The following is a 56,655-nucleotide window of genomic DNA, read 5'->3' as shown; positions in this document are numbered from 1 at the left end:
CCTGCGCGATGCCGGCGGGAGTGCCGAAGGCGTCGATGGTGAACAGGAGGCGGTGGACGTCGCCGGAGTAGTCGCGGTAGGCCAGGATCTTGTCGATCACTTCCTGGGGGCTGCCGACGGCCAGCGGTGTCTGGGCGCTGTACTCCTCGACCGAGAGGCCGCCGAGGCGCGGCGTTCCGGCGAAGTAGGCACCGTATTCGGCCCGGGCGTCCTGGGAGCGCGGACGGATGAACGCTTGCGCGCCGAGTCCGACGATGGCGTGTGCCGCGGGGCCGTGGCCGTGGTGCTCGAAGCGTTCCCGGTACAGCTGCACCATCCGCTGGGTGTGTGCCGGCGGAGCGAAGATGTGGTTGGAGAAGTAGCCGTCCCCGTAGAACGCGGCCTGTTCGGCGACCTCGGGTGTCCTGACGGAGCCGTGCCATACGAAGGGTGGCGTGCCGCCCAGGGGACGCGGCACTGACGTAAACGATGTCAGCGGGGAGCGGTGTTTGCCGGTCCAGTCGACATTCTCCTCGGTCCACAGCCGGCGCAGCAGCGCGTAGTTCTCGGTGGACAGTGCGAGAGCGTCGCGGACGTCTTTGCCGAACCACGGATAGACGGGGCCGGTGTTGCCGCGGCCGAGCATGATGTCCGTACGCCCCTTGGAGAGGTGCTGGAGCACGGCGAAGTCCTCGGCGATCTTCACCGGGTCGTTCGTCGTGATCAGTGTCGTGGCGGTCGAGAGCAGCAGCCGGCTGGTCCGTGCGGCGATGAACGCGAGGAGGGTGCTCTGGGCGGAGGTCACGAACGGCGGGTTGTGGTGCTCTCCCACCGCGAAGACATCGAGCCCGAGCTCTTCGGACGTGACGGCGAGGTCGACCATCTGGTCCAGGCGCTCTGTGTCTCCGGGGATGCGTCCCGTGACGGCGTCCGGGGTGCGGTCGCCGATGCTGAAGATTCCGATCTGCATGATGATTCCCCTCTACTCTGTGATCCGGGGTGCCCGCAACGCGGCGGCGGGCGCGGCGGCGGTCGGTGCGGGAAAAGCCCCGGCGGTGCTCATGCGTCTTCCTTCGCACCGGTGAGGACCGCGAGATCCTCGAGGCTCGGGTAGTCGAGGTAGCCGGTGGCGTCGCCGCCGTAAAAGCTTGAGCGGTCGGGGGTGTTGAAGGGGCCGCCGGCGGCGAGCCGTGCGGGCAGGTCGGGGTTGGCCAGGAACAGGGCGCCGAAGGACACGAGGTCGGTGGTGCCGTCCTCGACGAGGGCCAGCGCATCGGGCCCGGTGGGGTCGGGAGCGGTGTTCGGGTTCAGGACGAGGGTGCCGGGCCAGGCGGCGCGGAGGGTATTGGTGAGTTCACGGTCGGCGGATTCCATGATGTGCAGGTACGCCAGGCCCAGGGGTGCGAGCTTTCCGACGAGGGCCGTGTAGGTCGCCGCTAGGTCGGCGTCGTCCTGGATGTCGTTGAAAGTGGCGCCGGGTGAGATCCGGAATCCGACCCTTTCCGCGCCGATCGCTGCGGCGACGGCGGACGCGACCTCGACGCCAAAGCGGATACGTCCTTCCACGCTGCCGCCCCAGTCGTCGGTACGGATGTTGGAGTTCGGGGCCAGGAACTGGTGGATGAGGTAGCCGTTTGCGCCGTGGATCTCGACGCCGTCGAAGCCGGCGTCGATCGCGTTGCGCGCAGCGTCGGCGAAGTCCGAGATCGTCTGGGCGATCCCGGTGTCGGGGAGCTCGCGCGGTTCGACGAATGCCTGCATCCCCTCGTACGTGTAGACCTGTCCGGCGGCCGTGACGGGCGACGGGCCCACGGGATGCATCCCCTCCGGGAGCAGGCTCGGGTGGCCGACCCGGCCGGTGTGCATGAGCTGGGCGTAGATCACGCCGCCGTTCTCGTGGACTGCCGTCGTCACCGGCTTCCAGGATTCAACCTGCTCAGCCGAGTGCAGGCCGGGGGTGTTGGTGTAGCCCTGGCCGACGGCCGAGGGCTGGATCCCCTCGCTGATGATGAGTCCGGCGCCGGCGCGTTGCGCGTAGTACTCCGCCATCATCGCGGTGGCGGTTCCATCGGGGGCGGTCGCGCGGCTGCGCGTCATGGGCGCCATCACGAGGCGGTTTTTCAGGGCCATGCTGCCCAGTTCGTAGATCTCAAAGGCGGTCGTCATGGTTGTGCTGTCCTCACTGTTGGGGTGCGGCCACCGGTGGCGGTGACCCTGTTGGGCGTTCAAATACGGTTCGAACGTTTCCGGCTAGGAGGTGCTCTCGCTCCGCCGGGAGGCGTGACCTGAACGGCGTGCGGCCCGGCGCAGCCTTCGGTTGCGTGCCGCATTGCTCAGCCGGCTGTGCGCGAGCAGCAGCCGCGGCACGACCTGGTAGACCGATAGGGGAACGACCACGAGGGTAAGCACGAACGTCCGCAGGACGGGGTGCCAGTCCTGGGTGAACGGGGCCATGGCGGCCATTCCTAGTGCGACCAGGGGAAAGATTGCGCACCACGTGATGAAGGCGCGAACGTGCACTGAGGCGATGCCGGCGGTGCGGTGGTGGTGTGAGTCGGTTTCGTCAGCGGCGAGTGCCTTGCCTTCGTGTTCCATCTGTCTCCATAAAGTTGGTGGGCGCCGCAGTATGTGCGGCGTGAAGCACGGTGCGGGGCCGCACGCGTGGCGGGGCCGCACGCGTGGCGGGCCCGCACCGGTCAACGGGTTGCGGTTTTGGGCTTGGTCTACGCCTGCTGGGCCGCGCGGCGTACGACGGCTGAGTTCCCGGCGGCCGTCTTCCTTGCCGTCGCGCGCACGGAGGCGATGGTTGATTCGACGGCCTTGAGGTAGTCGGACTTCATGCCGTCCGCGTAGGCCTGTTCCTCGGAGGATCCGGGTTCGACGCCGGAGACCACGAGGGCGAAGCTGAAGCGGAGCCTGAGGTCCTCGTCGGTGCCCTCGATCTCGTTGGCGATCGTGCCGAGCACGGCGCCCGCGGTCCGGGTAAAGACCACACGCCTGGGCTCCTGAAGGGTGATCCTTTCGGTGTGCGGCTCCCCACGGACCACGATGTCGCGGTCGAACACCGTGTCGCTGATGCGGTTCGTAACCGTGCAGTCACTCATCGCCCCCACGAAGGGCAGGGCATTGTTGGCCTTCAGCACCAGCCCGTCCCAGAGCTGGGCCCGGGTGAGCGGAAATTCGTCGTTGTTGTTCACTGGCAGGACATTCGAAACGTAGATCATGGCACCACCGTAGACACCCAAAAGCCTATTGGACCAATCGGTCCCGATAGTGATACGGTTTGATACAGGACCGATCGGTCCGTAATTTCAACTACCAAAGGATCGCCATCATGGGCTACGAACGACTTACCGCCGACAACGCCGCCATTCTCTTCATCGACCACCAGACCGGACTCTCCAACGGCGTCCAGGACCAGTCCTACCCGGAGTACCTGACCGCCGTCACCGCCCTGGCGGAACTGGCCAAGGCCTACGAACTTCCCGCAGTGATCACCACCTCCGCCGAGGACGGCCCCAACGGTCCGGTTCTGCCCGTGGTCGCCCAGAACCTTCCCGACGCCCCGGTCATCAGGCGCCCGGGCGAAATCAACGCCTGGGACAACGCCGAGTTCGTCGCCGCCGTCAAGGCCACCGGCCGCAAGAAGCTCATCATCGCCGGCGTCTCCACCGACGTGTGCGTCGCCCTGGCCGCCCTGGCCGCACGGGCCGCCGGCTACGAGGTCTACGCCGTCATCGACGCCTCCGGCACTTGGAACAAACTCGTCCAGGAAATCGCCGTCGCGCGGATGGTCAAGGCCGGGGTCGAGCCAATGACCTGGGTCGCAGTGGCCGCCGAGCTGCAGGGCGATTGGCGCGCCGACAAGGGCCAGGAGCTGGGCCGGATCATGGGCACCCACCTGCACTTCTACGGCAACCTCACTGCCAGCTTCGCCGCGGCGGCCCGCGCCACCGCGAACGCCTGAGCCACGTCACCGACCAGCCCGAACAGGATGCCCGCTGACCCGGCCGCCCGCACCGGCCGGCCGGGTCAGCGGGCAGGTGTTCCGCAGGCCCCTGTTGGTACGGTGGGATACACAGGGACCGGTTGGTCCACAACAAAAAGGAGCAGTCCACATGGCACGCAAACCGGAGTTCGACAGGGACGCGGTCCTAGAGAACGCGATGGGCGCGTTCTGGGAGCACGGCTACGAGGCGACCTCCATGGCGGATCTCCTGAAGGTCACCGGGTTGAGCAAGAGCAGCCTTTACGCCGGGTTCGGCGACAAGCACGCCCTGTTCCTGGCCACCTACGACCTCTACCGCTCCAGCCGGGCCGAAAACATGACGCGGGTGCTCGCCGCCCACCCGGCCCCGCACGGGATCCGGGCATTTTTCGAAGAGGTCGTCGGCACCGGGACCGAGGACTGGCAGCGTTTCGGCTGTATGACCACCAACCAGGCCGCCGAACTGGCCCAATCCGACGCCGCCGTGTGCACCCGGGTGGCCGAGGACCACCAACTGCTCGAGGACGCCTTCACCGACCACCTCCGCGCCGGCCAGGACGCCGGATCCGTACCGGCATCCGTCGACGCCAGGGCCGCGGCCAGCGCGCTGGTCACCGCGTTCTCCGGTTTCCAGCTCACCGTGCGGGCCGGGATGGACCGTGCCAGGCTGGAACGGTCCCTGGCCTACCTCCTGGCCCCGCTGGAGATCACCGCTACTGAGTAACGAAAGGTCCCGTCGATGGATGATGCACCAGAGGACATCGCCACCGGTTTCGCCGCTGCCTGGAACGCCGCCGACGCCGGACTCCTGGCGGAGTTCTTCACCGAAGACGCCGACTTCGTCAACGTGGTCGGGCTCTGGTGGAGAACCCGCGCCCAGATCCGGGACAACCACGCCTATGGCTTCCGACACATGTTCCCCCACACCGTCATGACCCTCGATGAGGTTGTCGCCCGGGAACTCGGACCCGACGTCGCCGTCGTCCACGCCGCCTGGACCCTCACCGGACAGATCACCCCCACCGGCGAACCGGCCGGTGACCGCTCCGGGGTGCTCAGCTTCACCCTCGCCCGGCAAAGCGACGGCCGCTGGCTCGCCGTCAGCGCCCAAAACACCGACCGGGTCCCCGGCGCCCAAACCCACCTCGCCACCGACGGCAGCCTCGCCCCGGAAAACTATGCGCGCCGTCGATAACAGCTCAGCTCCGGAATTGGACCCAAGAGGAGAACTTCCACAGTGACTGCTCAAACCCAGGATCAAGAAGCATCCAAGACAGTGCTGCTGATCGGCGCCACCGGACATCTTGGAGGCATGATCGCGCGGGAGCTCCTGAAGCAGGGTGCTGGACTCCGGCTACTCGTCCGTCCCAAGAGCCGTTCCAAGCTCGACGCCGAAATCGCTGCAAAATCTGAAATTTTCGAGGACGAAGAAGGCGCATTCGACAATGTGCACACTGTGGTCTCCGCCGTCCAGGGAGGGCCCGCCACGATCGTGGAGGCGCAGCTGACATGGTTGCGGGCAGCGCGGGACGCCGGCGTGCAACGGTTCATCGCCTCGGACTACAGCATGAACCTTTTCGGACTCAATGACGGTGAGAACATCCATTCGGACTTCCGCCGCGCATTCGCCAGTCGGGCCGAATCCGAACGCGGCGACGTGGGCGTCGTCCACCTGCTCAACGGCGCTTTCCTCGACCGGGGCGTCCTCTTCGGTTTCCTCGGAGCATTCGATCTCGACAAGGGAGAGGCCTATCTCTGGGGTGACGGCGACGCGAAAATGGAGTTCACGACCTTTGCGGACACCGCCGCCTACGCGGCCGCCGTGGCCATGGACGATCGTCCGGTACCGGACGAAATCTACGTCGCAGGCGATGTGCTCACCTTTGACGAGCTGGTCTCAGAGGCCGAAGCAGGACTTGGTCGCAGCCTCACCGTCAAGAAACTCGGCACACTTGCCGACATGGATGCCGAAATTGACCGGCGCCAAGCCGACGGTCACGGCGGATTTTCCGCCATACCGCTGATGTACTGGCGTGCCATGCTCAGCGGCAAGGGAAGACTCGGGCCACTCATGAACGACCGCTACCCCTGGATCCAGCCGACCAGCGTGCGCCACTACGTGGCAACAATGGCGGCCGGCACCGCCTGACGGGCGGCGCGTCTTCCAGCAGGGCCATTCAGACGACATCCGCATCTCCGACGTGTCAAACCCTTCCGGAGGCTGGAAGCTAAGCCTTCGTGACCTGGCAGTGTTCGTCGCGGCACAGCTCGACACCAAGGAATGGTCACGACGGCTGCCGACCCTGGCCCAGCGACAAGCACCCGTATCGGCTTGCGTGATGGATGCGGATCACCGAGCCGACCCACATCACAAACCCAACGGTGTTGCTCGCGAAGGTTCTCGCCCCACAAGCGAGTGATGCCGATAAGACGTTGATTCGAGATAACCAGGCCGGGATGGTTTTTGGCTCGCTATTCACTCATGCCCAGGGCGCGCGTCGGCCGCGGGAAGGGCGAGCAGAGCCAGAGCCGCATCCCGAGGTTTATGCAGGTCCAGCCCGGTGTATTTTTCGAAGGCGGCAAGCCTGTTGACGACAGTGTTCCGGTGGCAGCGGAGAATGGCGGCCGACTCCACGAGGCTTCCGCAGTCCAGGAACGTAGCCACCGCTTCTAGGATCCTGTTCCGTTCCTCTCCCCCGCAGCCGCGGAGCCCGGCATTAACGAGCCGCGCCGGGTCGCAGCCCACTTGCGACAACCGGTGTGAGGTGATGGAGAGCCAGCGGTCCCGAAGCGTGAAGATACCCTTACTGCCCATAGGCAGGTCCTTCATGATCTCGCGGGCCGCGCTGACAGCGGTGCGCACGCCGCCAATCCCGTCGGGGTGTGGGGCCACCGCCGCGGCCATGCCGTCGAACAAGGCAGCCTCCTGAAAACTCAGCCGCTCCTCGGCGGAGGCGTTCCGCGGCCGGATGATGAGGGTGTGGTGCCCTTGATCGTAGGTGAAGACAGCGGTGTCCCTTGGAGGCCGGGCCCGAACCCGCCGTTTGACTGTCAGGCTGTCGTTCCGGTCGATCGCCGCCACGAGAAACGCCGAGCGGGCGTCAACACGCAGAGCTCCCGCAATACGTGACAGGTCCGTGGCCGACGGCTCCGATGGAGCCAGAAGCTGCGTCAGGTACTGCTGCTGCAGATCGGCGTCGGCGCCTTCAATCTCCTCCAGCTCCGTTAAATATTTCTCGTGAACGGAGGCAGCGAACCGGTCCACGGTAGACCAGACAACTTCGGCTTTCTTGACCAGCAGCGCCGGATCGGCGCCCAGCGCCGGAGCGGACAAGGCATCCCACAGCACCGAGAAGTCCAGGCGTATCGCGCGGACGAGGCTGTCCAGGGGCACACCTTGACGTGCCCGGCGGGCGCCAAGCTCGGCAGCCATGAGCCCCAGTGCATCAGTGTCCGGGGCCGTTTCGCGCAGCGCCACGAGCATGGCAGAGAAGGAACTAAGGCTGCTGCGCCGCAGCTCCTCCAAGGTCAGGCCGGACTCCGCGTAGGCGGGATCGGGAAGGATCCGGGTCAGAAACTTCTCTACTAGGTCCGGGAGCTGCCCGCCAACAGCGTCTACCAGGCCCTGCCACCGCTCAATTTCGCCCACGTGAGCCTTTCGTCCTGAATCTCACTCCATCATCGCCGAATCCGGCGGCAGAGGGGATGTACTTTCGTACATTTATTGGTCCCCGTTCCGGTCTTTCCCGTCATGGGCAACGGCCGTGGTCCTTGGGACGATCGAAGTCAGCCGCAGCGTGGCGGCTCTCACACTTTCACCGGCCAGGAGATTCCATGACCACCATTGACCCAGTCGAAGAGCGGACCGCAGCCGTCCGCCCCGACGAGCAGTCCGGATACAAAAAGGGCCTGTCCAACCGCCAGGTCCAGATGATCGGCATCGGCGGGGCCATCGGCACGGGACTGTTTCTCGGCGCGGGCGGCCGGTTGGCCACCGCGGGGCCGGTGCTGCCTGTCATCTATGCCGTGTGCGGGCTCTTCGCGTTCTTCATCCTTCGTGCACTCGGCGAACTGGTCCTACACAGGCCTTCGTCCGGCTCGTTTGTCTCATATGCCCGCGAGTTCTACGGGGAAAAGGCAGCTTACATTTCGGGCTGGGTGTATTCGCTGTCCTGGGCGCTCACCGCCATAGTCGACATCACCGCCGTCGCCGTCTACTTGAACTATTGGACCGCTTTCAGCAGCGTGCCGCAGTGGATTCTCGCCCTCGCCGCGCTGGTCGTGGTCACCGGTGTGAACCTCATTTCGGTGAAGCTGTTTGGCGAGCTCGAGTTCTGGTTCGCCATCATCAAGGTGGGCGCCCTCGTGGCATTCCTGCTGGTGGGCGGCATCTTCCTGGCCGGCAACTTCCCCGTGGCCGGCCACCAGCCCGGCTTCTCCCTGATCGCCGAGCACGGCGGCGTGCTGCCCAACGGCCTCCTGCCCGCCGTCGTGATTGTCCAGGGCATCGTGTTCGCCTACGCCGGCATCGACATGATCGGCGTCGCCGCCGGCGAAACCAAGGAGCCCCGGAAAATCATGCCCAAGGCGGTCAATGCCGTCATCGTCCGGATCGCCGTGTTCTATGTCGGATCCACCGCCCTGCTGACGGTCCTGCTCCCGTACACCGCATACAAGGCCGGCGAGTCCCCCTTCGTGACCTTTTTCGCCAGCATCGGCGTCCCCGGAGCCGGGGACGTCATGAACTTCGTGGTACTGACCGCCGCGCTGTCCAGCCTCAACGCCGGGCTCTACTCCACCGGGCGGATCTACCGCTCCATGGCCCAGACCGGCGCGGCGCCGCGGTTCATGGAACGGATGAGCCGCGGCGGGGTGCCCTACGGCGGCATCCTGTTCACCGCCGCATTCACCTTGCTGGGTGTGGCCCTGAACGCCGTCGTTCCCAAGATGGCGTTCGAAATCACCATCAACGCCACCGCCCTGGCCATCCTCTGCACCTGGGCGACCATCATCCTGTGCCAGCTGAAACTCTACAAATGGTCCAAGGCCGGCCTGATGGCGCGCCCCACCTTCCGGCTCTTCGGGGCACCCTGGACCTCCTACCTGACCTTGGGGTTCCTGGCCGCCGTCCTGGTGCTGATGCTCTTCGACTTCCCGGTCGGCACCTACACCGTCGGTTCCCTCGTCATCATCATCCCGGCCTTGATCGCCGGCTGGTACGCCGTCCGAGGCCGCGTCAACGAGCTCGCCCGGACCCACCCCCTCACCGGTGCCTTCGCAGTCCTGGAAGCACCATCAACACCCGCATCATCCACCCCTCACCAGAACCAGGAGCCCACGCCATGACCACGGCAGCCACCCGCCCCGCCCACACCGACGCCGTCGCCACCCCCGACCCAGCCACCGCCGCTGGTGCGTTCCTCCGAGACTTCCGCAGCCTCTCGGCAATCGGCGAAACGGCCGGGAACGGCGTGGACCGCCAGGCCGCCACCACTGCTGACGCCCAGGCGCGGACCTGGTTCACCTCCCTCGCGGCCCAGTACGGCTTCCGCACGGAAACCGACCGGATCGGCAACCTCTTTGCCCTGATCGAGTGGACCCCCGGAGCGCCTTACGTCGTGGTGGGCTCCCATCTGGACAGCCAGCCCACAGCCGGGAAGTACGACGGCGCGTACGGCGTCGCCGCCGCACTGCACGCCGGGCGCCGGCTCGCCGAGCAAGCCGCCGCCGCTTCCGTCGCTTCCGTCGCTTCCCGCAGCACCGTGACGCCGAAGTACAACCTCGCCGTCGTCGACTGGTTCAACGAGGAAGGCTGCCGGTTCGCCCCCTCCATGATGGGCAGCTCCGTCTACACCGGAAAGCTGCCCGCCGACGCCGCACTGGCCGTGACCGACGTCGAGGGCACCAGCGTGCGCGACGCCCTGGCCGGGATCGGGCACCTGGGCAGCGGCAACGGTCCCGAGGCCGCCGCCTACGCCGAGATCCACATCGAACAGGGACGCTCCCTGGAGGCCGAGGATGCCACGATCGGCCTGGTCCACTCCTGCTGGGCCGCCGTGAAATACTCCGCCACGGTCCACGGCGAACAGGCCCACACCGGCTCCACCATCATCGCCGACCGCAAGGACGCCCTGCTCGGCGCCTCCCGGCTGGTGGTCCTGCTGCGGGAAATCGCCGACCACTTCCCCGGCGCCGTCCTACACACCTCCGTGGGCCAGCTGACCGTCTACCCGAATTCCCCGGTCGTCGTCCCGTCCCAGGTGGACCTCGTGATGGACATGCGCACCGCGGACGAGGACGTCCTGGCATCAGCCCAGGCACTGCTTCGCGCCGGCATCGCCAGGATCGAAGCGGAAACCAACGTCAGCATCGACGTCGAAGAATCGCACGCCTGGGGCATCAATCCCTACCAGCCTGCCGGGGTGGAGCTGGCCGAGGAATGCGCCGAGGAACTGGGCCTGAGCCACCGCCGGGTCTTCACCCTCGCCGGGCACGACTCCATCAACATGAAGGACATCGTGCCGACCGTCATGCTCTTTGTCCCCAGCGTGGACGGCATTTCCCACAACGAACGTGAATTCACCAACGACGACGACGCCTGCGCCGGCGTGGACATGCTCACCCGCGTCGTGGAACGGCTCTGCAATGGCGACCTGGACGGGGCAGCATGACCGGCCCCCTCCGGGTGGCGGTCCTCCAGTCCACCGGGCTGGTCAATGCCCCCCAACAGAACCTGCGCCACGTCGCCGCCCGCGCCCAAGAAGCCCGCAGGCTCGGCGCCGACATCCTGGTGACCTCGGAGCTGTTCATATCCGGCTACGCGCCAAGCCTCGTCCACGGCCAGGACGGCGCGGCCCAGCGGGTACGACTGGCGGACATCGCGGCCTCCACCGGCCTTGCCCTGGTGGCGTCCACGGTGGAGCACGATGGCGGCAACCACTACATATCCGCCTCCTTCTTCGGCCCGGACGGCACCGAACTCACCCGCTACCGCAAGCAGCACCTCTTCGGACCGGCCGAACGGCAGGCCTTCGAGGCCGGGCAGGCACCGCCCGCCGTCGTCCCCTTTGGCGGCGTCAATGTGGCGCTGGGGATCTGTTTCGACATCGAATTCCCTGAATTCGCACGGGCGGCCGCCGTCGCCGGGGCGGAACTGCTGTGCATCCCCACGGCCGTCCCGCTCCGCTCCGGAGACCCGGGCGACGGCGGAGAGGACCACCCGTTCGACACCCGGCTGATCCCGTCCATGGTGGTGCCCACCCGGGCACTGGAAAACCAGATGTTCGTTGCGTACGCGAACCATTCGGGACCGCATTTCGCCGGACTGAGCACGATCGCGGACCCCTACGGCCGCCGCCTGGCAGCAGCCGCCGACGAGGACCAGCTCATCCTGGCCGACGTCGATCCCTCCGTTCTTCGCCGCGCCCGGCGCGACACCGACTACCTCTCCCACCTCACGATCCGGACGCCGGCAACTGCCAGCGCCCGCACCGCACGCCTCCCGAGTAAAGGACCCCAGTGACCACCGCAGCCAGCAGTACCTCGACTGCCGCTCCCCTGAGCATGCTCATCCCCGATTTTCCCTTCCCGTACGACGAGTACCTCGGCCACGCCGCCGGGCTCGGCTCGGTGCCCGAGGACATGTACGGCACCGAAGTGGCCGTCGTGGGGGCAGGACTTTCCGGCCTCGTGGCCGCGTACGAGCTGATGAAGATGGGCCTCAAGCCCGTGGTGTACGAATCAGCGCGCATCGGCGGCCGGCTCCGCGCCGGCACCCAGCCCGGTTCTGCCGGGCCTGTGGCCGATCTCGGTGGGATGCGGTTCCCCCGGTCCGGGACCTCCTTTTTCCATTACGCAGACCTCACGGGCATCGAAACCCAGCCGTTCCCCAACCCGCTGACCCCTGCCGCCGGGAGCACCGTGATCGAGCTCGGCGGCCAAGCCCACTACGCGGAAACCCCCGCCGACCTCCCCGAGTTCTTCGGTGAGGTCTCCCGCGCTTGGGACGACTGCCTCGAGGAGCGCGCCCACTTCAGCGCCATGCAGGAGGCCATCCGCACCCGGGATCTTCCCGCCATCAAGGCGCTGTGGAATGAACTGGTCCCCCGCTTCGACGACACCTCCTTCTCCGGCTACCTCGCCACGTCCAGAGCCTTCTCTGCCCTGCCGTTCGAATACCGCGAAGCGTTCGGTCAGGTGGGCTTCGGAACCGGCGGCTGGGACACCAACTTCCCGGACTCGATTCTGGAAATCCTTCGCGTGGTCTACGTGGACGCCGACGCCGACCAGCACCGCATCGTCGGCGGGGCCCAACTGCTCCCCGAACGGCTCTGGAACCACGCACCGGACGCTCTGACACACTGGCCCGCAGGTACCAGCCTCGCCTCGCTCCACGGCGGGCACCACCGCCCCGGTGTGGCCGCCATCCGCCGGATCCCGGCGGCCGACGGCTCGCCCGGCACCATTGAAGTCACCGACAAATGGGGCAAGAGTTCCGCATTCCCGGCAGTCATCGCAACCTGCCAGAGCTGGCTCCTCTCGGCCAGAATCGACGTCGACGAATCGCTCTTCAGCCACAAACTGTGGACGGCGATTGAACGCAGCCACTACATGCAGTCCTCCAAGACATTCGTCGTGGTGGACCGCCCCTTCTGGAAAGACATTGACCCGAAAACCGGCCGGCAGGTCATGAGCACCACCCTGACGGACCGGCTCACCCGCGGCACCTACCTGCTGGACAACGGCCCCGGCCAGCCGGCACTCATCTGCCTGTCCTACACCTGGAATGATGACGCCCTCAAATGGCTTCCCCTGGACGCCGACGAACGGGTCCGGCTCATGCTCCATTCGCTCAAGCAGATCTACCCCACCGTGGACATCGCCTCGCACATCGTCGGTGAACCAATCACCGTCTCCTGGGAGGACGACCCCAACTTCATGGGGGCGTTCAGCGACAACTTGCCCGGCCACTACCGCTACCAGGAACGGCTCTACACCCACTTCATGCAGGACGGCACCGACTCCGCCCACCGGGGCATCTACCTCGCCGGCGACGACGTCTCCTGGACCGGCGGCTGGGCCGACGGGGCCGTAACCACAGGGCTGAACGCCGTGTGGGGCGTCATGACCCAACTCGGCGGAAAAACACACCCCGACAACCCCGGTCCGGGCGACCGCTTCGACGAGCTCAAGCCAATCCGCCTGCCTTAAACACGTCCCGGGCGGGCCGACGCGTTAGATGGCAGCACTAAGCCACCAAAACACCGGAAGAAAGGGGCTGCATGGGGGACCTTGGCGCCGTGTGTCGACGGGATCCCCCGGCAGCGATTGGCAAGGGAGGTCATGGATTTGCGGACTCCGCGGCATGAGCCGCTGCGATGCCGCTGTGTACGTCTAGAGGCTTTTCGAAGTTGGTCAGTCCGGAACCGATCAGGTACGCAGGCGGCGCTGCTGGCCATCACTCCCCGGGAATACCGGGCGCATGCCGGCTGGGGCCGAAAAGTAGTATGGGCGGGCACTGCCTTTCACCAGCGCCCGCCCCCTCGGGATGTGTCGAACTAAGCCCAGAGGATGGGACCACGAGGACCCCGAGCGTGATTACTGGTCCAATGACAACCATCGACAGGCCCCAGATGGTGAGGTGCTTGTTTACAGTGGAACGATGCAGCGATGACGCAGATGACGAACGCCGCTAGCAGCGGCTGGCAAACGGAACGGGCCGCCTCCCCTAGTTGGTCAATGGCACCAAGCCGGGTTAGGACGGCCACATAGGAGATGATGCCGCCAAGCAGCAGGGTGGTGCTCCAGTCAATGCGGGCGATGGCCTTGCGTCCCACGCCCGGATCTACCAGCGCGATCACCACGCCGATGGTCAGCGCCACAACACCGAGGTTCACATCGACGTCGAGCGACCCTCCAAATTAAACAGAATCGACGCGGCATCGCACGTCTGCGTAATGAGTAACAAGGTTCGTAGTCCCCAGCAAGAGCTGTCTGGACCACACCTATGCTTGCAGGGCTACGAGCCCCTTCGATTGAAGGACATCCCGCTAATAGTTGATGAGCCCATTTAGCCCCTCTTCACCACTGGACCTTGTCGTGGGAATGCCCGGGCGTGGACCCGGGCCAGGACCTCGACTCCGAGGCCCCCAGCGGCCCCGCACGCCACGGCCGCGAGCAACAACCCGCCGGGTGGACGGGAAAGCAGGAAGAATTCCTGCACGAGCGGGAGGTTGAGCGAGACCAGCAGGGAGGTGCCCATGGCCAACACCACGGCCAGGCGCGCCGCGTTGAGGGGGCGCGACACAGCCGAGAGGATCCACAGTCCGACCATGGACAGCGTCAGCACAGAGGCGCTGCTGACTTGTTCGGACGTAGCGGTGCCGGCCAGCGGCGCGAATGCGTTCAGTGTCAGCAGGGAAGCCGTGACGATCAGTCCGGCGGGGACGGAGAACCATAGGGACCGGCGCAGGAATCCGGGCTGATAGCGGCGCGGGTTCGGCATGAGTGCCAAGAAGAAGGCCGGGATTCCGATCGTCAGGCCGTCCGTGAAGGATAGCTGGCGGGGAAGAAACGGAAACGTCCACTGCAGGAGCCCGAAGGTCACCGCGATGGCGGTCGCATAGACCGTTTTGCTGAGGAAGAGGCTGGAGACCCGCTCAATATTGGCGATGACCTGCCGGCCCTCAGCGAGGACTCCGGGAAGCCGGTCGAAGCGGCCGTCGAGCAATACCAGGCGCGCGACTGCCTTGGTGGCGGGCGCCGCGGAATCCATGGCGATGCCAAGGTCGGCCGTCTTGAGCGCGAGGGCATCGTTGACGCCGTCGCCCGTCATGGCCACAGTATGTCCCCGGCGCTGGAGCGCCTCGACCATGGCCCTCTTCTGGGCTGGCGTCACTCGGCCAAACACCATGTTTGATTCCATCACCTCCTCCAGATGCAGCGGGTCCTCCGGCAGTGAACGTGCGTCGAAGCCCTCCGTGACCTCCAGGCCAACCCTGCGGGCAATGGCGGCAACGGTGCGGGGATCGTCGCCGGAAATGATCTTCAACCCGACCCCCTCGGTCCGGAAGAACTCGAGGGTCTGCCGGGCATCCGAGCGCGGCTGTTCCCGGAAGGTCAGCAGCGCCACAGGGTGGAGCGACGCTGGCAGCTGCTCGGCCTTCCCATTGGCTGGCAACTGATCCGCGCCGGCCAGGAGCAGGGTCCGCAGCCCTGATGCGGCCAGTTCGCCGGCCTGGCGCAAGACGTCGCTCTGGCGCGGTACTGCGCCGTCGGGCGCCGGGATCGACGGCTTCAGATGTGCGGCTGCGTCGTCGCCCTGCACAAGCATCATTTCCGGTGCTCCGAGAATCCAGGTGCGCGCACCGCGGGCGCTCCCGTTGAAGCTGACTCCGCTCCACTTCCGGGCGGAGGAGAACGGCACGGACCGGACGGGTTGAAGGCCGCCGTCATCCTCAAAGGCCGTGCTCAGGCAGCGTGCCGTGGCGTTTGCTTCGGGTTCGGCGCCAAACCATGCGAGGGCCTGCTCCCATCCCGGTTGCGGCGCCAGCGGGTGAACCGCGTCGAAGACCAGCCCTCCTTCTGTGAGAGTGCCTGTCTTGTCCATGCACAGTACGTCCACGCGTGCCAGTCCCTCGACAGCCGCGAGTTCCTGGATCAGTACGTTGTGTTTAGCCAGCCGGAGTCCGCCCACGGCGAAGGCCACGCTCGTCAGCAGCACTAGTCCCAGCGGGACTATCGCGATCATGCTGGCAATGAGTCCCACGAGCGCGGGGGTCCAGTCCCCGGTGGAAATGGCGGTCTGCCAGCCGCCGCGCGCCTGGATCTCGCCGTTGAGCACGAGGAGGGCCACGGGCAGCAGGATCCAGGCTATCCAGCGCATTACACGGTTGAGGCTGTTGCGGATCTCGGAGTTCACCAGTGAGAAGCGTCGCGCATCTGCCGTCAGCCGGCTCGCGAACGACGCCGATCCGACCCGGACAACCTGGGCGTTGCCGTGGCCGGCCACGACGATCGATCCGGAGAGTACTTCCGTCCCCGCATCCTTACCCACCGGGTCTGCTTCGCCCGTGAGGAGCGATTCGTCCACCTCCAGGCCGGACGACTCCAGTACGGCAGCGTCGGCAGTGATCTGATCCCCGGCCCGCAACGCCAGGAGGTCATCTTTTACGACGTCGGCCGTGGCGATGTCGTGGATCTGCCCCTCGCGCAACACCCGCGCGAGCGGGGCGTTGAGGACAGCCAGCCGGTCCAAGGACTTCTTCGCCCTGTATTCCTCGACGACGCCGATCACGGCATTGCTGACAGCGGCGAGGCCGAACAGGGCATCCCGCCATTGCCCCAGGAGCAACAGCAGCAGGAAGCTCGTGCCGACGATTGCGTTGAAGAGCGTGAAGACGTTGGCCCGGAAGATCTGCCACAGGCTCCGGCTGGTGGTGTCCGGCACGCGGTTGGTGAGCCCGCGCTCGACCCGCGTAGCCACCTCCCCCTGCGTCAGCCCCTTGGCGGCCGGCCGGCGTTTGGCGGCCGGGGACGCACGCCGATGCAGAAAGGCTCGTCTCCTGCGCCGGCGGTATGCCTTCACCCTCTGATGGTATCCGCCGTAGTGCCACAATGTGACGCACTGCGGCTTTCATCAACTCCGCGGTGGAATTCCCGCAGGAATCTCAATGATGCTGTCAACGGATGCTGGTGTGCCGTTATGGCGCGCCGGACGGCGGCGGCCGGGATCCGCGCAGATCAGCGGCTGCGTCCGGGTCCGCACCTCCGAACAGGACCTGGCAACGCCGCGCAAGACACGCAGGGGTCAGGGCGGCCACAAGGACTCGATCACTGTGACCACGGCGTGACCGGCAGGAACAGGAACGGCCAGGACTATACGAAGTCGCCGGCTGTCCGGGGCCCGCGGCGCCCTGGTCCTCACCAAACTCCATCGGCTCGCCCCGCCCTACCCGGTGCTCGAGAACATCAACGAGGTCATGACGGGACTTTCCCAGGAGTTCCCACCGCCGACACAGGGATGACCATGAGGATTTGATTCCAAGTCATGCAGTTTCAAGCGCTCCCGGCCATGAAGGAGTACGCAGCTACACCTCTGTCCAAGTGCAGAGAAGTAGCCCCCGGACCCGCAACTGTCACCAACAAAAAATGGGCCCCCGCACGGGACCATAAGGGAGGATTGTACACAGTCAGCGGCCCACAAGCCCCTGAACAGGGAAAACACGTGCCCGAGGTGGGACTCGAACCGGGTTCCAGACCCTGGAAATCCGCCACTCCCCCGATAACATCGCCGATCCGAGCCGGTCCTGCCGATATACGACCCGATCCGAAGCCCGGAATTGACGAAAGGGATGGGGAGGCCTTCGCCGATGCCCGCCTTCCTCGTCTTCCAACCCCGAGACGGCCCGACCATGGATCCGCCGTTAGTCAAACACACCCTCCGTCAGGCTTGACGCGACAACAGCACTGTCCGCTGGAGCATGGGCTGGAGCCGTGAGGCCACGGACCGGGCCCATGGTCCGGTGGCAGGCCATGACAAGACGACCCCCGCGTATGCCCTCGCTAGATAGCCGGCTACGGGGCGGAACGCCCTCAATGGCCTAATGCCGATCAGGGCTGAGACGAGGAAACAGCGCCTCGGAGTTGCCGCGGTCTATCGCCGCGCGCACTTCGGGATCCAGAGGATAATTCTCGTACTGCATGTTCAGGAAATCGATCGCTGCAGAGGGGGCGAACGGGAAGTCAGTGCCGTATGTGATGCGGCCCGGGTCAGCTACCTCGAGCAGGCTGGGCAACGCCGCCGGGCTGGCAGACAGGGCGACGTCGTAGTAAAAACGTCGCAGGATGGACTGCTTCTTATCTCCCAACGCCGCCAGCGCGCTGAGAGCCAGATCCCTGTCGAGGAGCATCGTCAGCAGGATCCTGTAGGCGATGTAGGGCACGAAGCCGCCTGCATGGGCCAGGACAAACTTGATCCCGGCGAACTTCTCCATCGCACCGGACAGGACCAGGCTAATCGCCGTGCGGGTGGTGTCGAGCATGAAATCCGCGGCAAAGGCCGGAATGCCCGGCACCGCAGGCGCCGGAAGGTCACCGGGGTGGATGAAGACCACGGCCCGGCGGTGGTGCAGGAACCCCAGCAGAGGCTCAAAACCCGGATCTCCGAGGTAGCGGCCGTCGTTGTTGGCCAGCAACACGATCCCGTCCGCGAGAAGTGTGTCCAGGGCGTACCGGGCCTCCGCTAGGGCACCTTCCACGTCCGGCAGTGTGAGCGTCGCAAAGAAGCCGAACCGATCCGGCCGTGCGGCCACCACCTCCGCACAGAACTCGTTGACCTCCCGCGCCTTCAACCGCGCTTCCATCACATCCCCGAAATAGACGCCGGGCGTGGACAGGGAAAGGATGCCGGTCTGCACGTCGTGCGTATCCATGAACTTCAACGCGGAGCGTTCGGACCACGACGGCAGACCAATCCCACCGGGCTGTATCCCCTTTTCACGCATCCACCGCGCATACCCCGGCGGAACGATGTGCTGGTGAGTGTCGATACGGTACGGCGGGCCCATCCGAATCCCCTGCCAACATGTTCATTTCACTGATCTGCGGGCTATCAGCGGATTCTAACAATCTACTCGCAGAACGGGCCCTGGTGCAGACCACGGGACGCTGCCTAACCGCCGTGGATTCCCCGCCGCGTAATCGGTTTCGGACCCGGGATTTCCCTAATGGGTCGACACCCTAGGCGCTACCCTAGACAGCGACGTCCGCCAGCAGCTCGAACGCGGCCTAGAATCGTTCAGCTCTTCGCGGCGGCTGTGACCCTTTCGAGGACGACGGCGAGGCCGGGGCCGGCGCCGATGCAGATCGCGGCGACGCCCCGGCCCAATTTTGAGTGGTGGTCTTCAGATCCCCCTTTGAGGATCGGCTGACTCGCCTGGGCGTCGGATGAGGATGGAGCCCTTGATCGTCGTCATGCCGTTCTCTGCTTTCATGCCACGGGCGCATCTGTGCGCCCCTTGGGTTTCATGCCCCGGCTGCACCGTCGTCTTGCGGGCCGGGTCGTCGGAGTTCGTGGGCGAGCTGGCGCAGCGCCATTCGACGGATCAGGGAACTGAAGGGGCCGACGAGCGCCCAGTAGCGGCGGAACCGGCGACGGCTCTTCTCGTCCCTGATGGCGACACGCGTCTCAACTGTCACGATCGAGGAGCCGATCCCGTAGGGATCAATCCTCAGGCTGGCGGCGATCTTGGCGTACCCCGGCTGGCTAAAGCCGGCGAACTGCTCGGGGGTGGTGGGTACATCTGCGGCGGCTGGGACCGACTTCCAGGGTCGGCTCACCTGACCCAGGACCATCTCTGCCCCCGGGGTCTCACCGAGCAGGATCCAGCCCAAGCCGACCATGTCCTTGAGCCGAAACGTACCCCGGGGCGCCGCGGCGCCGCGTGTCCTCCCGCGTCCCGTCACGGTCTCTGCCACACGCTGCGGCAGTGCCCGGAGGCGGAGCAGGGCCCGGGCCAGCGGGGCCTGGAAGAGGTCCATCTCGCGGGCCGCCTCGTAGCACTCGGCCGGGGGTGCCCGGAACACGTCTGCGTGCACGATGGCGAGGCCGTATTCCGGCAGGAACTGGTCCATGAGCAGCCGAGGGCCACCTGCGCCTCCAGCATCTGGTTCGGGCGGTTGCGCCCGTGCCGCGCTCATGGGGGGATCCCTTCGTCCATATATCCGGCGTCCGGCTGCGCCCGCGCCGGAGCCTGTCATCCCTCTGCGGCTTCCGCAGGCGACGCGATCAGGACGAGGGCACCGATGACGTCTCCGCCCTCCAGCAGCGTGTGGGCCCGGGCCGCCTCCGGCAGCGGGAAGCGGCCGGCGATCACCGGGCGGATCCGCCCGGCCTCGAGCAGCTCGTAGAGGGTGGCCCAGGCCGCCAGCAACGGACGGCGGTCAAGTCGCCACAGCCCTGTGCTGTAGGACCGGATCCTCGCCCCGCGCCCAGCCAGGTTGTGGCGCACCGCCCGGAGCAGCAGGCGCAGGGTCCTGCCCGGGCTTCCGGGATTCGCGTACTCCACCAGCACGCCCCCGGAACGGAGCACCGCCAGGGCATGGTCCACCCACTCACCGCCCACCCCGTCGAGCACCGCGTCCAACCCTTGAGGCTCGAGACGCCGAACGGCGTCCACGATGTCCGCACCCCGCGAGCCGACGGGAACCACCCCGTGGTCGGTGAGCCAGGAGTGCTTCGCGGCGTCGGCGGCCCCGTACATCCTTAATCCCAGCAACTGACCGAGCTGCACTATGGCCGTGCCGATCCCACCGGCGGCCCCGGTGACCAGGACCACCTGCCCGCGCCGGATCCGGGCAGCACGGGAGAGTGCCTGGTGGGCCACCAGGTAGTTCAGGGCCACGGCCACCACCTCAACCGCATCCAGGCCGGCGGGGATCCGCATCATCGGGTGCCGGCGCACGAAGACGTACTCTGCGTATCCGCCCGTCTCCGTTAGCACCACCACCCGATCCCCCGGTGCGACGGCGGTGACGCCTTCCCCCACGGCGTCCACCACGCCGACCGCGGTATAGCCGGGTGTGAATGGGAACCGCGGCGGATATGTCGACAGTCCTTGGCGCATCTGCACATCGACGGCACTCACGCCGCAGGCCTCGACCCGGACCCTCGCCTCACCCCTTCGGGGTTCCGACAGCCGGCGGCGCGCAACCTCCAGCACCTCCGGACCGCCCGCCCGGACCGCGACCACGCTGCGGTACTCCGCGGGTGCCGACCGCTGCGCTGTCTCCGGGGCTGCACCAAGGGCCGCGAGGGCGCCCGCGTGCCGAACCCCGACGGCGAGCACGAGATGGCCCCAGGACAAGAGCAAGGCAAGATCGGAGTGTGACGGGATCGCGTGGATCCCGAGAAATCGCCGTACAGCTGCCATGAGAACCTCCAGGAGCACGATCTCAGGAGTGAGAGGAAAGAACCCACTGCGTGTGGTTCCTCTCCACTGTCACAACTCCCGAAGACGCAGGCTAGGGCCATTCGCCTCGCACGGAGGTTTCAGTGGAGGCAGGCTCCTGACCCAGATCCAGGATTGCGGTGAGGGTTCCGCTATCGGGGTCGTGCCACATAAGGCTGCTGGAACTAGGCCATATAACGCTGACGTTCACACCCATGGTCGACGAACATCTGCCCATTTCCGCCGTTGCTTCCCCATCGGAAGACTCGGGCATGGCCTCTGCGGAGGCCTTCGCCACTTCTGCAACAGACGGTGCCGGCCCGCTCTCGTTGGTATGCCGGTGTTTCAGTGAACTGCTCGATGTCATCCATGAAACGGATTCCGCCCGTCGGTGACATGACCACCGCGCAGGGCGGCGCGGGGGCTTTCCGTTTGGGAGAGCCTGTTGAGCTCCACTGGAGGGCCGGCTCACGCGGTGCCCTCGCGTATGTGCGTCTCTGCACGGCGGCGCCTTGCGTGCAGAATCTGGACCAGGCTTCGAGGGAAGTCCTTGGTCATCAGCCAAGCCGCGCCTGCAGCCATCACCGGGTTGGGCAGGGTCCATATTCCCAGGGGCGTGATGAGCAGCAGGAACGCGACCGCCAGCGCGAGGCCGATCTTGACTTTCCGTCCGTGACTGAGAATCAGCAGCCCTACGGTGAGCTCGCCCGCCGCTGCCAGTGCACCGAAACCTTGCGGGGAAAGGGCCACGACGTTTTGGAACGCCCACACGTAGAAAGAAAGCAGCGGATCATCCGTACCGAGTGTCACGAACAACCCCGGTGCCACCAGGCTTAATACAAGATTTACCGCCACCGCCATGATGATGAAGAAGACGCCGAGGAAGATCCGTGCAGCCGCGGGCTTCCACAGGCTCAGAGCAAGGAATGCCGTGCAAAATACAAGCCAGGGGATCAGCTGTTCCATTCTTTGCCTCCCGGATACTAAGCCACCTAGCGGCAGGTACGCGCCGTCCCCCTCAAAAGCCAGGACGGCAGTGCAGGTCAGTTGTTAACTGCGGCCGCGCATTTCACCTCCCCACCCACCGCCGGGCCAAGGCAAAACTGCCAGCGACCCTGCCCGCGCCGAGACTGGGTGCATTCAGACCGATCATTGATGACATCCCACGCCCGTGCGACCGTGCCCGGTTCCTTGTTACGGGGTAGTCCGGACCGGTCGCGGACGTGTCATTCACGGAGCCTTGCTTTGTCCGCGTCCTCCCGTTGCAACTGCTGTTTCCTTCTCCGCCGCAGCCGCCTCTGAGCCAGCCAAATCGAAGCGGCCATGAGACCCAGCACGTCGGCGAAGCCCAGGATGGCGGCCCAGGGGAGCTCGATCTCTCCGGTGTTGAGGTTGTTGAAGAACGAACCCAGTGGGGTGAGCAAGGGCCACAGCACAAGAAAGTTGCGGATCAGAGCGAACGCGACCGCGTAGACGATGCCGAGCCCGAAGAGGAAGACCATACCTTCGCCGCTCATCCCGTACCCGATGTGGTATGCGGCGTACAGTGCTGCAGCGATTGCTATGCCGGGTGCCCGGCCGAAACTGGCACTGAGGCGAGTCTGGACGAAACCGCGGAAGAACACGGTCTCGAAGGCGCCCACGGTCAAGGACATGACAAGCAGTGGCACCCAGCCGACCGGTTCCGGCAGGGGATACCCGAAGAGTGTGATGGCGAACTGAATGGACGCCAGAATCAATCCCAGGGCTACCGCCAGCTTCCAGTTACCCAGCCACAACCCCAGGTCGGACAGCGGCCGTCCCCGCCTAACGGTGTAGAAGACGGGGCCCGCGACACCCAAGACCATTCCTGCACCAAAGCAAAGGAACAGGCCCGGCACGTTCGTGACGGTGAATACGGCGAAGGCCACACGGAACAGTGCGACGACCGCGAGATAGAGAGCCGCCACCGTGATGAGGTCCAATTTATCGACTCCCTGCCGGCGCCAGACCGCAGGGCCGGAAATCACGGCCAGCAAGAGCGCCGAGGCGGGCACCACCACGCCATAGACCGTCAGGTCAAGGACCGCCAACAATGACATCGCCGCGACCAGCCAGATGGACCACATCCAGGCGCGCCAGTTTCCAACCCGAACGGTCATCAGGACCGTCCTTTCGCTCTTACTTCATGGTTTGATGCCGGTAGGACGTTTCTGGGCAGAGGCTTTGGACGCCTGCCTGACATGTCCGGAGCGTTCACTAGTCGTGTCCGGTCTGGCCCCGCCGGGTGCGGCCGGCATCCTGCCTCGCTGCGGGGATACGCCAGGAACTCAATCCTGTCGAAACATTGCCGTGACGTTGTCTGGAGACGTGGGAGAGGCAGGTTTAGCGAGTTGGGCTGCAATTTGATCCGTCCACACGTCTTGGCCTCCTCCACCGAACGGCACTCAACCTCGCCCATTGCAACCGCCATGCGGGAGGCCACATGTTGAGCTATCTCCCGGGTGGACCCCAGTTCGCTTGCATAGGCAACAAGAACAGTCATGGTTGAGTCTCCTGCCTTCTTTGCTCCAGTCTGATGGATCCCCTGCCGGCTGGAACCTGCCATAAGTCCCGGCACAGGCTCAGGAATTGGAGTTGAACCAGATGCGAGAATTCGTCGCCGAGGTCTTCTTATATCTACGCAGGTCAGGCGCGCGTTCCTGATTGCCTGCCGACAGTGGATGGTGAGAAGGGATCGCTGCATGCGAGAACAGAATCTCGAATTAGATGAGAAATCCCTGCGTGTAGCACTCTGTGTGGAGATGATTCTGGGACCGATTCCAGGCTCTAGCGGGTCAGAGCGTTCGCTTGCTGGGTACCGAGGGCCGTGGATCCCTCCCCGGGAGGTCTGTCCCCAGCCGTCCCTGGCCAGATCCCGCTGCAGTTCTTCCAGCGCCGCCGTCATCCCCGGAGCCCATTGCTCTTGAGGGGATACCGGGCCGACCGATCCCACAACGGGAAAGGTCGAGCTCTTGTACCGGGTCTTCCCGTCGATCTGGCCCACAAAACGCCGCTGGGTGCTTCCGTACTGGGAACCAAGGATCGTCAGTATCCTGGCCCACCATGAGGTAGCGCCTACATCTTCCAGAGCTACGGTGAGGGTTTCTGCAGGTGGGGTCATCCACCAATGGTTACTTCTGGATTACTCGGTGTAAAGGCTTGCCCCCGGTGGATTCGTGGTGTGGCCGGCCAACCGGAGGGTCCATAGATATCCAGGTCACAGCCACTGACGGGGTTCCATTCTCCCGGGCAGGATCCGTGCCGGACCGGTGCATGTCGCAAGCGCCCCGGATGACCGTGGACATCCGGACGCGGCTGTTCCAGGTTCGAGAATGTGCCCCTGACCGAGCACGACGGGCTTGTCTTCGACGGTGACCTGCCGCCGATGCGTTCGTTGCGCACAGCGTGGCTGCTGGCACTATTCCTGGGCTTCGCCGGCGCGGACAGGTTCTACCTCCACAAGCCGGTTACTGGCACCCTGAGCTGTTGACGCTGGGCGGCGCCGGCATCTGGTGGGCCATTGACCTGTTCGGGATCACCAATGAATACGCCGCCGATGGGGCATCCATGCCGTTGGCCGGGACCAACTCCCTGCGCCGCGGTCTGCGCCTGGCCTCGACTGTCCTGGTCATCACCCTCGCCGGTGCGGTGGTCTGCGTCAGCGCCGCCCCCGTCACCGGGACTCTGTCACCGCCACAGTTGCCGCGTTGAACGCGCTGCTGCATCCGGCCCCGCCGCCCCCGGCGAAAGAATGGGTCACCGTCGCGGAGGCGTCCGGCACGAAGCCCCCGGGCCCGCTCGTGACCCTGACCGGCAGGCTCCACATCGAGTACAGCTTCATCGGGGCCGCCGTTGCTTATCTCCAGCCTGTGAAAGGACCGGCCCTCACCGTGCTGTCCCTGGCCAAGGCCGGCGCCGGGGGCGATCGGCGTCAGCCTGGCTCCGGGGACCTACACACTGATCGTCAGCACCACCGGAACCCTCTGGCACCTTACGGCCCAGGAATACAGGCTCCCCCGGTAGCGTCACGGTGCGCCGTCACACCCCCTGGGCTACGACGACAGGGGGACTACAAGGGAAGGAACCGGACCTGACCGTCGGCTCTGAACCTGTTCCCTATTGAAGGGCCGCGGTCAGGCGCGCCAGGTTGTCGAATACTTTTTGGGCTATGGGCCGCCGGATCCAGTCCTCGAGCTGCAGCTCGCGGCTTTCCACGCGGTACCCGTCTTCGATCCCGCGAATTGCGTCCACAAAATCGCGCCCGTGCACAAGTACCGATACCTCCATGTTGAGGCTGAAGGAACGCACATCCATGTTGCTGGACCCAATCACCGCAACCTCCTCATCGATGGTGAAGTGCTTGGAGTGCAGCACCTTGGGCGACCGGTAAAGATAAATCCTGACGCCGGCGCGGAGCAGTGCTTCGTAGTACGAACGCTGAGCGTGGTAGACCATGCTCTGGTCCCCCACCTCGGAAACAAAGAGCTCGACGCTTAGCCCCCGCCCGGCTGCCGTGACAATAGCCATCAGGATGGATTCGTCCGGGACAAAGTATGGACTGGTGATGCTGACGCGACGCTCAGCTTTGTGGATAAGCGTCGCGTAGAGCTTCAAATTGTTGTCGTTGTCGAAGCTGGGGCCACTGGGCAGGACCTGTGCGTCGACGAGCGCAGAATGATGGCTGACGCCTATTGCGCTGGAATCCAGGGGCAGTATCACACCCGTTTCGCTGTACCAGTCGGTCGCGAACACCGCATCCAGCTCCCGAACCACAGGTCCCTCAACGCGCATCATCAACTCGTGCCACTGGAGCCCGCGCTTCAGGTTGCTCTTCGTGTCGTAGCTCGCGTCGATGACGTTCTGGGACCCCGTGAATCCCACGCGGCCATCGACTACACAGATCTTCCGGTGATTGCGCAGGTCCGGCCTCTGCCATTCGCCACGCCACGGCCGCACCGGCAGCATGGGGCGATACTCCGCCCCTATCTCCTGGAGGAACTCCAAGGTTTCTTTCCGGCCGGGGAACTTCAGGCCAGCCAGATGATCGGACAGAACCCGCACGTCAACGCCGCGTCGTCGCGCCCGGGCCAGCGCCTGAAAATACGGCTCTGTCGTTGCGTCCAAAACCAGGATGTAAAACTCCACATGGACATAACTCGTGGCCGAATCAATGTCAGCAATCATGGCATCGAAAGCTCCGTTGTAGTCGCCCAACAGGGTCGCACTGTTATTCGCGACCATAGGGAGCGCCCCAAGGTTGCTGTTCAGCACCACGGCCGAATGCAGCCAATCCGGCCAATCAAGCCCGCGGCTAACGAGCGGGCTGCCTTCAGTCCGCGCCAAGACAAGAGCGTTGACTTCGCGCTGCTTTTCCCTGCGTGCCTTGGGCAGTTTCGAGTAACCAACAAAGAAATACGCGACGGCACCAAGGATCGGTATGAAAATTATGGCGAGCACCCAGGCAATGGCAGAGGATGGGCGGCGATTCATCGACACCAGGACAGCTGCGACGGTCACGAGCAGTATGTGGGCCGCCAGCAGGAGCAAGGTAAACGATTCGGCGTCCTGGAAGAATCCGCGCACGACTGCCTAAACGTACTTCAAGGCGCGAACGCCGTCAGACCAGCACCCGGCTCTTGGTTCCGTCAAAATATCCGAATAGTTCTCCCGGAAACTCATTTGTTATTCCTGCTCTCAAAGATGCGTTCTCGTTTCCGGGACGGCCCTGTCCCTCAGCCCTGCCAATGGCGGGTATGACCATTGTTGGCATCAGGCCCGGCATGGGCCTCACCCGCTGCGGGTGAAATCCCTGATATGCCTGAAACCTCGACCTCCGTTGCAGCGCGGGAACTAACTGATTGCGCGGCGGGTTCCTGTGGCAAACTTAGCCCTGCAGGGCGGCGTAGCGTCGGAGGAACAGTGCCAGGGATTCGGCCAGAGCGCTGATCTCGTTTGGATCGACGCTCTCGTTCGGTGCATGGATGAGGGCGAGGGGTTCCTCGACGCCGAGCAGGATGATCTCCGCGTCCGGGTAGGTGTCAACGAACACGTTGCACAGCGGGATCGATCCCCCTTGCCCCAGGGTTGTGATCGGCCGCCCGTAGGCCTGCGACATCGCGGCACTCATGGCTTCAAAGGCCGGGCCGCCGACTGCCGCCTGGAAAGGTGACCCGATGGCTTCAAGGTCCACCGCGACGTGGACACCCCAGGGTGCGGCCGCCTTGAGGTGTTCGACCAACGCCGAGTGGGCATCGTCGGCCGCCATGCCTGGCGGGACGCGCAGGTTCAGGCGCGCGGACGCCCGCGGCACGATCGACGCCGTCGAGCCGGTTACCGGCGGGCAGTCGATGCCGAGCACTGTGACGGCCGGTCGCGCCCAGAGCATGTCGGACACACTGCCGTCTCCCAACAACGAGACTCCCTCAAGGACGCCGGCGTCGGCGCGGAACTGCTCGGGTGGATAGGGCGCGCCGGTCCAGGTCTGGGTGTTACCCAAGCCCGTGATCGTCGTGTTGCCTTGTCCGTCCCGCAGTGACGCCAGCATGGCGATCAGGGCGGCGAGGGCATCGGGGGCCGGACCGCCGAACATGCCGGAGTGCAGTTCTGATGTCAACGTCTCCACGGTCACCACGACATTGACCATCCCTCGGAGGGTCACGGTCGCGGCGGGGTGGCCCACGGCGGCGTTGCCGGTGTCGCAGACCAGGATGGTGTCGGCACGGAGCAGGTCAGGGTGGCTCGCGACGAACGCTTCCAGCCCGCCGGTGCCCTGTTCCTCCGACCCCTCGACTACCAGCTTCAGGTTCACCGGTATGTCGTTGCCGAGCGCTCTGAGGGCGAGGAGGTGGGCGAGGATGTTGCCCTTGCAGTCGGCGGCGCCGCGCCCGTACCAGCGCCCGCCGGCTTCAGTGAGTTCGAAGGGCGGCGTTCGCCAGGCGGCGTCATTGAGGGGCGGCTGGACGTCGTAGTGGGCGTAGAGGAGCACGGTGGGCGCATCCGGGTCGGGGCCTGGTCTGGAGCCGATCACAGCGTCGGAGCCGTCCGGGGTTCGCTCGAGGCGGGCATCTGAAAATCCGAGCTCAGCGAATTTGTCGAGCACCCATCGGGCAGCCTTGGCGCACTCCTCGACAGGGAACTGCCTGGGGTCTGCGACCGACCGGATAGCCACGAATTCGGCGAGCTCGCTCTGTGCCGGACGCATCAGATCGGCAATGCGGGAGCGCAGATCCACGGCTCACCCACCACCCGGATTGTACGTTTTCAGGTTGTCGATGAACTGCTGGAAATCAGCCAGCTGATCCGGGCAGTAGATCTTGATAATTGCGAGCTCGCCTTTGGCGACGCGGTCGTTCGCGATCACCGGCCTGTTGCCGGGCCCGGTTGCGCCGTTTGTCAGCTGGCTGTGGAAGGTGGCCCGGCTCAGGGCGTTGTTCGGGTTCGCGCAGACGGCGCCGCCGTCGTCACCGAGCACCCGGGCGATCTGTTCGCGCGAGGGTGCAGTCCCCCCTGCCGCATTGATCTCGGCGATCAGCTGATCGGCCTTCGCCAGGGATTGTTGGGTTTCCCTCGCCGACCTGAAATTCAGCAGCGCGACGACGGCGAACAGCACGAGCAGGACCATGGCAACGATGTAGACGACCGAGCGGCTGCGCTTGGTCGAGGACTCCTGGTGGGTGCTCATGACTTAGGCTCCTCCGTTTCTTGGGCGGGCAGCTTCCACGAGGGCTTGCGGAACTTGTAAAAGAGAAATGGCACGAGCAGGCCAAGTCCCAGTGCGCCGCCGGCGACGATCAGGAAATAGACGGCCGGATTGCCGTTGCCAAACTGCGACGGCGGGACGAACCCAACGAGCAGGGCGGCCAGGGAGGCGGTAAATCCGACGCCGCACAGCCCGACCAACATTGGCGCCCGGAATCCACGCGCATGTTCCGGGTCGTTGCGGCGGAGCCGGACCGCGGCCACGAACATCAGCAGGTACATGATCAGATAGACCTGCGTGGTGATCACCGAGAAGATCCAGTACGCGCTGGAGACATCCGGGATCAGCGCGTAGCCGAGCGCGATCACGGTGGTGATGAGTCCCTGGACGACCAGGAGGTTCTGCTGAACGCCGTTCTTGTTCAACTTCTGCAAGAAGGGCGGGAGGTAGCCCTCCTCCCGTGAGATGAGCAGCAGGCCCTTGGACGGACCGGCCAGCCAGGTCAGCATGCCGCCGAGGGCGGCTGCGACCAGCATGATTCCAAGGATCGGCGTCAGAGCCTGCAGGTTGAAGGAAGCCAGCACTGCGTCGAAGGCCTGCATGACACCGGCAGTGAGAGAGAGCTCATCGGCCGGGACGATCCAGCTGATCGCCAGCGCCGGCAGGATGAAGATGAGCAGTACGAGTCCCATGGCCAGGAACATCGACTTGGGGTACTCCTTGCCCGGGTCCTTGAGGGAGGACACGTGCACCGCGTTCATTTCCATGCCGCTGTAGGACAGGAAGTTGTTGACAATCAGCACCAGGCTGGCCAGGCCCGCCCACTCGGGGAAGAAGTTGGCCGCGGTCATCGGTGCGGCGGACGGATTTCCCTGGCCGAGGTAGACGGCGCCCAGGATCACTAGGAGGGCGCCGGGGATCAGGGTGCCAATGATCAGGCCACCGCTGGCCAAGCCGGCTACGCCCTTGGTGCCGCGGGATGAAACGTACACCCCGGACCAGTAGGCGACCACGATCACCAAGGCCGTCCACACTCCGCTGCTGGCCAACGCCGGGTTGATGACGTAGGCGAGCGTACTTGCGACGAACCCCAACAGGGTCGGATAGTAGAAGATCGTCATCGCGAACTGGCACCACACGGCCAGAAAGCCCATCGGTTTGGAGATTCCGGACGATACCCAGTTATAGATGCCGCCCTTCCATCCGGACGCCAGTTCGGCGGACACGAGGGACGTGGGCAGGAGGAAGACGATCGCCGGAACCACGTAGAGGAAGACTGAAGCGAGGCCGTATACGGCCATGGTCGGGGCCGCGCGCAAACTGGCCACCGAACTCGTGGTCATCAGCGCCAGCGCCACCCATGAGATCCACACGGCCGGTGGCGCCTTCGGCCGGGACACTGCCTGTTCGCTCACGGGAGCCACATCCCGTGATGCTCCGTGGTGGAGACCACGGGCCAGGCGGAACTAATCCGCCTGGGGCTAGTTGACTCTTGGAACATGCCACTGCCCCCTTATCACAAAATGTGCTCGGTGCCTACAGCATGAACCTCCAAATTCGCCGGGAATAGGCCCCATCTCCTCTTTACGTCAGGTGTCTATGGTGCTAACTCGGCGGCTTCGGGTGCGCTTCCAGAGCAGATCGATGGTCAGGGCCAAGGCAAGAATGACCACCAGCGCGGCGACGGTGGCGGGTTCATTGACGCGTGCCGGCGCGGGCACCAGGGTGTTGACGGTCAGAGGACTGGGCAAAGGTCCATGACACCGTCCTCACCTCGGTACCCGCGAGCGTCTGGATGACGGTCTGCTTGGCTTTTCCTTCCGGCGTGCTTTCATCGGGGTTATTCTGGGGAAATCAGCAGCGCGAGCGGGCCGGGGATCATGGCTCGTGGAGGAGGCTGTATAGCTTCATTGGCAGCCGCCCTGCAGTGGCAGGGCTGGAAGCCTTCCTGTTAGGAGCTGCCTTGAATTCTTCAATGACGAGACCCAACCGTTCTGGCGGCGGAGTTCAAAGGACGTTCGGCGTCGAGGAGGAATTCCTGCTCGTCGATGCCACGACGGGGCAGCCCGTTCCCGCCGCGGAAGCGTGCTTGGCCAACGCGCCGCAGCACCCTGAAACCAGTGGCGGCCCATCCTTGGCTTTGGAAGTCCAGCAAGAGCAGCTTGAGGCCGTTGGCCCTGTCTGTTCCACGCTTCAGGAAGTGATTGCGGGCGTCCGAGAGGGCCGGCGGCTTGCCGACGAGGCGGCCCGTTCGGTGGGTGCACGAGCGGTCGCCGTTGCCACCAGTCCCGTCCCGGCCACTCCTACCCTCGTACCGCAGCCCCGGTTCCTGAACATGGCAAACCGGTTCGGGTTGACGCTCCGGGAGCAACTCACCTGCGGCTTCCATATTCATGTCGGAATCACCGACGGTGAGGAAGGGGTGGCAGTCCTGGACCGAATCAGGGTCTGGTTGCCCGTGCTGCTGGCGCTGAGCGCGAACTCCCCTTTCTGGCAGGGCGCCGACACCGGATACGCGAGCTTCCGCTACCAGGCTTGGAACCGGTGGCCGACCGCCGGGCCCAGCGAAAGGTTCGGATCAGAACGGGCATACCACAAGCACGTGCAATCCCTGCTGACAACGGGCGTACTCCTCGACGAAGGCATGGTGTACTTCGACGCGCGCCTCTCCCGAAACCATCCGACGGTGGAGATACGCATAGCCGACGTCTGCATGGAGGCCTCGCACGCGGCCGCGATTGCCGCGATAGTGCGGGCGCTCGTTGAACGGGCCGCCCGGGAATGGCGCGCCGGGATTTCTGCGCCCCGGCTGTCAGCCGGGCAACTGCGCCTGGCGGCGTGGAGGGCAAGTCAATCAGGGGTCGACGACACCCTCCTGCACCCCCTGCTGAACATTCCATGCCCGGCCGCCGAAGCTGTCCAGGTCCTCCTCTCCCATATCCGGCCAGCCCTGGCCGACAGCGGGGACGAGGAGCAAGTGACCTCGGAAGCGGCCCGGATCCTGGCCTCCGGCACAGGTGCACGCCGGCAGCGCGAGATCATGATGAGCACCCAAAGCCTGCCCGCCGTGGTGCTCGAGGCCATCGGACACACCCACGGGACCGGCCCGACCCCTCATCGCCGGTCCCGGCGCTTGCAAACTAGCTGACTGACCCCACAAGACAGGAAGGCACAGCCGGCCGCACCAGCGGACGCCCAAACGGGTGCGGTCCCTGAGAGCGTGCCCCGCCTTAGGTTTCTCCCCGGGGAGATGGCACATCACCAGCTTGCCGGAGCCTGGAATGCCATTGGATGGATCCCGGATTCTGATCTGGCGGTTGCACCGCCGGACCGCCTCACGCGCGGAACCCCATTTCCCCGGCGATGCTCAGACCATCAGACCCCAGCCGCTGGCACAGGCCCCGCCTCACGATCTCGTGGTCATCCAGCAGATACGCTCCCCGACCGGCCGTGACGGTGTCGCGGCAGAGAACCGGTGTCGCAACGTCAGGCCGTCGCGAAGCATGACCCGGAGGTCGTTCAGGCGGCGTCGGGCTCTCTTGGACGCTGCGCGCCGCTTGGCTGGTGCCCATGACCCGTGATGTGAGGGTGTCGGCCGAGGATTTCGGCACGTTTCCTGACGGCATCAATGTAATCGTTGAAAGTCTGCTGGGTGTCTGACACGAACTCCCAGAGCAGAATTCCGCAAAGCGGCCCTGTGAACTCCTCATTTACTCGCAGGCGTGTCATGCCGCCCAGGGGTTCAAGCGTAAAGGTGCGCACGCCGGTGAGCAGGCCCCGCGTCCAGGTCATCTCCTCGCCGGGCATCTGCCGGACGCGCAGCCGGAAGCTGCGGTTCCCTCCGGTGAGCGTGCGGATTCTGATGGTGCCACCGCTGCGCAGCTCGCCCCTGATGCGGGTGATGCCGGATTCCCACACGGTGTAGTTCTGTGCATCGGTGATGACGTCCCAAACAGTTGAGCATCGGGCGTTGATCAGTGTCTCGGCACCGACGGAGTGCCTGGACTTACCTTGTCCCTGGCCGGGAGCGCGCCGGGTTGTGGGCACCTGGTCTGTAGACATCAGCCCGCAACCCAAGGCAACGGCCGCAGGACCGGACCACCGGCGCGACAGTCCAGGCATGGGCAGGCTCCAAGGCCGATAGGGCCGGCAATGGGCAGCGCCGCGTTCTGGACGGCCCTGACACGGCAGCCCTCCGCGGCCGGCAGTTCGTGCATCACGGGCACGACGTTCCCTACTGATTCTTCGGACAAGGGATTCCCCTATTCAAAACGGAGTGATAGCCGGATACTAGCCCGGCTTCCTGTGCGCAGCCAGAGAGTCCATTGATGGAGCGTCAGACCGGGTCGACGGCGCTCTCAGACCAGGGCCTTGGTCTTGATCCTTTCAAATTCATCAGCGCTGATAGTTCCGGAGTCGCGGAGAGCCGTGGCTTTGGATATCTCGTCGCTCGGACTCGTTGCAGCGACGCTGCGGATGTACGCATCCGAGGCCTCCCGGTTCGCCCGCGCCCGTTCCATGGACCGCTCCGTCATGCCCTTACCGCGGGCAATCACGTACACCAGTACACCCAACAAGGGCACGAAGAGCAGGAAGAGGATCCAGACGGCTTTCCACCAGCCGCTCAGGTGGTCGTCGCGGAACAAGTCGCCGATGACGGCGAACAAAGCCCAGAGGAAGGCGATGAACGCGTATACGAGGAAGAACCACCAGAAAATATCCCAAAAGTTTTCCCAGAAACTCATGTCAACTTCCCTGCTTTCGGTTGGAGCGGTGTTGTACGGGAATGCAGCCGGGGCAGGGCTGAGGCTGGCTGCTTGCCTATCGGAGAACCCTCAAGGTCAGCATTTGGTCGCCGTCTGGAGGTCACTGACCGCGGCCTGGACGTTGGCGGCGTCGTCCCGCAGGGATGCGGCCGCCTGGGTCAGGGTGGCGTCATCCGGGACGGCTCTGACGGCCGCGTCGAACTTGTTTTCGGCCGTTTTAACGGCGTCCATCTCGTCTTTGGCTACGTCCTGGCTGGCCTTGACCAGGTCGTCGTAGGACTTCGCGACCTGTTCTCGCGCCGATTTGATCTGTTCTATCGTGGCGCCCGGCTTTAGTGTCTGTTTGAAATTTGTTAGGGATCCGGCGAAGGCACTGGCAGCGGCGCAGGCCTGCGAAACGTTCTTCTCCGCTCTGGCACTGCTGACGGCCGTGCCGGGGCTGGAGGGGCCGCAGCCGGTGAGCAATGCTATGGCTGCCCCGGCTGCGATCGATCCTGCAAGAATCGGGTGTGGTCTGGACACGGATGGCTCCTTTCCGAAATGGATTGCGGCAGGGAGCCCTGCCACACGCAAGTCCGACCATTGTCTGCCCGCACGGTGGGTCCGGACCTCATCCGGGGAAGGTGATACGTGGTGGCAGCAGCCGTAATCCCAAGGTGCCCCGCCATGAAATAGCCGCCCGCCGCGGGGCCTCGTACCGGCGGCGGGCTGGGCAGCAGATGGCGGCGGCGTCTGGTTCAGCAGTGCATCCATGGCCGTGACGGTGGCTGTGAGGGTCCCGGTGACGGGAGCCCCGATGACGCCGGTGAAGGCCATGAACAATGCCAGCAGCCAGGCGGTTCGCGGGGAGCGCATCGGCAGCAGCTCACCTTCGAAGAAAGGCCCGTACTGCACGGTGGAGGCACATTCCGATTCTTGAACAGCCACGCGGGGATGTCCGGCACGAGTGGGGCGCCGCTGGCGCGTCTCATCACGCTGCGTGTCCGCAGCGACAGACCATCGCCTCACGCGCGACTGGTGATTCCAGAGTTGACTGGTGCTTCCAGAGCTTGAGCGGCCGTCCGGGCGATGGGTTGACCCGTGGTGCCCCGCGCACGAGAATGCGAACCATGAGCGATCACCGCAGCCCTTCCGAGCCGGCTCCGTTCACCGCCGCTGACTTCGCCGGGCGGTTGCGGCGAGCAGCCCGCGCCGCCGAGGATGCCGGGCTCGACGGCATCCTGGTCACTCCCGGACCGGACCTGCTGTACCTCACCGGGTATGCACCCGTGGCCATCACTGAACGCATCACCATGCTCGTGATCCCCGTCGACGCGGAACCCGCCATGATCGTTCCGAGGCTCGAGCGGCCCGACGCCGAAGCGGCCGGCGGCGCCTCGAATCTGCGGATCACCGACTGGACCGACGGGAGCGACCCCTACACGGAATCTGCGACGCTGATGGCCGGCACCGGACGTTATGCCGTCTCTGACTCGGCCTGGGCCATGCACCTCCTCGGCCTGCAGGATCGGCTGCCCAAGTCGTCCTACGTCTCGATGACGACGGCCCTGCCGATGCTTCGGGCGATCAAGGATGACGACGAGATCGAGCGGCTGGCGGCGGCCGGCGCGGCCGCAGACCAGGCGTACGAGGAGATCGTCACCGTGCGGTTCGCTGGGCGCAGCGAGACCGACGTCGGTTCTGATCTCGCCGACCTACTTCGCCAATTCGGTCATTCGCAGGTGGACTTCACCGTCGTCGGTTCGGGCCCGAACGGAGCCAACCCTCACCACGAGATCGGCCCGCGGATCATTGAGGACGGAGACATGGTGGTGCTCGACTTCGGCGGCCTCAAACACGGCTACGGATCAGACACGACGCGGACCGTGCACGTCGGCGAACCCACCGCCGAGGAGCGAGAGGTTCACGACGTCGTCAGGCTCGCACAACAGGCCGGGTTCGAGGCCGTGCGGCCAGGCGTCGAGTGCCAGGAGATCGATCGCGTGTCCCGGGCGGTGATCACTGAAGCCGGCTACGGCGACAACTTCATTCACCGCGTCGGGCACGGAATCGGGCTGACGACTCACGAGCCGCCGTACATGGTCGAGGGCGAGACCCAACTCCTCCACCCCGGCATGTGCTTCTCGATCGAACCCGGAATCTACCTGCCGGGCAGGTTCGGCGTACGGATCGAAGACATTGTGACGGTCGTTCCCGACGGCGGACGGCGACTCAATCAGACCTCGCACGAGATGAGAATCGTCCACTAGCTAGCAGACGGGTCACTGGTGAAGAAGGAGTGACCCGAAGGAGCGGAAACGGCCGTGACTCTACGAAGCCCTGGCGGCTGGCCGGGCCGGCGGCACCCCGGTGGCCACCAAGCCCAATCGGTTCGCCCTGCCCCTACCGATGCCCGAGAACATCATCGAGGGCATGACGAGAGGTTCCCATGCGTTCCGGCGGCCGACCGGGACGATCACGAGAATTTGATCCCCAAGTCTCAGCAAGTCATGCAGTTCCAAGCGCCCCCGGCCATGCAGGAGTAAGCAGCAACACCGCTGCCCAAGTGCAGAGAAGGAGCCCCCGGACCCGCAACTGTCACCAACAAAAAATGGGCCCCGCAGGGGCCCATAAAACGAGATTTGTACACACTCGGCGGCCCGCAAGCCCTGAACAGGGAAAACACGTGCCCGAGGTGGGACTCGAACTGCATTCCAGCCCTTGCAGACATTGGGCTCCCGCGGAAACATACGGAGTTCGTACCAATCCGGCACCAGAACGACCTGGTCCGAAGCCCAAAGTGTGTACGTTGTACACACCCCAAATTGGCCATTCTGAGCCGGCCCAAAAACCCGCGTTCCCCGCACGTTCGCTTCGCAGATGGCCGCGGCGCTGAATCTGCGGGATTGCGCTATTCTTCGATTTCTCCGCCGATGGAGCGGAGGTGCTGCCGGAAAGTCGTTTGCGGGTTGGCTTCCCGGGCCGCGATGTACTCCGCCAGGCTTGCCTGGTTCCTGAGCGTGTTGCCGAGGTGCATGCGTGCTGCCTGCGCGCGTTCTGTGTCGCGGATGGTCGTCGCCACCTGGGCTACCTCGTCGGCGCGGTCGAGGGGGATAAACAGCACTCCGTCGTCATCGCCCAGTACGAAGTCAGCGGCGGTGACGCTGTGAGGACCGGACATTGCAGACTCGAGGGCTGCCGGGTCACGCGGGTCGAGGCGTTGGGGTCCCACGGGCAGGGCGCCCAGGCTGAATACTGGCAGGCGGATGGTCCGCAGCTCCGCGGTGTCGCGGTGCAGTCCCCAGATGAGGATGCCGGACAGGGCCGCCCGGCTGGCTTCCAGGGTGACCAGGTCGCCGACGCAGGCTTCGTCCTGACGGCCGGCGTTGTCTACGACCAGGACCTCTCCGGGTTCGGCACGGTCAATGGCCTCGAGAAAGACGTCGACGCTGCCAAAGTGTCTGGCCGGACGGGCGCGGCCGACCAGGTGCGTGCCGCTCCCACAGTGGCACGGTTCCCGGCGGGGCGCAGCGGACAGCTATGTCCAGGCGCATGCACGCGTCTGCGACGTGCGGGGTGGTGAGGTCCAGGTAGGTCCGGTGAAGCTGTTCTGATTCCATCAGGGGTATTCTCCTCGAGGGTTGGGGGTGGTTGGCGCCGAGGTGGTCCCGCAGCGGCGCCGGGAGCGTCTTCCTCTAGTTGTACTGCCCAGGGAGGTTGGTTAAGCGGCTGATGGGCGGCTGGCCTCCGATTGCGGTGTGGGGCCTGTGGTGATTGTAGTGGTGCAGCCATGCCGGGAGGGCGTTTCTGCGGGCTGATTCCGTGGCGTAGAAGCGCTGGAACGCCCACCCGTCGGCCAGGGTGCGGTGGAAGCGTTCGATCTTGCCGTTGGTCTGGGGCCGGTAGGGGCGGGTCTTCTTTGCTTTGATGTTCATTTCACGGCAGGTGTCGCGCCAGAGGTGGGATTTGTAGGCCGAGCCGTTGTCGGAGAGGACCCGCTCAACGGTGACGCCGCGGGCGGCAAACCAGGACACTGCACGCCTGAGCACTCCAACTGCGGTGGCCGCTGTTTCATCGCCGTGGATCTCTGCGTAGGCGACCCGGGAGTGGTCGTCGATGACCGTGTGGACATAGGCGGTCCCGATCAGTGGCCCGCGGTGTCTGCTGCGCGCCTTGTCCGGGGTTCCTGCCCGGTTCCGGTCTCCTTGCTGCCGCCCGACGTAGCGCCAGCCGCCGCCGTCGGGGATGTTGCCGAGCTTCTTCACGTCGACGTGGATCATCGCTCCAGGCGTCTCGTGCTCGTACCGGCGGACGACCTCCCCGGTGCGCTTGTCCACGTGGTGCAGGCGGTTCAGCCGGCACCGGACCAGAACCGCGTGCACGGTCGAGGCCGGCATGGCCAGCTTCGCGCCGATCGCGACCGGCCCCAGCCGTTGCTTCCAGCGCAGGTGCACCACCTTGCGCACCAGCTGCTGCGGCGTCCGGTTCGCCACCCGGTGCGGGCGCGAGGATCTGTCGGCCATGGCGGCCTCACCCATCGCGGCGTAGCGGGCTGCCCACCGTTTCGCCGTCGGCCAGGAGCAATTGAACTGCTCGGCAGCCCGGGACACCGGCCAGCCGTGTTCTACGACCAGACGCGCGACGCGCAAACGTTGGCGTGGAGTCAAAGCGGCATTAGCGTGGGACACGAGGACCTCCTGGTCGCTGCAGCGGTTGTCTAAGCAACTCCACTGTGCAACCGGAGGTCCTCACCCTTGGGTCAACGACTCCAGCGAGTCATCACATTCACCGAACCAACGTCCCTGGGCAGTACAACTAGTGCAGCAGCCGCTCAACCAGCAGGAACACACCGATGAGCATCATGGCTGCACCGGAAATCCGGGTCACGGTCCGGGCGGCCGTGGGCCGGGTTCGCAGCACGGCACGGGCGCCGGAGCCGACACCGGTGTAGATGACGGCGCAACTGGCGACGTGGACCAGCCCAAGTGCCACGATCTGCCCGGCGACCGGCCATGACCGGTTGGGGTCCGTGAATTGCGGCAGCAGCGCCAGGAACAGAAGGAAGACCTTCGGGTTCAGGCCGCTGATCCCGGCGCCCTTCAGAGCCTGCCGTGCCCAGTTGCCCTCGACCTGATCCAAGCTGCCGTGCGGGACCGAAGGGTTCCGGAACATCCCCAGTCCCAGCCACACCAGGTACGCGCACCCCACGATTGTCAGCACTGTCAGCACCATCGGTGAACTGGCCACGAGCGCGCCCACGCCGGCCGCGACCACTGCGGTGGCCAGCAGATGCCCGCTCAGCAGCCCGGCGACAGCGGGAAACACCGTCCGGTGGCGCAGCCCTGCCGAAATCGCGTAGGCCCAGTCCGCCCCGGGTGTGAGCACAAACAGGAAAGACACCGCCCAAAATGCGGCCACGGTCCCGAACGGCATATTTCTCTCCTTAGCACGACGGACCCAGAGCGTCTGTGTCCTACAGAAAGCATAGGAAAGTACGGCCAGAATGTGCTTCCAAGTTCTTTGGTCTAAAGGCTGTTTTGAGGGAGAATTTTCTCCATGGACAACGTGGACAGGAATATCCTTGCTGAACTGCAGATGGACGGCCGTCTCTCGCTGACCGATCTGGCTGAACGCGTCGGTCTGAGCCTGTCGCCATGCCACCGCCGGCTGCGGGCACTGGAGCAGTCAGGCGCCATCAGCGGCTACCGGGCACAGTTGGACGCCGAGGCACTTGGTCTCACTTTTGAAGCCTTGGTCTTCGTCACGATGCGTGATGGGGACCGCGACACCGTGGCCGCCTTCGAAGACGCCGTTGCCGGCGTGCCCAACGTCCTGCGGGCACACCGCCTCTTTGGAGACCCCGACTACCTCCTCCAAGTAGTCGCCCGCGACGTACGGGCGTTCCAACGGCTCTATGACGAGCAAATCTCCACCCTCCCCGGCGTCCAGCGCCTGAGCTCTACCCTGGTCATGAAGAACGTCGTCGAAAACCGGCCACTGCCACTCTGAACGAGACCGATTACTACAGGAAGAACGCGGCGGTCGAAGCTTCACTAGGAAGCGGGGGCAATCTCTGCTCCTCGAGTCGAATCTCTGACATCGAACTGTCAGCCCCTATCAATGCCCATGACGCAAACCCAGCCATGACCCAGGCAGCCGACATCAAAACAGACCTATGCGACGTGTTGGGCAATGACGGCGGGGACAGGGCAGCCCGCCTCGAGCAGGATCCGCTGTCCCGTGTTGCCCAGGAAGAGCCTGCCGACCGGCTGCTCTGACGGAGACCTATGAATATCAGGTCAACCTGATGCAACTCCCAAGCATTTAGCACCTCCTCAGTAGCGTCCTGGCCCCGCACCGGGCGGAGGAAGTCATGCCGGACGCCCTCGAGGTCATGCCGAGAGTTTCCCAGGACTTCCGCCTGCCGCCAAGGATGGCCATGAGGATTTGATCCGATGTCATACAGTTCCAAGCACTCCTGGGCATGAAGGAGCAAGCAGCAATACCGCTGTCCAAGCCGTGGGGCATTTACCAAGGTGCGCACAACGTGACCGTCGCCCCGACAGATGCTAAAACCCATCTGATGGTTACCGTCTCGTCAGGAGGCACTTGTTCTCGCCAGGGGATGTTGCCCGAGACGGACCACCCTGCATCTACGACTGTTTTCCCGATGGTCGAACCGGATGATCTGAAGTCGTGGGCCAGAACTGCTTCGGACGGCCAGTCGGCCCTACCATGCGGCTCTAGCCAGTACCCGTCGTTGCCGCCTGACCCAACCCTTGGCTTGTCAGCCCGTTTTTGACTGGACTGGCCAAATCGGGTTGCTCGCCATCATTGCGGGCTCGTATGCAGGGCGCGATCCTGGCTGCGCGGCGGGCAAGGATGGTGAGGGCTACGGACCACAACAGGGCGACGACCGGGAGTGAAAGCGCGCCGATGCTGTCGGCGGCATCCGCAATCGGGTTGGGGAACCCGAGCCGCGCAGCGAGCCACCCGGTCGCGGCGACCGCCGCGGCCGACGCCGCCGCTATCCGCAGTGACCGGTAGCATGCTGTGCGTGCGAGCAGGATGAGGGGCGGAAGGACGAGGGCAACCACTGCAAGCTGCATCGCTTCTATACCCAGGTTGAAGCCAACGAGCGACAGGCCGAGGCGGATGCCGGTGAGGTCGAGTTCCCGGAGCGTCTCCGAGAACGCGAGCCCGTGGATCAGGCCAAAAAAGCCCGCGACGAGGATCTCCTTTCCCGGGAAGACGGGCTTGATGGCATGGACCGCGGCGATGAGGATGCTGACCGCGATGAGCGCTTCGACGAGGCCTGCGGGTACGGGAAGACCAAGTGCTCCAAGAGCCAGAGTCGCCGAGTGCCCGAGGGTGAACGCGAGGGTAATGCCTGCAATACGGCGGACAGTCGTCTTCACCTGCGCGGGTCCGACCCAGCGCCGGGCCGAGGCGATGAGTGGAGCCGGCACCAGGAGAGTGAGCAGAAAGAGTTGGTGGTCTGTTCCCTCCTGTATGTGCTGGACACCGAGAACGAACATGCTCACGAAACCCCTGAGATCGCTTCCTTCGCCGAGGTTGATGTGGAGCGGCGGGACCGTCCCGGATGGGGTGTCGAGCCGGATTGTTCCCACCTCGTAAGCATTGTCCACCACTCCGGCCGCCCAGTCCGACGTGACGCTCACTAAGACGACATGGGTCACCACGCGGTCCACCACGACGTCATAGCCGAGGTCAAACGAACGTGTTCCGCTCCCGGCCGGTGGAGTGAGAGAGAACGTGGCTTCGAGTTCCCGGTACATCCCGGTGGTGGAGGTGTTACCTGTCTCCGCCACCGTGAGCCCACCGATCGTGACCGTCCATGCCTCCCCGGAGTCACTCATCGGAGCAAAGTGCGCCCGAAGGTACGCGGAGATCTCGTCGGAGTGCTCGGCTACCGTTTCTGCGGACTCATCCCCCAGATCGATTCCACTCGCGGCTTCGACGTCATCCAGCGGAATCGTGGCGGTCGCGTCAATGGCGTCCTCCCTCACGTCGAGTTGGACGCTCGACGTCGGGAGGACGTGCGCCGATGCGGGGGCGGCCCCGAAGGCAAGCGTCCCAATCATGATGAGGAGCGCTGCACTCAAGGACCGGAGGAAGACCGCCGTTCGAGGCTTGCCGGCTGAGGGACGCGTGGACGTGAGCTGCATCAGCTCTTGGTTCCCCCGTAATCCGTGGTGCGATCGCGCCAGACGGAGTGCGGGTGGTTGCCGGAGAGCACAATTCCCCGCTGCATGGAGAACTCGATCCACACGGACGGCCCGTCGATGCGGACGTAGTCGTTCTGCTCCGTGAGCGTTGGCGTGCCTGAATACGCGACGTAAGTGTCGTCGAGCTCCCTTTCGTAGCGCTTGAGGATCTCCGCGGCGTCATCGTCCGCGATGTCGTTGACGTAGCCGGCGATCGCCGCGAGGGCCAGCTTCTTCTGATCGGCCGAAAGGGCGGATATCTGGACGCCCTCACGGGCGCTTGGGAAGGCCCAGTCCTGGCCGGGGCCGAGGACGAGGTCGCTATACACGTTTCTGAGCTGAGCCGCGGCGAGCTGATCCGAGCTGAGACCGGTCAGGAGCGCTGCGAACGCGGCTTCCTTCACTGCCATCGGCTGGTTAGTGGCACCGTTCTGCTCGAAGGAACCGTTCGGTTCAATGCCACGGAACGACGGGGTCGCCCCAGCCAGAGAGCCGTCAATGTACGTGTTCGCAACCGCGAGGTGGTGGCCGCCGAACTGAAATTCCCACGTTCCCGAATCGGCCGGAGTTCCGAGGAAGGCAATGTAGTAGCCCGTTCGGCCATAGTCGCTTCCGCCGCCGTTCGCGGCGAGGTAGTCGTCCGCGTTGAGATGTTGCTGGATTTCCTCGTACCCGAGTCCGCTGGCACTGCCGGTCGCTGCGGTGAGCAAAGCGTTGAACGCGGCGAGCTGGGTGGCGTCGAGGTCAGCAAGGTTCAGGCCGATCCTGGGTCCGGTGCCGCCACCGCCGCCCGGGCCGCCGCCCATACCGCCGGCCAGAAGGGCCTGCGGCAGGTTCGACCAAAGCTTCGCGTTCGTCAGGCTGTAGTCCTGGAGCAGCTGGGACTGCCGTTCGCTGCTCAAGGTCGCCTGGAATGCCTGTGCGAGTTTAGCAACCGTTGCGGAAGCTGATGCGGAAGTGACCGCGGCGGTCACCGAACTTGCTGTAGCCTCGGTGGCCGCCGAGCTGGTTGCGGAAGCCGAATCCGTGGCCGCATTGGATGAACATGCTGTCAGCGCGAATAACGCCGCGGCAGGGATGCCGCCGAGCAGCGATCGTCGGGAGAGGGAAGGGGAGGCTGAGCTTGAAGTCGTTGAGAACATGCCCCAAAGCTAAGTAGGCGCGCTGTCCGGGATATATGTCATCCCTGTGATTCCCATATGAAGGCAAAGGCGACCGGCGCCGGCGTGCCCGGGTGACCTCATCGACAGCGCAGCATCTTAGGTCAGAATTCCTGCATATGAGTAGAGATAGAAGATGTCCGCTCGCGAACGCAATGGCCAAGTCCACCATTGCGTTCGCGGGCAGGAAGTCGCAGAAACCCCACGCTGTCGAGCGGCTACGCCCAAAACGAAGGCGGGGAGACCACTAGCGGAGTACGAGGGACTGCTCCCCCACAGCGCCATCCTCGTCTTTGGCCATCGTCACCGACGCAGAACGCGCGAGCACCAGTTTCAGCACCAGCAGTGTCACGGTGGCGACAACGGCAGCCAGGGCGAAGATGCCGAAACCCCAACCCTGGTTGCCGCCGGCAAACAACTGGCCGCCCATCCAGGGGCCGAAGACCGCCCCGAAGCGGCCGATGCCGGTGGTCCAGCCGATGGCCGTGGCCCGGCTGGAGGTGGGGTAGACGTCGGCGACGGCGGCGTACACCATGGTCTGCGCACTGAAGAGGAAGACTCCTGCGGCGAACACCAGGAGGTAGGTGGCAGCGAGCGGAAGGTGCGCGCCGAGTGAGTACACAGTGGCTGCCGTCAGGGCGAACCAGATGGTAGCTACCCGCACGGGTCCGAACCGGTCCGCGATCCTGCCGGCCACGAACATGCCCACGATGCCGCCGCCGTTGATCACGAGCAGGAAGGCCAGTGCTGAGCCCAGGTTGTAGCCTTCTGAACGCATCAGTGAGGGCAGCCAGGTGCTGATCCCGTAGACCAGGAGCAGCCCGGCGAAGGACGTCAGCCAGAACAGTGTGGTGACCCGCCAGCGGTCACGGCCGAAGAGCTGGGCCAGGGCGGTCTTGCGGGGTGCGTCGTTGCCGGATTCCTCCGGAGCCGGAAGGGTGAGCCCGTAGCGCCGGCAAAGATGTTCAGCGGCCGCAGAACGGCCTTTAGCCACAAGGAATGCCAGAGATTCCGGCACGAAACGCGCCACCAGCGGCACGGCGATAAAGAGCGGAATCACACCAATAAGGAACACTGTGCGCCATCCGAAATCCTCCAGGAGCCAGATTCCGATGGTGGAGGCGGCGATTCCGCCGGCGTGGTGCGCGGTCATCAGTGCGCCGATCAGGAGGTTGCGACGTCCCGCAGGCGCATACTCAGCCACCAGGGCGATTGCCGTGGGAAGCAAACCGCCCAGGCCGAGGCCTGCAACGAGCCGGGCCGCACCGAAAGTGGTGATATCCGGCGCGATGGCGCAAAGCCCGGACGCAACCGAGAAGAGGATGCAGCAGAGCAGGAGCACTCGCTTGCGGCCAATCCGGTCTGTCGCGATGCCGGCGGAGAGTGCGCCCAGCAGCATGCCGAAGGTAGCCACACTGCCGACGTCACCTGCGGTTGCAGGAGTCAGGCCGAGGGTGGGGTCTGCCAGCATGTCCGGCAGGACAGCGCCGTAGACGAACAGGTCCAGGCCATCGAAGAAGACGAGTAGCCAGCAGAGGGCTACCACTATGGTGGCTACCTTGGCGGGCGATGGTGCGCGGCTGGTAAGAGATTCAGGAAGCATCGTCGCTGCCCTTTCGAAGTCAGGTGTTTGGTAAGCCATAGGCTGCATCTCACGCTACACAGTGGCAACAATCACGTCAAACATATTGTTAACAATACGTGGAAGGCTTGAACGCTGCACGACTAAAAGGAGGCCGCCTCCGCCGGCACCATGGTGCGGCAGAAACGGCCTCCGAAGAAGCTGCGGGTTCAGGCGTTGGTGGAGCGGATGACGTCCGCGACGCTTTCGAGGTGGGCCCGCATGGCCTCGGCAGCTGCGTCCGGGTCGTGGGCGCAGACGGCGTTGATGATGGCCAAATGCTGCGGCAAAGAGACGGCCGGCCGGCCCGGCTGGCGCGCCAGCCGGAACTGGAACCGGACCGCCTGGCCCCGCAGCCGCTGAATTGTTGCCGCTGCCGTCCGCTGGGCGCTGATGGCGATGATCCTGGCATGGAGCATCTGGTTGCACTCCGAGTAGGACTCCCGGTCCCCCCGGTCCACAGCGTCTTTCATGCGCTCGGCGAGTTGCTGCAGCTCGCCGATCTCACTGTCGGTGATACGTTCGGCCGCTTTCCTCGCACATAGTGCTTCCAGCGCCGCCCGGACCTCGGTGATTTCCACTGCCTCCTCGACAGAGACAGCCCGCACTCTGGCTCCGCGGTTTTGCACGCGTTCCACGAGGCCTTCAACGCTGAGCTCGGACAGGGCCACGCGGATGTTCCCGCGGCTGGCACCATACTCGGCGGCAAGATCGGCCTCCACCAGCCTCTGGTTGGGTACCAGGTCTCCGCTGACGATGGCGTTGCGCAGCACGTCCGCCAGCTCCGACGCCGTCAGAGAGCGGGCAGACACTCCGTCCAGGGTTTCCACGCTACATGCCTCCCAGCCGGCCGAAGTCACCGACATTGCTAACAATTTTTCTCTTCAGAGTACTCCACATAGTGGCGCGCACTCCTGCAATCCGGCCGGGTCGCAGCTTAGTGAGACGCGGCAGCGGGCCGGTGACCGGCCTTGGCCAGTTGGATCTGCTCATAGACGTGGTGGCGCAACTCGGTAAAGCGGGGCATGGCCCGTGTATTGAGCTGGTCCCGCTCTTCCGGGAGGTCGATAATCAGATCCTCCTGCACGACTGTGGGGGAACTGGATAGGATGATCACCCTTTCGCCCAGATAGACCGACTCGTCGATGTCGTGCGTGACAAACAGGACGGTGACGCCCAGCTTCTTCCAGACAGTGCGGATGAGGTCCTCCAAGTCGGCCCGGGTCTGGGCATCGACGGCGGCAAAGGGCTCGTCCATGAGCAGCACCTCTGGCTGGTACGCAACGGCCCGGGCGATGGCCACGCGCTGTTGCATGCCGCCTGATAGCTGCCAGGGGTAGGACATAGGGACGTGGGACAGACCCACCGCCTCCAGCGCCTCGTCCACCAACCGGTCCCGCTCAGCCTTGGCCATGCCCTGGTTCTTCAGCGGAAGCTCGACGTTCTCGCGGACCCGCATCCACGGGAAAAGCGAGCGGCCGTATTCCTGGAACACCACCGCCATTTTCTTTGGCGGGCTGGTGACTTTGGCCCCGTCGAGCAGGACTTCCCCCTCAGTGGGGGCCATCAGTCCCGAAATGCACTTCAGCAGGGTTGTTTTGCCGGATCCAGAAGGGCCCACAAGGCATGCCAGTTCTCCCGCCCGGAGGTCGAAGGTGAGGTTGCGGACCGCTTCCACTGGGCCGCCGTCGGTCTGGTATACCTTCTTGAGGCTTCGGACGGAAAGCATCGCGCTCTCCTCGGCCAAGACCCGACCGACACCGGATGCTTCAGCGCCGGGAATACCGCCAGGGCGGATTTTTTCATTGATTTTAGGCTGCATTTTCTACCTCTCGCAGGCCGTGGTACCAGCGCAGGATGCGGCGCTCGGTGAATTGGAAGATGAAGGACATGGCGACGCCGATCAGGCCCAGAATCACGATGCCTGACCACATTTCCGGAACGGCGAAGGAACGCTGGAACTGGACAATGGTGAAGCCCAGCCCGGAGGATGACGCGAACATCTCGGAGATGACCATCAGGATGAGGCCGATCGAGAGGCACTGCCTGACTCCGGCCAGGATCTGCGGCCCCGCCGAAGGCAGGACCAGGTACCGCACCCTGGCCCAGCCGTTGATGCCGTAGGTTTGGGCGGAATCGGACAGTACGCCGTCAACGGCCCGCACCCCCTCAATGGTGTTCAGAAGCACCGGCCAAATGCAGCCCGAAATGATGACCACCACCTTCATGGAATCGGAGATGCCCATCAACAGCATCAAAACCGGTACCAGCACCGGCGGCGGAACGGCCCGGAAGAATTCCAGCACCGGTTCGGTCAGGGCGCGAAGCCACTTAACTGAACCGATCAGGAGTCCGGCCAGAATGCCAAGGATGATGGCTGCCGCGACACCGACGACGAGCCGCAGGAGACTGGGTACTACATCCGAAAGCATCCGTTCGCCAAACCAGGTTGCTGCGAATGTGGAGACCAATGTGCCCGGTGTGGGGACGAAGAAGCTCCTGGCGCCCAGGGTGGATGTCCACCAGAAAAGCACGAGCAACGCCGGCAGACCCAGGGAATACAGAACGCCTTTTGCGATTCTCAAACGATCACCTCGGAGCGGATGGAAGAGTGCCACGACAGGGTTTTGCGCTCAATGAACCTCATGAGCAGGTTGATAAGCACGCCGATCAGCCCGGTGGCAAGGATCAATGCGTACATCCCGGATGTTGCTCCGCCTGATTGGGCCAGCGCAATTTCCCGTCCCAGCCCCGGGGATCCGATGATCAGCTCCGCGGTAATGGCCAGGATCAGTGCCACGGAAGCGGCCAACCGGACACCAGTCATGAGGTACGGCAGCGCCGTCGGGAAGACCACATGGCGCACACGGGCGGCAGTTCCCAGGCCGTAACTGCGGGCAGTCTGCATGGCAACGTTATCCACGTCGGCCACGCCGTAAAGGACTTGGATGAAGACCTGCCAGAACGATGCGTAGACGATCAGCATTAACGACGACTGGATCTTCACACCGAATAGCAGAACGGCCAAAGGAATCAGGGCAACAGAGGGGATGGGGCGGAGAAACTCGACGGTTGAATTGGTGAACCGGCGCAGGAGCTGCGAGGATCCCACAACAAAGCCAGCCAATACCGCCAAGACGACGGCCGACGCCAGCCCCAGACACCACGCCAGCAGGGTCTCTCCCGCGGCCGCCCAGAAGCCGAGCAGCTGGAGATCGACGGCTAGGGCAGCGATGACCTCCGATGCCGGCGGCAGGAAGCGGGCGTCCACGAGTCCCAGCCGCGGTATCATCTCCCAGGTCAGGAGGAATCCGAGGATGCCCGCGACGGCCAGCAGCTGCGTTCCGGGCCACTTCCGTCCGGACCGCTGGCGTGCACCGGCGGGTGCGGGTGCGGCCGAGGTGGCGCCGGCCGGTCCAGCGGATCCCTGGTCGAGCCTCATGGAGCTGTGGGTCATGGGAGCAGCTCATCCAGTTTCACGTCTCCGGTCAGCAGTCCGTCACCCTTGGAGAGAGCGACCAGCTCTTCTACGGATGCCCGGTTAATTTCCGTGGAAAAACCGGGGAGAGTGAGCTTGTCGGCCGTTGCCGCGTCAATTTTGGTGTAAGTCGGCAGAATCTTGCGGACGGCGTCGGGGTTGTCGTGCGCGTACTTCAGGGACTTCTCCATTGCTGCGGTGAATTTCTTGACGAGGTCCGGATTGCTGGCAGCGGTGGCAGCGGTGGTGAAGTAGGCTCCCACGGTGAGCCCGGCTGCCGTGTCAACGTAGTTGGAGGCCAGCAGTTTGGCGCCTGCACCCGCTCCGGTGGTGAGGAACGGTTCTACAACCTGGATCGCGTCAACCTGGTGCCTTTCCAGGGCTGCCTGCATATCGGGGAAGGCAAGCTCCACGAACTTGATGGCGGACGGATCACCGCCGGACTTGCGGACGGAGGCGCGGACCGTAGTGTCATTGATGTTGTTCAGCGTGTTGACGGCCACGGTCTTCCCTGCCAGGTCCGCGGCGGAACTTATCTGGCTGTCCTTTGCCACCAGGATGCCACCGAAATCCTTGCCGTTCTCTCCCGTGGAGCTGGCGCCGGAGGCCACCACCTTGACGTCCAGCCCCTTGGACTTGGCCAGCAGCATTGAGGAAATGTTGCTGAATCCGAAGTCCATGGTTCCGCTGGTGACGGCGGGGACGATGGCCGCACCGCCCTGCGCGGGAACCAGGTCGAGGGACAGTCCTTGTTCCTCGAAGAATCCCTGCGCTTTGCCCAGGTAGATGGGCGCCACGTCCACGATGGGAATGACACCGACTTGAATCTTTTGCCCGCCACCGGCAACGGCGGGCGCCTGCCCCTGGGACAGGGGCGCCGAGGAACAGCCCGCGGTTAGAAGGAGGGCAGCTACGGCCAATACGGCGTTGTATGACTTCATGTCAATCCTCTAGGTAGATGTGGTGCGTGTCACGACGACAGGATCAAGCTACGGTCGGTCTTCAATATTGTCAACAATTTGATGAGTAATATTTCTCACCTTCGAAATCCGCCTTTCTCCCACTTTTTTGTTTGCTAAATTGTTGACAATATTGCCCTGGGGCTGGTTCACTCGATACAACGGCGTCGTTCGGCGGACGCCCTCCCCGATGACAAAGGACAGTGACGATGAACGACGCCTTCCACGACGTAGCGCACCTGGGCCACGTCGAACTGCTCACCCCGGAGTTCGAGAAGAGCCTGTGGTTCTTCACTGAACTGCTCGCCATGCGCGAAGTAAGCCGGGACGGCGATTCGGCGTATTTGCACGCCTGGGACGACTACGAGCACCACACCATCAAGCTGACGGCCAGCCCGACCTCGGGCGTTGGCAAGGTGGCACTGCGCGCCTCCAGCGAAGCCGCCCTGCAGCGCCGCGTCGCGGCCATCGAGGCAAGCGGACACGGCATCGGCTGGCACGACGGCGGCCCCGGGCTGGGCCCCACCTACGCGTTCACCGACCCGGACGGGCACCCGATGGATATCTATTTCGAGTCGGAGTGGCACGTCCCCTCAGACGAGTCCCGGCCGGCGTTGAAGAACCAGGCCGACCGTTTCCCCGGCGTCGGGGTTAATGCCCGCCGGCTGGACCACGTGAACTTCCTGGCCGCTGACGTCGCACTGAACGGCAACTTCACGGCGGAGACTCTAGGTGGCCGCGCCACCGAGCAGATCCGCCTGAACAGCGGCAAGCTCGGCGCCCAGTGGTTCACCTTCACCAACAAGTCCTACGACCTGGTCTACAGCGAGGACTGGACCGGCAGCAACGGCCGCCTCCACCACATCGCATTCGCCACCGATACCCGCGAGGACATCCTGAAGGCCGCGGACATCTTCCTGGAGAACGGCATCCACATCGAGTCTGGCCCACACAAGCACGCGATCCAGCAGACGTTCTTCCTGTACGTCTACGAGCCGGGCGGAAACCGCATCGAACTCTGCAACTCGGGCGCCCGCATGATCCTGGCTCCGGACTGGAAGACGGTCGAGTGGACCGAGGCGGACCGGGCCAAGGGCCAGGCCTGGGGCATGAAGACCATCGAAACGTTCCACACACACGGCACGCCGCCGGTCGCCGTCCCCGCCCACTGACCAGCAGTATCTGACCTGCAAAACCAAGGAGAAGATGTGTCCCTCGCACTGAGTCCGCAGGCACCGGCTGCCGGTCCGCGCCGGGCCGGCAGCCAACTCGCCGTACCGTGCTGGTTCATGCGTGGCGGCACGTCCAAGGGACCGTTCTTCCGCGCCGACGATCTTCCGCGCGACCCGGCCGCCCGCGATTCCATTCTCCTGGCGGCCATGGGCTCGCCGGATCCGCGGCAGATCGACGGCATGGGCGGCGCCCATCCGCTGACCAGCAAGGCCGGAATTGTGTCGGCCAGCGAGCTGCGGGGTGTGGACCTGGAGTTCCAGTTTGCGCAGCTGCAGCCGGACAGCGACCAGGTGGACACCACCCCCAACTGCGGCAACATGCTTGCCGCCGTGGTACCGTTCGCCATCGAGTCAGGTCTGCTGGCTCCTAACAGCGACGTCACCACGGCGCGGGTCCTCACCCTGAACACCGGCATGGTGGCCGAGATTTCGGTTCCGACGCCGGCCGGAGAGTTCGGCCGGCACGTCGAATACAGCGGGAACGCCAGTATTGACGGCGTCCCGGGCACCGCGGCCGCCATCACGATCAACTTCCTGGACACGGCCGGCTCGGTCTGCGGCTCGCTGCTGCCCACCGGAAACGCCAGGGACACGGTGGAGATTAACGGTCTCGGCACGGTGGAAGTCACTTGCATCGACAACGGGATGCCCCTGATCATCGTCAACGCCGCCCACCTGCACCGCACCGGTCAGGAGTCGGTAGGCGCGCTTAACGAGGACGGGGAACTCAAGGAACGCCTCGAAGCGCTGCGGCTTAGTTGCGGCACACTGATGGGCCTAGGCGACGTCACCGCCAAGAATTACCCCAAGATGACACTGGTCTCCCCCCCGGCCCGCGGCGGGACGATCAACACCCGCAGCTTTATCCCGCACGTGTGCCACGAATCGATCGGCGTGCTTGCTGCAGTGACCGCCGCTACCGCCTGCGTCATCAAGGGCACCGTTGCCCACGAGATTGCCGAAGTGCAAGGTGTCGGGTCTGCCATCGTGTCCGTGGAGCATCCCAGCGGCGAGTTCAGCGTCCAACTCGGCCTGGACCCTGCCCGTCCCGGCGGCGTGGCAAAGTCCGGCCTGCTCCGGACAGCCCGGCTCATCATGGCCGGGGACGTCATGGTCCCGGCCCATCTGTGGACACCGCCCGCCTTATCCTCCAAGGAGCAAGACCTGTGATCATCGACATCCACGGCCACTACACGACGGCCCCATCGGCCCTCGGCGAATGGCGTGACCGCCAAATCGCTGGCCTCAGGGACCCCTCACACGCGCCGCGGGCGGAGGAGCTGAAAATTTCCGACGAGGAGCTGAGGGAAAGCATCGAGCCGAACCAGCTGCGCCTCATGGACGAGCGCGGCATCGATCTCACGGTTTTCTCCCCTCGGGCGTCCTTCATGGCCCACCACATCGGCGGCTTCGAAACCTCCGCGGAGTGGGCTGCCATCTGCAACGAACTCTGCTATCGGGTCAGCCAGCTCTACCCCGAGCGTTTCGTGCCGGCAGCGATGCTTCCGCAGTCCCCCGGCGTGGACCCGGCCACCTGCCTTCCCGAGCTCATCCGTTGCGTTGAGGAATACGGGGCTGTGGCGCTGAACCTGAACCCCGACCCCTCCGGGGGCCACTGGACCGCACCGCCCGTCACCGACCGGTCCTGGTACCCCATTTACGAAAAGATGGTCGAGTACGACATCCCGGCCATGGTGCACGTCAGCACCAGCATCAACCCGGCGTTCCACACCACCGGAGCCCACTACCTGAACGCGGACACCACCGCGTTCATGCAGCTGATCCAGGGCGACCTGTTCGCCGACTTCCCCACCCTGAAGCTGGTCATCCCGCACGGCGGCGGCGCCGTGCCCTACCACTGGGGGCGCTTCCGCGGCCTGGCCATGGCTATGAAGAAGCCCGCCCTGGAGGACCACCTGCTGGGCAATGTCTTCTTCGACACCTGCGTCTATCACCAGCCCGGCATCGACTTGCTGCTGGACGTCATCCCGACCCGGAACATCCTGTTCGCCTCCGAAATGATCGGCGCCGTCCGGGACATCGACCCCTGTACGGGCCACAACTTCGACGACACCGCGCGGTACATCGAGGCCGCCGGGCTCGCCGCACCAGACCTTGAAGCCATCCACGAACACAACGCCCGCACCGTCTACCCCCGCCTCAACGCCCTGCTCAAGCAGCAGGGCCGCTGACGCAGCCGACCTCAACAAGGAGCCAAGAACATGCAGGAACTCGGAGTTGTCCACCGCACCATCACCCGCGCAGCCGAAGCCGACGTCAAAGCCCTCTCGGCCTTCGGCGTGAGCACTATCCACGAAGCCATGGGGCGGCTGGGCCTGATGCGCCCCTACATCCGGCCCGTCTACCCCGGCGCGAAACTGTGCGGCACGGCCGTGACAGTGCTGCTGCAGCCAGGGGATAACTGGATGATGCACGTCGCCGCCGAGCAGATCCAGCCCGGCGACGTGCTGGTGGCCGCCTGCACCACCGAAAGCGAGGACGGCTTCTTCGGCGACCTGCTCGCCACGTCCCTCCAGGCACGCGGCGCGGCCGGCCTGGTGATCGACGGCGGATGCCGGGACGTGGCGGTCCTGCAGGAAATGGACTTCCCGGTATTCAGCCGCGTGATCAACTCAAAGGGCACCGTCAAAGCCACGCTAGGCTCGGTCAACATCCCCGTAGTGTGCGCCAACGCCCTGGTCAACCCGGGCGACGTCGTTGTCGCCGACGTCGACGGCGTCGTGGTTGTTCCCGCCGCACTCGCCGCCGACGTCGCCGAGGCCGCCCGCAAACGGGAAGACAACGAAGAATCCAAGCGCCAGCGGTTCGCAGCGGGCGAACTCGGCCTCGACATCTACTCCATGCGCCAGCCCCTGGAAGCCGCCGGCCTGCGGTACGTCGACTGACAGCCGAACCCCCATATCCAACATCTGACACTGAGGGAAAATGACAGCCATCCTCTCCTCCTGGGCCTCTATCGACACCGACCGCCCGGAGCGCTGGGCCAAGCAACTTGTGTCTCACCTCGGCCGGAGGAATCCTGTAGAAAACACAGCCGGGGGCGATGTGCTGTCCGTCGGAGGAGGCCAGGGTTTCGTGGGCACCAAAGATGGCGCACTGCTCCTGAGAGCGACAGCCCCCGATGCCGAATCCCTGTCACGCGTTGAAGACGTCCTTGCCCGTCACCTTGAGCGGTTCGCTGCACGCGAAGGCCTGAAGGTCGAATGGATCCGCTAAACGCCCGAAGAAGTCTTTCCCGCCTAGCTCACGCAAGTACCGGAATCTGTGCAATATCCAGCTTGGGAGCCTAGCTAGCAACACGGGGGGGGTGCACCGGCGCTCCCCCCAAACTGCCTCCTTTTCGCTTGCCTCGTAATCTTCACTGGGAGAGATAGCGCCCCGCTGGTTATCCCTCAGCTTGAACCCACTGCGTGCGAACTTCAGCTCACTACCGACGGAAAGGACGCTCCTTGCCTAAGCTTCCTTATATGGACACGCCACACAGCGCTTCCTCTCACCTCCCGCACCACGGCTACCGTCGTCCCGTTGTAGCGGATTGGCGCGAACTCATCGAAGGTGACAGCGTCCTCTTGCTCAGCACGCAAAGCAGCGCTGCCCCGGTCTCCGGAACCGTCGACGCAGTAGCCGCCGACGGCTCCCTGATATGGCTCGTGCAGGACGGATCCGCTAGCCGCCGCATGTTTCATTGCGTCGACGGCTACAAAACCTTGCTCGAACCCACCACTGCTGAGCCCATAAACTCCGCGGCATGGGACCCGCCACCGGTAACCGGTCCAGGCGTTCTTGGCTTGGGCGGACAACTGTAGCGTCGGTATACGCCCCCGCCGCGGCTAACCTCCATGTCAACAGGAGAGGACTACCTTGAGCAGCAGAGTTGCAAAGCATAACTGAGTTATAGCGTTTCTGGACAATCAGCGCCCAACAGTCGCAGATTCCTGCACGGATGGGACGTGGGACAGGTTGACCGGAAGATTATGACAACCTGGCGCCTGGAGAGGGCCTTGGGCCATGAAGGGCCTGTTCTGGAGCTTGGCTTGAGCTAGCTGGCCCGATCGAGCCGGTTTTCACGTCACTCCAAGGGCCCCGGCTGATCGATCCGAAAGCCGAAAGTCCGCTCCAACCTCGCTGTTCTGCTAATCCATTCCCCCGGGGTCGATTTTGGTCAACTGCCCTTGGCGCAGAAGTCACGGAGATCGGCAGTGGATATCGGCCGCAGCTGCCTGGGGTGCGTGACGGAGCCTGCCGCTCGAATGATTGCGGTGTCAACGTCGACCAGGAAGGCCTCGGGTGACGCATGCCGTCCGGAACCCCGATCATCCAGAAGTACCCCTGGGCCGCGGCGGAAGGTTGGCATCCAGGAGGTAAAGGTCAATGTCGTCATCGGCTCCATGCCGGTCCGCAGTGAACGGCTGCTGAACACCAGCGTGCCCGGTGTAGCCGGTGACGGTCCTGCCTTCATCCGAGCACAGATGACGGCGCAGGTTCTCCTTGCCGGCCGCCCGCCTCAGGAGCGCCCACCAAGCCGTTCCCGGGCAACTCCGCCCCGGATGCCGAGGTCGGCTTCTGGTACGTCACTCACGTGGTTACTCTTTATTGGCGGTGCGCGTGGCGCTGGCTCCACAATGACAGGACGCCGCTCCCCCTGCCGCCGGCGGAAGCTGGTAGCGGGTATTACGTCAAGCGGGGCGCGAGATTTCGGGCGAACCTTCCTGCCCCTGTTTCCACCGGGAGTGTCTAATTTTCCACAATTCGTCTGCAATCTTGAACGCGGACATTCCCGGTTCGGCTGGAACTCGTTGGCGGGCCGGCATCAGTGTGCGTATTCGTCCGCATCCTGGCGGGCGTGTCCTCCAGTGTCGAGGGCATTGATTCGGCGGATTTCTTCGGGCGTCAGTTCGAAGTCGAATATGTCGAGGTTTTCTGACTGCCGTTGCTGGTTCGAGGACTTCGGAGTCACAGCTATGTCCTGTTGGGTGTGCCATCTAAGGACGACCTGGCTTGGGGTTTTTCCATATTTGGTGGCAGCGGCGACAACGGCGGGGTGGCTGAGGAACGGTCCGCCTCGGCCGAGGGGGCTGTAGGCGCCTGTGACGATGGAGTGCGCCTGATGCAGCCTCCTGGCGTCGCCGCAGACGCGCTCCGGATTCAGTTCGATCTGGTTGACGTGCGGCGTCATTCCCTCATCAAAGAGCCGCTGCAAGTGGGCGGCCTTGAAGTTGGACGTGCCGATCGAACGGACTTTGCCCTCCCGCAACAGCGCCTCGAGTCCTTCGAAGGCTTCGACGTAGCGGTCCTGACCGGGGTCTGGCCAATGGATCAGGTAGAGGTCGATGTAGTCTACTCCCAGCCTGTCGGCGCTGGCCTCGAATGCCTCCCTCACGCCCAAGCGGCTGTGCCAATTCTTGTTGAACTTCGATGTAATGAACACATCTTCCCGACGCACGCCGCTTACACGCAGGCCGTCACCGACGCCGGCTTCATTGCCATAGCTCTCGGCGGTGTCGAAGAGCCGGTATCCGCTGTAGACGGCAGTCTTGACGGCAGAGGCTGTGGCCTCGTTGTCCATTGGCCAGGTGCCCAGACCTAGCAGAGGCATCTGAACGCCGTTGGCGAGTTCGACTGTTGGAGACGGTGTCATGCCCTCCCTCCGGTGGTCGAACGCCACGTCGACGAGGGCGCGCACTCGAATCCGTCCCGCCGGTCCTCTCGCGGATCAAGGGGCAGCATTTCTGCGGCGACTGTCGCGCCTATGGTTTCAAGGAGCGCGCCTGCGTTGGACATGCATCGGGCGAGATCGGGTTCGATATCTGCCAGCGCAAACGTTCGGATGAACCCGGCTGCTCTGAGTGTCCGGTCAGGGAGAGTGGTCCGTCCGCAGACAGCGATAACTGGGACACCGGCCTTGGCGGCCGCCTGGCTGATGCCCAGCGGTGCCTTTCCACCCAGGCTCTGGTCGTCCAGGCTTCCCTCTCCGGTGATCACGAGGGCCGCGCCACGGATACGGCAATCCAGGTCAATCATCCGGCCCACAACGTCGATGCCGGGCTCGACGCGGGCGGCCAGAACAGCCATGGCCGCGTACCCGATACCACCGGCTGCGCCGGCACCCGCCTGTTTTGCTGCGACGGCTGCCCGCGCGCCAATTTCCTCCTCGAGGACAGTGACCAGCCGGGTCAATGCGCGGTCGAGGAATTCCACATCGCTGGGGGTGGCTCCTTTTTGGGGCCCGAAAACGGCGGCGGCACCTTGTTTCCCGAGCAGCGGGTTGTCCACGTCGCTGGCAAGGACGAACCGCGCCTTCCTTAGTCTTGGGTCCAGGCCCCGCAGATCGACAGCCGCCAGATCCGCCAGCGCACCTCCGCCCGGGGCCAGTGACTGGCCCCGGGCGTCCAGAAATGTCGCTCCTAGACCGGCGAGGAGTCCTGCTCCCCCATCGGTGCATGCGCTGCCGCCGGCCCCGATGTAGATGAGTGTGCTGCCGTGGCTAAGTGCCGCCCGAATCAGTTGCCCGGTTCCCAAGCTGGTCGCTCCCAGCGCGTCGGGTACCCCGTCGGGAAGGGACGCCAAACCCGACG

53 protein-coding genes and 1 pseudogene (2 of these 54 only partly in view) are annotated in these 56,655 nt (G+C 64.8%); 20 read left to right on the top strand and 34 right to left on the bottom strand.

What is annotated here, in order from left to right:
- From ABH915_RS10630 to ABH915_RS10615, 4 genes are all read right to left on the bottom strand, one after another.
- Positions 1-949: the 5' portion of a CE1758 family FMN-dependent luciferase-like monooxygenase gene (locus ABH915_RS10630; RefSeq protein ID WP_370120846.1), read on the bottom strand. Its footprint begins 122 nt before the window's first position; 949 of the gene's 1,071 nt are visible here — the first part of the coding sequence; the start codon lies at positions 947-949; its stop codon lies off the left edge, out of view.
- 89 nt (positions 950-1,038) lie between these two features.
- Complete coding sequence (locus tag ABH915_RS10625) at positions 1,039-2,145, bottom strand: alkene reductase (protein WP_370120843.1); 1,107 nt, start codon at positions 2,143-2,145, stop codon at positions 1,039-1,041.
- Between the two features lie 84 nt (positions 2,146-2,229).
- Positions 2,230-2,574: a hypothetical protein gene (locus ABH915_RS10620; protein WP_370120841.1), complete on the bottom strand. Its 345-nt coding sequence runs from the start codon at positions 2,572-2,574 to the stop codon at positions 2,230-2,232.
- A 128-nt stretch (positions 2,575-2,702) separates the two neighbouring features.
- On the bottom strand, positions 2,703-3,203 hold the full coding sequence (locus ABH915_RS10615; RefSeq protein ID WP_370120838.1) for an SRPBCC family protein: 501 nt from the start codon (positions 3,201-3,203) through the stop codon (positions 2,703-2,705).
- A gap of 110 nt (positions 3,204-3,313) precedes the next feature.
- On the opposite strand from ABH915_RS10615, the gene ABH915_RS10610 reads away from it, so the two are divergent.
- The 4 genes from ABH915_RS10610 to ABH915_RS10595 all read left to right on the top strand — a co-directional run bounded on the left by ABH915_RS10610 (position 3,314) and on the right by ABH915_RS10595 (position 6,116).
- On the top strand, positions 3,314-3,946 hold the full coding sequence (locus ABH915_RS10610) for an isochorismatase family protein (protein WP_370120835.1): 633 nt from the start codon (positions 3,314-3,316) through the stop codon (positions 3,944-3,946).
- 151 nt (positions 3,947-4,097) lie between these two features.
- Positions 4,098-4,691, top strand: a complete 594-nt coding sequence (locus tag ABH915_RS10605) for a TetR/AcrR family transcriptional regulator (protein ID WP_370120832.1) — start codon at positions 4,098-4,100, stop codon at positions 4,689-4,691.
- Between the two features lie 15 nt (positions 4,692-4,706).
- Entirely contained in the window at positions 4,707-5,162 is a 456-nt protein-coding gene (locus tag ABH915_RS10600) for an SgcJ/EcaC family oxidoreductase (protein ID WP_370120829.1), read from the top strand.
- Between the two features lie 42 nt (positions 5,163-5,204).
- Positions 5,205-6,116, top strand: coding sequence for an NmrA family NAD(P)-binding protein (locus tag ABH915_RS10595; RefSeq protein WP_370120826.1), 912 nt, complete (start codon positions 5,205-5,207; stop codon positions 6,114-6,116).
- A gap of 327 nt (positions 6,117-6,443) precedes the next feature.
- Here the strand turns inward: ABH915_RS10595 and ABH915_RS10590 are convergent, their stop codons facing one another.
- Positions 6,444-7,616: a helix-turn-helix domain-containing protein gene (locus tag ABH915_RS10590; protein WP_370120823.1), complete on the bottom strand. Its 1,173-nt coding sequence runs from the start codon at positions 7,614-7,616 to the stop codon at positions 6,444-6,446.
- A gap of 185 nt (positions 7,617-7,801) precedes the next feature.
- Between ABH915_RS10590 and ABH915_RS10585 the strand changes: the two genes are divergently transcribed.
- From ABH915_RS10585 to ABH915_RS10570, 4 genes are read left to right on the top strand one after another with little or no spacing between them, the layout of a single operon-like run.
- On the top strand, positions 7,802-9,313 hold the full coding sequence (locus ABH915_RS10585; RefSeq protein ID WP_370120820.1) for an amino acid permease: 1,512 nt from the start codon (positions 7,802-7,804) through the stop codon (positions 9,311-9,313).
- Positions 9,310-10,638 (top strand): M20 family metallo-hydrolase, encoded by a 1,329-nt coding sequence (locus tag ABH915_RS10580; protein ID WP_370120817.1) that lies wholly within the window; start codon positions 9,310-9,312, stop codon positions 10,636-10,638. Before ABH915_RS10585 ends, ABH915_RS10580 begins: the two co-directional genes overlap by 4 nt.
- Positions 10,635-11,489 (top strand): nitrilase-related carbon-nitrogen hydrolase, encoded by an 855-nt coding sequence (locus ABH915_RS10575; RefSeq protein WP_370120814.1) that lies wholly within the window; start codon positions 10,635-10,637, stop codon positions 11,487-11,489. The genes ABH915_RS10580 and ABH915_RS10575 overlap by 4 nt, the downstream gene beginning before the upstream one ends.
- A gap of 41 nt (positions 11,490-11,530) precedes the next feature.
- Positions 11,531-13,177, top strand: coding sequence for a flavin monoamine oxidase family protein (locus ABH915_RS10570; protein WP_370124986.1), 1,647 nt, complete (start codon positions 11,531-11,533; stop codon positions 13,175-13,177).
- 347 nt (positions 13,178-13,524) lie between these two features.
- Here ABH915_RS10570 and ABH915_RS10565 read toward each other — a convergent pair whose 3' ends face one another.
- Positions 13,525-13,848: a hypothetical protein gene (locus ABH915_RS10565; protein WP_370120811.1), complete on the bottom strand. Its 324-nt coding sequence runs from the start codon at positions 13,846-13,848 to the stop codon at positions 13,525-13,527.
- 188 nt (positions 13,849-14,036) lie between these two features.
- On the bottom strand, positions 14,037-16,451 hold the full coding sequence (locus ABH915_RS10560) for an HAD-IC family P-type ATPase (RefSeq protein WP_370120808.1): 2,415 nt from the start codon (positions 16,449-16,451) through the stop codon (positions 14,037-14,039).
- 187 nt (positions 16,452-16,638) lie between these two features.
- Between ABH915_RS10560 and ABH915_RS10555 the strand changes: the two genes are divergently transcribed.
- Positions 16,639-16,818, top strand: coding sequence for a hypothetical protein (locus ABH915_RS10555; protein WP_370120806.1), 180 nt, complete (start codon positions 16,639-16,641; stop codon positions 16,816-16,818).
- A 750-nt stretch (positions 16,819-17,568) separates the two neighbouring features.
- Here ABH915_RS10555 and ABH915_RS10550 read toward each other — a convergent pair.
- From ABH915_RS10550 to ABH915_RS10530, 5 genes are all read right to left on the bottom strand, one after another.
- Entirely contained in the window at positions 17,569-18,534 is a 966-nt protein-coding gene (locus ABH915_RS10550) for an amidohydrolase family protein (protein WP_370120805.1), read from the bottom strand.
- A gap of 457 nt (positions 18,535-18,991) precedes the next feature.
- Positions 18,992-19,666, bottom strand: coding sequence for a hypothetical protein (locus ABH915_RS10545; protein WP_370120803.1), 675 nt, complete (start codon positions 19,664-19,666; stop codon positions 18,992-18,994).
- 56 nt (positions 19,667-19,722) lie between these two features.
- On the bottom strand, positions 19,723-20,898 hold the full coding sequence (locus ABH915_RS10540; protein ID WP_370120800.1) for a zinc-binding dehydrogenase: 1,176 nt from the start codon (positions 20,896-20,898) through the stop codon (positions 19,723-19,725).
- A 486-nt stretch (positions 20,899-21,384) separates the two neighbouring features.
- Positions 21,385-21,882, bottom strand: coding sequence for a hypothetical protein (locus ABH915_RS10535; protein ID WP_370120797.1), 498 nt, complete (start codon positions 21,880-21,882; stop codon positions 21,385-21,387).
- Positions 21,883-22,142: 260 nt separating this feature from the next.
- Positions 22,143-23,057, bottom strand: a complete 915-nt coding sequence (locus ABH915_RS10530; RefSeq protein WP_370120794.1) for a type II CAAX prenyl endopeptidase Rce1 family protein — start codon at positions 23,055-23,057, stop codon at positions 22,143-22,145.
- A gap of 1,214 nt (positions 23,058-24,271) precedes the next feature.
- Between ABH915_RS10530 and ABH915_RS10525 the strand changes: the two genes are divergently transcribed.
- Positions 24,272-24,427 (top strand): NINE protein, encoded by a 156-nt coding sequence (locus ABH915_RS10525; RefSeq protein WP_370120791.1) that lies wholly within the window; start codon positions 24,272-24,274, stop codon positions 24,425-24,427.
- The gene (locus ABH915_RS10520; RefSeq protein ID WP_370120788.1) at positions 24,424-24,648 is read left to right on the top strand and encodes a hypothetical protein; all 225 of its coding nucleotides are present in this window, start codon (positions 24,424-24,426) and stop codon (positions 24,646-24,648) included. The genes ABH915_RS10525 and ABH915_RS10520 overlap by 4 nt, the downstream gene beginning before the upstream one ends.
- A 405-nt stretch (positions 24,649-25,053) precedes the next feature.
- Here ABH915_RS10520 and cls read toward each other — a convergent pair whose 3' ends face one another.
- From cls to ABH915_RS10495, 5 genes are all read right to left on the bottom strand, one after another.
- Positions 25,054-26,520, bottom strand: coding sequence for a cardiolipin synthase (cls, locus tag ABH915_RS10515; protein ID WP_370120785.1), 1,467 nt, complete (start codon positions 26,518-26,520; stop codon positions 25,054-25,056).
- 301 nt (positions 26,521-26,821) lie between these two features.
- Positions 26,822-28,168 (bottom strand): dipeptidase, encoded by a 1,347-nt coding sequence (locus ABH915_RS10510; protein WP_370120783.1) that lies wholly within the window; start codon positions 28,166-28,168, stop codon positions 26,822-26,824.
- 3 nt (positions 28,169-28,171) lie between these two features.
- A complete protein-coding gene (locus ABH915_RS10505) occupies positions 28,172-28,618 on the bottom strand; it encodes a hypothetical protein (protein ID WP_370120780.1) in 447 nt (148 codons plus the stop codon).
- Positions 28,615-30,051 (bottom strand): APC family permease, encoded by a 1,437-nt coding sequence (locus tag ABH915_RS10500; RefSeq protein WP_370120777.1) that lies wholly within the window; start codon positions 30,049-30,051, stop codon positions 28,615-28,617. The genes ABH915_RS10505 and ABH915_RS10500 overlap by 4 nt, the downstream gene beginning before the upstream one ends.
- A 174-nt stretch (positions 30,052-30,225) precedes the next feature.
- Complete coding sequence (locus tag ABH915_RS10495; RefSeq protein ID WP_370120774.1) at positions 30,226-30,387, bottom strand: hypothetical protein; 162 nt, start codon at positions 30,385-30,387, stop codon at positions 30,226-30,228.
- 224 nt (positions 30,388-30,611) lie between these two features.
- Between ABH915_RS10495 and ABH915_RS10490 the strand changes: the two genes are divergently transcribed.
- Complete coding sequence (locus ABH915_RS10490; protein ID WP_370120771.1) at positions 30,612-31,784, top strand: glutamate--cysteine ligase; 1,173 nt, start codon at positions 30,612-30,614, stop codon at positions 31,782-31,784.
- Between the two features lie 371 nt (positions 31,785-32,155).
- Here ABH915_RS10490 and ABH915_RS10485 read toward each other — a convergent pair whose 3' ends face one another.
- The 3 genes from ABH915_RS10485 to ABH915_RS10475 form a co-directional block, all read right to left on the bottom strand.
- Positions 32,156-32,698 carry an SRPBCC family protein gene (locus ABH915_RS10485; RefSeq protein WP_370120768.1) on the bottom strand — a complete coding sequence of 181 codons (543 nt, stop codon included), beginning with the start codon at positions 32,696-32,698 and terminating at the stop codon, positions 32,156-32,158.
- Between the two features lie 296 nt (positions 32,699-32,994).
- Complete coding sequence (locus ABH915_RS10480; RefSeq protein ID WP_026536819.1) at positions 32,995-33,381, bottom strand: SHOCT domain-containing protein; 387 nt, start codon at positions 33,379-33,381, stop codon at positions 32,995-32,997.
- A 96-nt stretch (positions 33,382-33,477) separates the two neighbouring features.
- On the bottom strand, positions 33,478-33,924 hold the full coding sequence (locus ABH915_RS10475; protein ID WP_370120765.1) for a hypothetical protein: 447 nt from the start codon (positions 33,922-33,924) through the stop codon (positions 33,478-33,480).
- A 587-nt stretch (positions 33,925-34,511) separates the two neighbouring features.
- Here ABH915_RS10475 and ABH915_RS10470 point away from each other — a divergent pair.
- Positions 34,512-35,651, top strand: coding sequence for an aminopeptidase P family protein (locus tag ABH915_RS10470; protein WP_370120762.1), 1,140 nt, complete (start codon positions 34,512-34,514; stop codon positions 35,649-35,651).
- 641 nt (positions 35,652-36,292) lie between these two features.
- Here ABH915_RS10470 and ABH915_RS10465 read toward each other — a convergent pair.
- The 3 genes from ABH915_RS10465 to ABH915_RS10455 all read right to left on the bottom strand — a co-directional run bounded on the left by ABH915_RS10465 (position 36,293) and on the right by ABH915_RS10455 (position 38,814).
- Positions 36,293-36,868 carry an RraA family protein gene (locus ABH915_RS10465; protein ID WP_370124985.1) on the bottom strand — a complete coding sequence of 192 codons (576 nt, stop codon included), beginning with the start codon at positions 36,866-36,868 and terminating at the stop codon, positions 36,293-36,295.
- Positions 36,869-37,076: 208 nt separating this feature from the next.
- Positions 37,077-38,069, bottom strand: a complete 993-nt coding sequence (locus tag ABH915_RS10460; RefSeq protein ID WP_370120286.1) for an IS481 family transposase — start codon at positions 38,067-38,069, stop codon at positions 37,077-37,079.
- Positions 38,070-38,196: 127 nt separating this feature from the next.
- Entirely contained in the window at positions 38,197-38,814 is a 618-nt protein-coding gene (locus tag ABH915_RS10455; RefSeq protein ID WP_370120284.1) for a LysE family translocator, read from the bottom strand.
- 123 nt (positions 38,815-38,937) lie between these two features.
- Between ABH915_RS10455 and ABH915_RS10450 the strand changes: the two genes are divergently transcribed.
- Both ABH915_RS10450 and ABH915_RS10445 read left to right on the top strand, forming a co-directional pair.
- The gene (locus ABH915_RS10450) at positions 38,938-39,390 is read left to right on the top strand and encodes an Lrp/AsnC family transcriptional regulator (RefSeq protein WP_370120759.1); all 453 of its coding nucleotides are present in this window, start codon (positions 38,938-38,940) and stop codon (positions 39,388-39,390) included.
- Between the two features lie 134 nt (positions 39,391-39,524).
- Positions 39,525-39,659, top strand: a complete 135-nt coding sequence (locus ABH915_RS10445) for a hypothetical protein (RefSeq protein WP_370120756.1) — start codon at positions 39,525-39,527, stop codon at positions 39,657-39,659.
- A 465-nt stretch (positions 39,660-40,124) separates the two neighbouring features.
- On the opposite strand, the gene ABH915_RS10440 is transcribed toward ABH915_RS10445, so the two are convergent.
- The 8 genes from ABH915_RS10440 to ABH915_RS10405 all read right to left on the bottom strand — a co-directional run bounded on the left by ABH915_RS10440 (position 40,125) and on the right by ABH915_RS10405 (position 48,809).
- Positions 40,125-41,570, bottom strand: coding sequence for a HupE/UreJ family protein (locus tag ABH915_RS10440; protein ID WP_370120753.1), 1,446 nt, complete (start codon positions 41,568-41,570; stop codon positions 40,125-40,127).
- On the bottom strand, positions 41,570-42,751 hold the full coding sequence (locus ABH915_RS10435) for a DUF3500 domain-containing protein (RefSeq protein WP_370120751.1): 1,182 nt from the start codon (positions 42,749-42,751) through the stop codon (positions 41,570-41,572). Before ABH915_RS10435 ends, ABH915_RS10440 begins: the two co-directional genes overlap by 1 nt.
- A gap of 265 nt (positions 42,752-43,016) precedes the next feature.
- Positions 43,017-44,372 (bottom strand): MFS transporter, encoded by a 1,356-nt coding sequence (locus tag ABH915_RS10430; RefSeq protein ID WP_370120748.1) that lies wholly within the window; start codon positions 44,370-44,372, stop codon positions 43,017-43,019.
- Positions 44,373-44,560: 188 nt separating this feature from the next.
- Entirely contained in the window at positions 44,561-45,202 is a 642-nt protein-coding gene (locus tag ABH915_RS10425) for a GntR family transcriptional regulator (RefSeq protein ID WP_370120745.1), read from the bottom strand.
- A gap of 125 nt (positions 45,203-45,327) precedes the next feature.
- The gene (locus tag ABH915_RS10420) at positions 45,328-46,119 is read right to left on the bottom strand and encodes an ABC transporter ATP-binding protein (protein ID WP_370120742.1); all 792 of its coding nucleotides are present in this window, start codon (positions 46,117-46,119) and stop codon (positions 45,328-45,330) included.
- An 82-nt stretch (positions 46,120-46,201) separates the two neighbouring features.
- Complete coding sequence (locus tag ABH915_RS10415; RefSeq protein WP_370120739.1) at positions 46,202-46,975, bottom strand: ABC transporter permease; 774 nt, start codon at positions 46,973-46,975, stop codon at positions 46,202-46,204.
- Positions 46,972-47,847 carry an ABC transporter permease gene (locus ABH915_RS10410; protein WP_370120736.1) on the bottom strand — a complete coding sequence of 292 codons (876 nt, stop codon included), beginning with the start codon at positions 47,845-47,847 and terminating at the stop codon, positions 46,972-46,974. The genes ABH915_RS10415 and ABH915_RS10410 overlap by 4 nt, the downstream gene beginning before the upstream one ends.
- A complete protein-coding gene (locus ABH915_RS10405) occupies positions 47,844-48,809 on the bottom strand; it encodes an ABC transporter substrate-binding protein (RefSeq protein WP_370120733.1) in 966 nt (321 codons plus the stop codon). Before ABH915_RS10405 ends, ABH915_RS10410 begins: the two co-directional genes overlap by 4 nt.
- A 227-nt stretch (positions 48,810-49,036) precedes the next feature.
- On the opposite strand from ABH915_RS10405, the gene ABH915_RS10400 reads away from it, so the two are divergent.
- Genes ABH915_RS10400 through ABH915_RS10380 form a run of 5 tightly spaced genes read left to right on the top strand, consistent with a single transcriptional unit; the run spans position 49,037 to position 53,296 of the window.
- Complete coding sequence (locus ABH915_RS10400; protein WP_370120730.1) at positions 49,037-49,999, top strand: catechol 2,3-dioxygenase; 963 nt, start codon at positions 49,037-49,039, stop codon at positions 49,997-49,999.
- A 36-nt stretch (positions 50,000-50,035) separates the two neighbouring features.
- Complete coding sequence (locus tag ABH915_RS10395; protein ID WP_370120727.1) at positions 50,036-51,229, top strand: 4-oxalomesaconate tautomerase; 1,194 nt, start codon at positions 50,036-50,038, stop codon at positions 51,227-51,229.
- Positions 51,226-52,251 carry an amidohydrolase family protein gene (locus tag ABH915_RS10390; RefSeq protein ID WP_370120724.1) on the top strand — a complete coding sequence of 342 codons (1,026 nt, stop codon included), beginning with the start codon at positions 51,226-51,228 and terminating at the stop codon, positions 52,249-52,251. The genes ABH915_RS10395 and ABH915_RS10390 overlap by 4 nt, the downstream gene beginning before the upstream one ends.
- 30 nt (positions 52,252-52,281) lie before the next feature.
- Positions 52,282-52,965 carry a 4-carboxy-4-hydroxy-2-oxoadipate aldolase/oxaloacetate decarboxylase gene (gene ligK / locus ABH915_RS10385; RefSeq protein WP_370120721.1) on the top strand — a complete coding sequence of 228 codons (684 nt, stop codon included), beginning with the start codon at positions 52,282-52,284 and terminating at the stop codon, positions 52,963-52,965.
- Between the two features lie 40 nt (positions 52,966-53,005).
- Positions 53,006-53,296 (top strand): DUF2218 domain-containing protein, encoded by a 291-nt coding sequence (locus tag ABH915_RS10380; protein WP_370120718.1) that lies wholly within the window; start codon positions 53,006-53,008, stop codon positions 53,294-53,296.
- A 1,097-nt stretch (positions 53,297-54,393) separates the two neighbouring features.
- Here ABH915_RS10380 and ABH915_RS10375 read toward each other — a convergent pair.
- The 3 genes and pseudogenes from ABH915_RS10375 to ABH915_RS10365 all read right to left on the bottom strand — a co-directional run.
- Positions 54,394-54,600, bottom strand: a pseudogene (locus ABH915_RS10375) (DUF5956 family protein); the annotation flags it as partial.
- 290 nt (positions 54,601-54,890) lie between these two features.
- Positions 54,891-55,763, bottom strand: a complete 873-nt coding sequence (locus ABH915_RS10370) for an aldo/keto reductase (RefSeq protein ID WP_370120716.1) — start codon at positions 55,761-55,763, stop codon at positions 54,891-54,893.
- A protein-coding gene (locus ABH915_RS10365) for a glycerate kinase (RefSeq protein ID WP_370120713.1) crosses the window boundary here: on the bottom strand, positions 55,715-56,655 show its 3' portion. 268 nt of this gene lie beyond the right edge of the window; only the last 941 of its 1,209 coding nucleotides appear in the window; its start codon lies off the right edge, out of view; it ends in the stop codon at positions 55,715-55,717. Before ABH915_RS10365 ends, ABH915_RS10370 begins: the two co-directional genes overlap by 49 nt.

The organism is Arthrobacter sp. MW3 TE3886 (assembly GCF_041262145.1).
Taxonomy (GTDB): Bacteria; Actinomycetota; Actinomycetes; order Actinomycetales; family Micrococcaceae; genus Arthrobacter.
The sequence above is the reverse complement of the archived record's forward strand: the minus strand, read 5'-3'. Positions and strand labels throughout refer to the sequence as shown.

What these genes read in the sequence shown, in the direction of transcription:
- ABH915_RS10620 (WP_370120841.1), bottom strand. Translation starts at nt 2,574, where the DNA reads ATGGAACACGAAGGCAAGGCACTCGCCGCTGACGAAACCGACTCACAC.
- ABH915_RS10400 (WP_370120730.1), top strand. Translation starts at nt 49,037, where the DNA reads ATGAACGACGCCTTCCACGACGTAGCGCACCTGGGCCACGTCGAACTG.
- ABH915_RS10420 (WP_370120742.1), bottom strand. Translation starts at nt 46,119, where the DNA reads ATGCTTTCCGTCCGAAGCCTCAAGAAGGTATACCAGACCGACGGCGGC.
- ABH915_RS10535 (WP_370120797.1), bottom strand. Translation starts at nt 21,882, where the DNA reads ATGGAACAGCTGATCCCCTGGCTTGTATTTTGCACGGCATTCCTTGCT.
- ABH915_RS10600 (WP_370120829.1), top strand. Translation starts at nt 4,707, where the DNA reads ATGGATGATGCACCAGAGGACATCGCCACCGGTTTCGCCGCTGCCTGG.
- ABH915_RS10540 (WP_370120800.1), bottom strand. Translation starts at nt 20,898, where the DNA reads ATGGCAGCTGTACGGCGATTTCTCGGGATCCACGCGATCCCGTCACAC.
- ABH915_RS10615 (WP_370120838.1), bottom strand. Translation starts at nt 3,203, where the DNA reads ATGATCTACGTTTCGAATGTCCTGCCAGTGAACAACAACGACGAATTT.
- ABH915_RS10580 (WP_370120817.1), top strand. Translation starts at nt 9,310, where the DNA reads ATGACCACGGCAGCCACCCGCCCCGCCCACACCGACGCCGTCGCCACC.
- ABH915_RS10410 (WP_370120736.1), bottom strand. Translation starts at nt 47,847, where the DNA reads ATGACCCACAGCTCCATGAGGCTCGACCAGGGATCCGCTGGACCGGCC.
- ABH915_RS10490 (WP_370120771.1), top strand. Translation starts at nt 30,612, where the DNA reads ATGACGAGACCCAACCGTTCTGGCGGCGGAGTTCAAAGGACGTTCGGC.
- ABH915_RS10555 (WP_370120806.1), top strand. Translation starts at nt 16,639, where the DNA reads ATGATGCTGTCAACGGATGCTGGTGTGCCGTTATGGCGCGCCGGACGG.
- ABH915_RS10605 (WP_370120832.1), top strand. Translation starts at nt 4,098, where the DNA reads ATGGCACGCAAACCGGAGTTCGACAGGGACGCGGTCCTAGAGAACGCG.
- ABH915_RS10440 (WP_370120753.1), bottom strand. Translation starts at nt 41,570, where the DNA reads ATGCAGCTCACGTCCACGCGTCCCTCAGCCGGCAAGCCTCGAACGGCG.
- ABH915_RS10435 (WP_370120751.1), bottom strand. Translation starts at nt 42,751, where the DNA reads ATGTTCTCAACGACTTCAAGCTCAGCCTCCCCTTCCCTCTCCCGACGA.
- ABH915_RS10585 (WP_370120820.1), top strand. Translation starts at nt 7,802, where the DNA reads ATGACCACCATTGACCCAGTCGAAGAGCGGACCGCAGCCGTCCGCCCC.
- ABH915_RS10455 (WP_370120284.1), bottom strand. Translation starts at nt 38,814, where the DNA reads ATGCCGTTCGGGACCGTGGCCGCATTTTGGGCGGTGTCTTTCCTGTTT.
- ABH915_RS10505 (WP_370120780.1), bottom strand. Translation starts at nt 28,618, where the DNA reads ATGAGCACCCACCAGGAGTCCTCGACCAAGCGCAGCCGCTCGGTCGTC.
- ABH915_RS10445 (WP_370120756.1), top strand. Translation starts at nt 39,525, where the DNA reads ATGACCCAGGCAGCCGACATCAAAACAGACCTATGCGACGTGTTGGGC.
- ABH915_RS10485 (WP_370120768.1), bottom strand. Translation starts at nt 32,698, where the DNA reads ATGTCTACAGACCAGGTGCCCACAACCCGGCGCGCTCCCGGCCAGGGA.
- ABH915_RS10450 (WP_370120759.1), top strand. Translation starts at nt 38,938, where the DNA reads ATGGACAACGTGGACAGGAATATCCTTGCTGAACTGCAGATGGACGGC.
- ABH915_RS10610 (WP_370120835.1), top strand. Translation starts at nt 3,314, where the DNA reads ATGGGCTACGAACGACTTACCGCCGACAACGCCGCCATTCTCTTCATC.
- ABH915_RS10570 (WP_370124986.1), top strand. Translation starts at nt 11,531, where the DNA reads ATGCTCATCCCCGATTTTCCCTTCCCGTACGACGAGTACCTCGGCCAC.
- ABH915_RS10545 (WP_370120803.1), bottom strand. Translation starts at nt 19,666, where the DNA reads ATGAGCGCGGCACGGGCGCAACCGCCCGAACCAGATGCTGGAGGCGCA.
- ABH915_RS10625 (WP_370120843.1), bottom strand. Translation starts at nt 2,145, where the DNA reads ATGACGACCGCCTTTGAGATCTACGAACTGGGCAGCATGGCCCTGAAA.
- ABH915_RS10550 (WP_370120805.1), bottom strand. Translation starts at nt 18,534, where the DNA reads ATGGGCCCGCCGTACCGTATCGACACTCACCAGCACATCGTTCCGCCG.
- ABH915_RS10480 (WP_026536819.1), bottom strand. Translation starts at nt 33,381, where the DNA reads ATGAGTTTCTGGGAAAACTTTTGGGATATTTTCTGGTGGTTCTTCCTC.
- ABH915_RS10530 (WP_370120794.1), bottom strand. Translation starts at nt 23,057, where the DNA reads ATGACCGTTCGGGTTGGAAACTGGCGCGCCTGGATGTGGTCCATCTGG.
- ABH915_RS10430 (WP_370120748.1), bottom strand. Translation starts at nt 44,372, where the DNA reads ATGCTTCCTGAATCTCTTACCAGCCGCGCACCATCGCCCGCCAAGGTA.
- ABH915_RS10470 (WP_370120762.1), top strand. Translation starts at nt 34,512, where the DNA reads ATGAGCGATCACCGCAGCCCTTCCGAGCCGGCTCCGTTCACCGCCGCT.
- ABH915_RS10405 (WP_370120733.1), bottom strand. Translation starts at nt 48,809, where the DNA reads ATGAAGTCATACAACGCCGTATTGGCCGTAGCTGCCCTCCTTCTAACC.
- ABH915_RS10380 (WP_370120718.1), top strand. Translation starts at nt 53,006, where the DNA reads ATGACAGCCATCCTCTCCTCCTGGGCCTCTATCGACACCGACCGCCCG.
- ABH915_RS10575 (WP_370120814.1), top strand. Translation starts at nt 10,635, where the DNA reads ATGACCGGCCCCCTCCGGGTGGCGGTCCTCCAGTCCACCGGGCTGGTC.
- ligK (WP_370120721.1), top strand. Translation starts at nt 52,282, where the DNA reads ATGCAGGAACTCGGAGTTGTCCACCGCACCATCACCCGCGCAGCCGAA.